48 protein-coding genes and 1 pseudogene are annotated in these 56,575 nt (G+C 72.7%); 24 read left to right on the forward strand and 25 right to left on the reverse strand.

Annotated features, from left to right (window positions below; genetic code table 11):
* Window positions 1-72: 72 nt before the first annotated feature.
* On the reverse strand, window positions 73-942 hold the full coding sequence (locus tag IF73_RS0123385; protein ID WP_031011287.1) for an endonuclease domain-containing protein: 870 nt from the start codon (window positions 940-942) through the stop codon (window positions 73-75).
* 155 nt (window positions 943-1,097) lie between these two features.
* Here IF73_RS0123385 and IF73_RS0123390 point away from each other — a divergent pair, with 155 nt between their 5' ends.
* Window positions 1,098-1,487, forward strand: a complete 390-nt coding sequence (locus IF73_RS0123390; protein WP_051717190.1) for a DUF7674 family protein — start codon at window positions 1,098-1,100, stop codon at window positions 1,485-1,487.
* A gap of 232 nt (window positions 1,488-1,719) precedes the next feature.
* Here the strand turns inward: IF73_RS0123390 and IF73_RS0123395 are convergent.
* Window positions 1,720-2,076, reverse strand: a pseudogene (locus IF73_RS0123395) (DUF192 domain-containing protein); the annotation flags it as partial.
* Between the two features lie 29 nt (window positions 2,077-2,105).
* Between IF73_RS0123395 and IF73_RS0123400 the strand changes: the two are divergent.
* Complete coding sequence (locus tag IF73_RS0123400) at window positions 2,106-2,843, forward strand: prepilin peptidase (RefSeq protein WP_031011290.1); 738 nt, start codon at window positions 2,106-2,108, stop codon at window positions 2,841-2,843.
* A 349-nt stretch (window positions 2,844-3,192) separates the two neighbouring features.
* Here IF73_RS0123400 and mgrA read toward each other — a convergent pair whose 3' ends face one another.
* Window positions 3,193-4,230 (reverse strand): L-glyceraldehyde 3-phosphate reductase, encoded by a 1,038-nt coding sequence (gene mgrA / locus IF73_RS0123405; RefSeq protein WP_031011291.1) that lies wholly within the window; start codon window positions 4,228-4,230, stop codon window positions 3,193-3,195.
* A 129-nt stretch (window positions 4,231-4,359) separates the two neighbouring features.
* Here mgrA and IF73_RS0123410 point away from each other — a divergent pair, with 129 nt between their 5' ends.
* From IF73_RS0123410 to IF73_RS0123430, 5 genes are all read left to right on the forward strand, one after another.
* Complete coding sequence (locus IF73_RS0123410) at window positions 4,360-5,121, forward strand: isoprenyl transferase (protein WP_031011292.1); 762 nt, start codon at window positions 4,360-4,362, stop codon at window positions 5,119-5,121.
* A gap of 307 nt (window positions 5,122-5,428) precedes the next feature.
* A complete protein-coding gene (locus tag IF73_RS0123415; RefSeq protein ID WP_031011293.1) occupies window positions 5,429-6,754 on the forward strand; it encodes a PhoH family protein in 1,326 nt (441 codons plus the stop codon).
* A gap of 389 nt (window positions 6,755-7,143) precedes the next feature.
* The gene (locus IF73_RS0123420) at window positions 7,144-7,866 is read left to right on the forward strand and encodes a transglycosylase SLT domain-containing protein (RefSeq protein ID WP_031011294.1); all 723 of its coding nucleotides are present in this window, start codon (window positions 7,144-7,146) and stop codon (window positions 7,864-7,866) included.
* Window positions 7,867-7,966: 100 nt separating this feature from the next.
* Entirely contained in the window at window positions 7,967-9,400 is a 1,434-nt protein-coding gene (locus IF73_RS0123425; protein ID WP_031011295.1) for an AI-2E family transporter, read from the forward strand.
* Window positions 9,397-10,074 (forward strand): hypothetical protein, encoded by a 678-nt coding sequence (locus IF73_RS0123430; RefSeq protein ID WP_031011296.1) that lies wholly within the window; start codon window positions 9,397-9,399, stop codon window positions 10,072-10,074. The genes IF73_RS0123425 and IF73_RS0123430 overlap by 4 nt, the downstream gene beginning before the upstream one ends.
* Before the next feature lie 67 nt (window positions 10,075-10,141).
* Here IF73_RS0123430 and IF73_RS0123435 read toward each other — a convergent pair whose 3' ends face one another.
* On the reverse strand, window positions 10,142-10,675 hold the full coding sequence (locus IF73_RS0123435) for an alkyl hydroperoxide reductase (protein WP_031011298.1): 534 nt from the start codon (window positions 10,673-10,675) through the stop codon (window positions 10,142-10,144).
* Window positions 10,676-10,677: 2 nt separating this feature from the next.
* The gene (locus IF73_RS0123440) at window positions 10,678-11,232 is read right to left on the reverse strand and encodes a peroxiredoxin (RefSeq protein WP_031011300.1); all 555 of its coding nucleotides are present in this window, start codon (window positions 11,230-11,232) and stop codon (window positions 10,678-10,680) included.
* Between the two features lie 133 nt (window positions 11,233-11,365).
* On the opposite strand from IF73_RS0123440, the gene IF73_RS0123445 reads away from it, so the two are divergent.
* Entirely contained in the window at window positions 11,366-12,340 is a 975-nt protein-coding gene (locus IF73_RS0123445; protein WP_051717191.1) for a LysR substrate-binding domain-containing protein, read from the forward strand.
* Window positions 12,341-12,417: 77 nt separating this feature from the next.
* Here IF73_RS0123445 and IF73_RS0123450 read toward each other — a convergent pair whose 3' ends face one another.
* From IF73_RS0123450 to IF73_RS0123460, 3 genes are read right to left on the reverse strand one after another with little or no spacing between them, the layout of a single operon-like run.
* Window positions 12,418-14,778: an FtsX-like permease family protein gene (locus IF73_RS0123450; protein ID WP_031011304.1), complete on the reverse strand. Its 2,361-nt coding sequence runs from the start codon at window positions 14,776-14,778 to the stop codon at window positions 12,418-12,420.
* Complete coding sequence (locus IF73_RS0123455; protein ID WP_031011306.1) at window positions 14,766-15,440, reverse strand: ABC transporter ATP-binding protein; 675 nt, start codon at window positions 15,438-15,440, stop codon at window positions 14,766-14,768. Before IF73_RS0123455 ends, IF73_RS0123450 begins: the two co-directional genes overlap by 13 nt.
* Window positions 15,437-15,961, reverse strand: coding sequence for a PadR family transcriptional regulator (locus IF73_RS0123460; protein ID WP_031011308.1), 525 nt, complete (start codon window positions 15,959-15,961; stop codon window positions 15,437-15,439). The genes IF73_RS0123455 and IF73_RS0123460 overlap by 4 nt, the downstream gene beginning before the upstream one ends.
* Before the next feature lie 274 nt (window positions 15,962-16,235).
* Between IF73_RS0123460 and IF73_RS0123465 the strand changes: the two genes are divergently transcribed.
* Window positions 16,236-18,503, forward strand: a complete 2,268-nt coding sequence (locus tag IF73_RS0123465; RefSeq protein ID WP_051717193.1) for a transglycosylase domain-containing protein — start codon at window positions 16,236-16,238, stop codon at window positions 18,501-18,503.
* A 76-nt stretch (window positions 18,504-18,579) separates the two neighbouring features.
* Here the strand turns inward: IF73_RS0123465 and IF73_RS0123470 are convergent, their stop codons facing one another.
* The 3 genes from IF73_RS0123470 to IF73_RS0123480 form a co-directional block, all read right to left on the reverse strand.
* The gene (locus IF73_RS0123470; RefSeq protein WP_031011314.1) at window positions 18,580-20,532 is read right to left on the reverse strand and encodes an ATP-binding SpoIIE family protein phosphatase; all 1,953 of its coding nucleotides are present in this window, start codon (window positions 20,530-20,532) and stop codon (window positions 18,580-18,582) included.
* A 309-nt stretch (window positions 20,533-20,841) separates the two neighbouring features.
* On the reverse strand, window positions 20,842-21,516 hold the full coding sequence (locus IF73_RS0123475) for a DUF402 domain-containing protein (RefSeq protein ID WP_031011316.1): 675 nt from the start codon (window positions 21,514-21,516) through the stop codon (window positions 20,842-20,844).
* Window positions 21,517-21,615: 99 nt separating this feature from the next.
* Window positions 21,616-23,028, reverse strand: coding sequence for a class II fumarate hydratase (locus IF73_RS0123480; protein ID WP_031011318.1), 1,413 nt, complete (start codon window positions 23,026-23,028; stop codon window positions 21,616-21,618).
* Window positions 23,029-23,132: 104 nt separating this feature from the next.
* Here IF73_RS0123480 and IF73_RS0123485 point away from each other — a divergent pair, with 104 nt between their 5' ends.
* The gene (locus IF73_RS0123485; RefSeq protein WP_031011320.1) at window positions 23,133-24,662 is read left to right on the forward strand and encodes a ricin-type beta-trefoil lectin domain protein; all 1,530 of its coding nucleotides are present in this window, start codon (window positions 23,133-23,135) and stop codon (window positions 24,660-24,662) included.
* A gap of 60 nt (window positions 24,663-24,722) precedes the next feature.
* Here IF73_RS0123485 and IF73_RS0123490 read toward each other — a convergent pair whose 3' ends face one another.
* On the reverse strand, window positions 24,723-25,331 hold the full coding sequence (locus IF73_RS0123490; protein WP_031011322.1) for a lipoprotein: 609 nt from the start codon (window positions 25,329-25,331) through the stop codon (window positions 24,723-24,725).
* 102 nt (window positions 25,332-25,433) lie between these two features.
* On the opposite strand from IF73_RS0123490, the gene IF73_RS0123495 reads away from it, so the two are divergent.
* Entirely contained in the window at window positions 25,434-25,934 is a 501-nt protein-coding gene (locus tag IF73_RS0123495; RefSeq protein WP_031011324.1) for a dirigent protein, read from the forward strand.
* Between the two features lie 5 nt (window positions 25,935-25,939).
* Here IF73_RS0123495 and IF73_RS0123500 read toward each other — a convergent pair whose 3' ends face one another.
* Window positions 25,940-26,566 carry an HAD family acid phosphatase gene (locus IF73_RS0123500; RefSeq protein ID WP_031011326.1) on the reverse strand — a complete coding sequence of 209 codons (627 nt, stop codon included), beginning with the start codon at window positions 26,564-26,566 and terminating at the stop codon, window positions 25,940-25,942.
* A gap of 166 nt (window positions 26,567-26,732) precedes the next feature.
* The gene (locus IF73_RS0123505) at window positions 26,733-28,406 is read right to left on the reverse strand and encodes a fumarate hydratase (protein ID WP_031011335.1); all 1,674 of its coding nucleotides are present in this window, start codon (window positions 28,404-28,406) and stop codon (window positions 26,733-26,735) included.
* A 253-nt stretch (window positions 28,407-28,659) separates the two neighbouring features.
* Between IF73_RS0123505 and IF73_RS0123510 the strand changes: the two genes are divergently transcribed.
* On the forward strand, window positions 28,660-29,448 hold the full coding sequence (locus IF73_RS0123510) for a DUF1707 and DUF2154 domain-containing protein (protein ID WP_037880205.1): 789 nt from the start codon (window positions 28,660-28,662) through the stop codon (window positions 29,446-29,448).
* A gap of 151 nt (window positions 29,449-29,599) precedes the next feature.
* Entirely contained in the window at window positions 29,600-29,971 is a 372-nt protein-coding gene (locus IF73_RS0123515; protein ID WP_031011340.1) for a WhiB family transcriptional regulator, read from the forward strand.
* 85 nt (window positions 29,972-30,056) lie between these two features.
* On the opposite strand, the gene glpX is transcribed toward IF73_RS0123515, so the two are convergent.
* Window positions 30,057-31,088: a class II fructose-bisphosphatase gene (gene glpX, locus IF73_RS0123520; RefSeq protein ID WP_031011342.1), complete on the reverse strand. Its 1,032-nt coding sequence runs from the start codon at window positions 31,086-31,088 to the stop codon at window positions 30,057-30,059.
* A gap of 127 nt (window positions 31,089-31,215) precedes the next feature.
* Between glpX and IF73_RS0123525 the strand changes: the two genes are divergently transcribed.
* Window positions 31,216-31,740 carry a DUF4245 domain-containing protein gene (locus IF73_RS0123525; RefSeq protein WP_031011344.1) on the forward strand — a complete coding sequence of 175 codons (525 nt, stop codon included), beginning with the start codon at window positions 31,216-31,218 and terminating at the stop codon, window positions 31,738-31,740.
* Window positions 31,741-31,806: 66 nt separating this feature from the next.
* Here IF73_RS0123525 and IF73_RS0123530 read toward each other — a convergent pair whose 3' ends face one another.
* The 4 genes from IF73_RS0123530 to IF73_RS0123545 all read right to left on the reverse strand — a co-directional run bounded on the left by IF73_RS0123530 (window position 31,807) and on the right by IF73_RS0123545 (window position 35,619).
* Window positions 31,807-32,397: a malonic semialdehyde reductase gene (locus tag IF73_RS0123530; RefSeq protein ID WP_031011346.1), complete on the reverse strand. Its 591-nt coding sequence runs from the start codon at window positions 32,395-32,397 to the stop codon at window positions 31,807-31,809.
* 162 nt (window positions 32,398-32,559) lie between these two features.
* A complete protein-coding gene (locus tag IF73_RS0123535; protein WP_031011348.1) occupies window positions 32,560-32,793 on the reverse strand; it encodes an exodeoxyribonuclease VII small subunit in 234 nt (77 codons plus the stop codon).
* 182 nt (window positions 32,794-32,975) lie between these two features.
* The gene (gene xseA, locus IF73_RS0123540) at window positions 32,976-34,181 is read right to left on the reverse strand and encodes an exodeoxyribonuclease VII large subunit (RefSeq protein WP_031011350.1); all 1,206 of its coding nucleotides are present in this window, start codon (window positions 34,179-34,181) and stop codon (window positions 32,976-32,978) included.
* Between the two features lie 67 nt (window positions 34,182-34,248).
* Entirely contained in the window at window positions 34,249-35,619 is a 1,371-nt protein-coding gene (locus IF73_RS0123545; protein ID WP_031011352.1) for an APC family permease, read from the reverse strand.
* Window positions 35,620-35,673: 54 nt separating this feature from the next.
* Here IF73_RS0123545 and IF73_RS0123550 point away from each other — a divergent pair, with 54 nt between their 5' ends.
* On the forward strand, window positions 35,674-36,675 hold the full coding sequence (locus tag IF73_RS0123550) for a 4-hydroxy-3-methylbut-2-enyl diphosphate reductase (protein ID WP_107049319.1): 1,002 nt from the start codon (window positions 35,674-35,676) through the stop codon (window positions 36,673-36,675).
* A 96-nt stretch (window positions 36,676-36,771) separates the two neighbouring features.
* Window positions 36,772-37,521, forward strand: coding sequence for a polyphosphate--glucose phosphotransferase (gene ppgK, locus IF73_RS0123555; RefSeq protein ID WP_031011356.1), 750 nt, complete (start codon window positions 36,772-36,774; stop codon window positions 37,519-37,521).
* A 12-nt stretch (window positions 37,522-37,533) separates the two neighbouring features.
* On the opposite strand, the gene IF73_RS0123560 is transcribed toward ppgK, so the two are convergent.
* Window positions 37,534-38,199: a DUF6542 domain-containing protein gene (locus IF73_RS0123560; RefSeq protein ID WP_420706579.1), complete on the reverse strand. Its 666-nt coding sequence runs from the start codon at window positions 38,197-38,199 to the stop codon at window positions 37,534-37,536.
* A gap of 180 nt (window positions 38,200-38,379) precedes the next feature.
* On the opposite strand from IF73_RS0123560, the gene ychF reads away from it, so the two are divergent.
* Window positions 38,380-39,468 (forward strand): redox-regulated ATPase YchF, encoded by a 1,089-nt coding sequence (gene ychF / locus IF73_RS0123565; protein ID WP_031011361.1) that lies wholly within the window; start codon window positions 38,380-38,382, stop codon window positions 39,466-39,468.
* An 83-nt stretch (window positions 39,469-39,551) separates the two neighbouring features.
* Here the strand turns inward: ychF and IF73_RS0123570 are convergent, their stop codons facing one another.
* Both IF73_RS0123570 and IF73_RS0123575 read right to left on the reverse strand, forming a co-directional pair.
* Window positions 39,552-39,815 (reverse strand): type II toxin-antitoxin system RelE family toxin, encoded by a 264-nt coding sequence (locus IF73_RS0123570; protein WP_031011364.1) that lies wholly within the window; start codon window positions 39,813-39,815, stop codon window positions 39,552-39,554.
* Window positions 39,808-40,077 carry a type II toxin-antitoxin system Phd/YefM family antitoxin gene (locus IF73_RS0123575; protein WP_030207779.1) on the reverse strand — a complete coding sequence of 90 codons (270 nt, stop codon included), beginning with the start codon at window positions 40,075-40,077 and terminating at the stop codon, window positions 39,808-39,810. The genes IF73_RS0123570 and IF73_RS0123575 overlap by 8 nt, the downstream gene beginning before the upstream one ends.
* Before the next feature lie 108 nt (window positions 40,078-40,185).
* Here IF73_RS0123575 and IF73_RS0123580 point away from each other — a divergent pair, with 108 nt between their 5' ends.
* Window positions 40,186-42,369: a DEAD/DEAH box helicase gene (locus tag IF73_RS0123580; RefSeq protein WP_037880215.1), complete on the forward strand. Its 2,184-nt coding sequence runs from the start codon at window positions 40,186-40,188 to the stop codon at window positions 42,367-42,369.
* A gap of 193 nt (window positions 42,370-42,562) precedes the next feature.
* Here IF73_RS0123580 and IF73_RS0123585 read toward each other — a convergent pair whose 3' ends face one another.
* Complete coding sequence (locus IF73_RS0123585; RefSeq protein ID WP_031011368.1) at window positions 42,563-43,612, reverse strand: hypothetical protein; 1,050 nt, start codon at window positions 43,610-43,612, stop codon at window positions 42,563-42,565.
* 319 nt (window positions 43,613-43,931) lie between these two features.
* On the opposite strand from IF73_RS0123585, the gene IF73_RS0123590 reads away from it, so the two are divergent.
* From IF73_RS0123590 to IF73_RS0123600, 3 genes are all read left to right on the forward strand, one after another.
* Window positions 43,932-46,592, forward strand: coding sequence for an AfsR/SARP family transcriptional regulator (locus IF73_RS0123590; protein WP_031011370.1), 2,661 nt, complete (start codon window positions 43,932-43,934; stop codon window positions 46,590-46,592).
* A 99-nt stretch (window positions 46,593-46,691) separates the two neighbouring features.
* Window positions 46,692-47,450, forward strand: a complete 759-nt coding sequence (locus tag IF73_RS0123595) for a DUF4232 domain-containing protein (protein ID WP_031011371.1) — start codon at window positions 46,692-46,694, stop codon at window positions 47,448-47,450.
* 388 nt (window positions 47,451-47,838) lie between these two features.
* Window positions 47,839-49,413, forward strand: a complete 1,575-nt coding sequence (locus IF73_RS0123600; protein WP_031011372.1) for a S8 family peptidase — start codon at window positions 47,839-47,841, stop codon at window positions 49,411-49,413.
* 60 nt (window positions 49,414-49,473) lie between these two features.
* On the opposite strand, the gene IF73_RS0123605 is transcribed toward IF73_RS0123600, so the two are convergent.
* The gene (locus tag IF73_RS0123605) at window positions 49,474-50,778 is read right to left on the reverse strand and encodes a serpin family protein (protein ID WP_078868207.1); all 1,305 of its coding nucleotides are present in this window, start codon (window positions 50,776-50,778) and stop codon (window positions 49,474-49,476) included.
* A 79-nt stretch (window positions 50,779-50,857) separates the two neighbouring features.
* Here IF73_RS0123605 and IF73_RS37975 point away from each other — a divergent pair, with 79 nt between their 5' ends.
* Window positions 50,858-52,054, forward strand: coding sequence for a DUF4190 domain-containing protein (locus IF73_RS37975; protein ID WP_158822116.1), 1,197 nt, complete (start codon window positions 50,858-50,860; stop codon window positions 52,052-52,054).
* Between the two features lie 216 nt (window positions 52,055-52,270).
* Here IF73_RS37975 and IF73_RS0123615 read toward each other — a convergent pair whose 3' ends face one another.
* A complete protein-coding gene (locus IF73_RS0123615; RefSeq protein WP_031011376.1) occupies window positions 52,271-53,614 on the reverse strand; it encodes a glycoside hydrolase family 18 protein in 1,344 nt (447 codons plus the stop codon).
* 195 nt (window positions 53,615-53,809) lie between these two features.
* On the opposite strand from IF73_RS0123615, the gene IF73_RS0123620 reads away from it, so the two are divergent.
* Both IF73_RS0123620 and IF73_RS0123625 read left to right on the forward strand, forming a co-directional pair.
* Window positions 53,810-54,562, forward strand: coding sequence for a GntR family transcriptional regulator (locus IF73_RS0123620; protein ID WP_031011378.1), 753 nt, complete (start codon window positions 53,810-53,812; stop codon window positions 54,560-54,562).
* A 150-nt stretch (window positions 54,563-54,712) separates the two neighbouring features.
* The gene (locus IF73_RS0123625; protein WP_234338324.1) at window positions 54,713-56,503 is read left to right on the forward strand and encodes a purine-cytosine permease family protein; all 1,791 of its coding nucleotides are present in this window, start codon (window positions 54,713-54,715) and stop codon (window positions 56,501-56,503) included.
* Window positions 56,504-56,575: the final 72 nt, after the last annotated feature.

Below are 56,575 nucleotides of genomic sequence, written 5' to 3' on the forward strand. Positions count from 1 at the left end.
GCGCCGCCCGAACCCGCCCGCCGCAACCGCCCCCCGCGCCGCCTCCCGCCCCCGCCCCGCCCCGCCCCGCGCTCAGCGTGCGAGCTCCGCCAGTGCCGCGCGGATGTCGGCGGTCATCCGGTCGGGGTGTGCGAAGACCTCGCGGGCGGTGAAGCGGAGGACCCGGCGGATCTCGGGGCAGGACTGGAGCGCGTTGAAGCGGGCGATGTCACGCTCGTGGGCGCGCCGGGTGCCGTGGTACGCGAAGCCCTCGACCTCCACGGCGAGTCCGGCGTCCCGGAAGAGGAAGTCCGGGTGGAGCGGGCGGCCCGCGGGCGTCCGCAGCGACGGCTGGCACTCGGGGTGGAGGGACGCGTCGGCCATCCTCAGCCGGGCCACCGTCTCCGCGGGCGATCCCGCCGCCGGGTTCGTCAGCGCGAGCCAGGCGCGGGCGCGCGGCGCCCCCGGGCGGCGGACGGACAGCTGGGCGGCCAGCTCCTCGTACCGGACCAGCGGCCCTCTCCGTACGCCCTCCACCATCCGCGCGGAGAGCGCCGAGTCCGCCGCCACCACGGCCTCCTCCCTGCTCGCGGACGCCCGTATCAGGTCCGCGACCGTCCGCGCGGCCGTCGTGACGCGCAGGCCCCGGCGCAGGCAGACGTCCTCCGGCGGCAGCGAGGCCCGCGAACCGGGCGGGACCGGCACCCCCGCCAGAAGCTCGATCCGGTGCAGCCGGGCCGCTGTGCCGTACCGGCAGACCCGCCGCGGGCCCAGCAGTTGGAGCGCGGTCTCCCGGACCCGCCAGTCCGTCTCCTTGCCCGGCGCCGCCCACGCTCCCCGGCAGATCCGCTGCCAGCCGTCCCGCCGCAGGCGCGCTGCGAGCCGGCCCGGCGGCCAGCCCGCCGCGAGGGCCCGGACGGTGAGGAGCACCCCGCCCCGGGCGAGGATCGACAACTCGTACATACGCCCAACGATCCACGGATGTACGACACTTCGCACCCCCTGTGGAAAACCCGGCGAAAGTTGTCCCCAGGAAACCGTAAAAGTGTCGGGACAGGGTTCCGGGGGAGGAGCATTCTGGACGGAAACACCACAACGCCACCGGGGCAGGGCCGCCGATGCAGCAGCACACCAGACCTCAGACCGACGCTCCTCCGACGACCGGCGAGCAGCTCGTCCACGACCTGCTCGCCCACGTCCCGGCGTTCCGGGCCGCGTACGAGAGCCATGTCTTCCGGCAGGGCGGGGTCCTGCCGCACGTCTTCTTCTGGGACGTCGTCCAGGGCACCGTCCGCTCCTTCCTGGCGGAGGAGCCGGAGCCGGACTGGCGCCGCACCCTCGACTTCCTGGAGGAGCAGATCCGGCGCGGCGACACCGCCGTCGACGAGGTGATCGTGACCTCCTTCCTCGGCGACCTCCCGTCCCCCCACGAACCGGGCCACGCCATCGTCGGCCAGCTCGGCCCGATCATGACCGCCCGCTTCGGCCGCATGAGGCCCCAGGGCTGACCAGCGCTTCTCTCGGGCGTTCTTCCCGCTGCTTCCGGTCCTGGAGCAGGGACGCCGTGCTCGCCCTGGCCTCCGCCGGCTACGGGGCCTGCTCGCTGCTGGGCTCCGGGCCGCCCCGACCGGGTGTCGGGCCACCCTGACCGGGCTCCGGGCCGCCCTGACCTGGAGTCGGGCCGCCCTGACCGGGTGTCGGGCCGCCCTGACCGGGTGTCGGGCCGCCCTGACCGGGTGTCGGGCCGGTCGTCACCGTCACCCGGACGCCCGCCCGCAGCCCCCAGCCCGCCATCGCGCCCGCCTCCGCCTCCAGCACGTGCCGGGCGCGGAGCCGGAGCGCCCCGAGCCGGCCCGGGCGCATGGTGACCACGGCGAGCACCCGCAGCTCCCGGTCCAGGTGGGCGACGTCGATCGGGAAGCCCATGCCGAAGGTGTGCACGCTGCTCGCGGGGGTCAGGAGCATCGCCCCGGCGATCCCGTCCCGGCCCAGCAGCCCCCGCCGCCGCGCCCGGTACGAGGCCGCGATCTCCAGCGGCACCGCCGCGCCCCCCGGCACCGCCAGCGTCCCCGTCCCGTCCTGCCAACTCCGCCCCATGCGCCCGACCTTAGACCTAGGGTCGGGCCGTGTACCCGTCGCTGATCGTTCTCGCCGCCCTGTGGGGCGCCGCCGTCGGGCTGCTCGTGCCGCGGGCCGCGTACCGGCTCTCCGTGGAGCCCGAGGAGCCGTGGCGGGAGCTGTGCCCCGCGGGGCACCGGCTCGCCGGTCCGGCCCGTGGCTGGCTGGGCGGGCCCGGGCGGGCCGGGTGCGCGACGACGCCCGCGCCGCTCGCGGTGCCGCTGCTGACCGCGCTGGTCTGCGCGCTGCTCGCCGCCGCCACCGGCGGGCCCCGGCCGGAGCTCGCCGTCTGGCTGCTCGCCGCGCCCTTCGGCGTCCTGCTGGGCTGTGTCGACGTCCGGGTGCAGCGGCTGCCGGACGGCCTGACCCTGCCGCTCGCGGTCGCCGTGCCGCTGCTGCTCGGGGCCGCCGAACTCCTCCCGTACGACGCCGGGTCCTGGACCCACACCCTGCTCGGCGCGGCCGCGCTCGGCGGCGGCTATCTCGCGCTGCACCTCATCAACCCGCAGGGCCTCGGCTTCGGCGACGTGAAGCTCGCCCTGCCGCTCGGCGCCGCCCTCGGCTGGTACGGCTGGGGCGTGCTCTTCACCGGCGCCTTCCTCGGCTTCCTGCTGGGCGCGGGATACGGCTTCGGGCGCGTCCTCCTCGGCCGCGCGGGCCGCTCCTCCGCGATCCCCTTCGGCCCCTTCATGCTCTCCGGCGCTCTCCTCGGGCTCGCCCTCGGCGCCTTCACGGCACTGCCCTGACCCCTGCGGAGGGCGTGGCTCCGCAGCGCCACCGGGTCGTCGCGGAGCGCCACGCCACCCGCGTCCACCAGGCCGGTCGTCAATGCCGGGTGTTCCCCCGTCGGAGGGACGGAACTCCGCCGCCACGCCGGGGCGCAAACCCGCCACAGGGGCCCGGAGCCCTTGGGGCGCTTGGGATCCGGGGAAATCCGGCCGCTTCGTTCGGCGCACGTGGCGCGCGACCCGACTTACGAAGGGTTATGGTGGAACCCCCCCCTCGGGCCGGTCCGTATCCCCCCCACGGACCGGCCCGTTTTTCTTTCCCCCCGTCGTCCCGGGCCCGGGACGACGGAGGGAGATCGAGGGAGCGTCAGCCCCGGCCGGCCCAGATGTTGGTGCCCTCGGTGTCGACGGCGAAGGAGTCGATCTCCTTCAGCTCCGCGTCCGTGAGCGGCGCGGAGGCCAGCGCCGCCACGTTCTCCTCCAGCTGCGCGACGCTCGACGCGCCGATCAGGGCCGAGGTCATCCGCGGGTCGCGCAGCACCCACTTCAGCGCCAGCTGGGCCAGCGACTGCCCGCGCCGCTCGGCGATGTCCGCGAGGCCGCGCAGCCGGCGCAGCACCTCGTCGGAGAGCAGGTTCGGGTCGAGGGACTTGCCCTGGGTGGCGCGGGAGCCCTCCGGGATGCCCTTCAGGTACTTGCCGGTGAGCAGCCCCTGGGCCAGCGGCACGAAGGAGATGCAGCCCATGCCGGCCGTCTCCAGGGTGTCGAGCAGGCGGTCGTCCTCGATCCAGCGGTTGATCATCGAGTACGAGGGCTGGTGGATCAGGGCCGGGACACCCATCTCCCTCAGGAGCCGCGCGGCCTCGGCGGTCTGCTCCGCGTTGTACGAGGAGACGCCGACGTACAGCGCCTTGCCCTGCCGGACCGCGGAGGCGAGCGCCCCCATGGTCTCCTCCAGCGGGGTCTCCGGGTCGAAGCGGTGCGAGTAGAAGATGTCGACGTAGTCGAGGCCCATCCGGTCCAGGGAGGCGTCGAGCGACGACAGCAGGTACTTGCGGGAGCCCCACTCGCCGTACGGGCCGGGGTGCATCTCGTACCCCGCCTTGGTCGAGACGATCAGCTCGTCCCGGTAGGGCGCGAAGTCCTGGGCGAAGATCTTGCCGAAGTTCAGCTCGGCCGAGCCGGGCGGCGGCCCGTAGTTGTTCGCCAGGTCGAAGTGGGTGACGCCGAGGTCGAAGGCGCGGCGCAGGATCGCCCGCTGCGAGTCGAGCGTGCGGTCGTCGCCGAAGTTGTGCCAGAGGCCGAGGGAGACGGCGGGGAGCTTGAGCCCGCTGCGGCCCGAGCGGCGGTACTCCATGGAGTCGTAGCGCTCCGCGGCGGCGCGGTAGAGGGGGGATTCAGTCACATATCTCTGCTTATCACGGACCTGTGACAGAGCCGTACGGAGTTGTGACGCTCCCGGACTGGGACCCTTCATCCGGCCGCAGTAGGGTGGCGGCTTGCGAACCGCCCGCCCATGGAGGGGTAAAGAACAGTGAACCTGCGCGACCTGGTGTACGGGCTCTACGCACGCCGGGTGGAAGGCCGTCTCGACCACGACCAGGTGCCCAAGCACATCGGCGTCATCCTCGACGGCAACCGGCGCTGGGCCAAGGCGTCCGGCGGGACGCCCGAGCAGGGACACAAGGCCGGCGCGGACAAGATCCAGGAGCTCCTCGGCTGGTGCGCCGAGACGGACGTCGAGGTCGTCACGCTCTGGATGCTCTCCACGGACAACCTGAACCGCCCCGAAGAGCAGCTCGTCCCGCTGCTCGGCATCATCGAGAACGCCGTGCGCGCGCTGGCCGCCGACGGCCGCTGGCGGGTGCACCACGTCGGCACCATGGACCTGCTGCCCGCCAGGACCCAGACGGTCCTCAAGGAGGCCCAGGAGGCCACCCGGACCAACACCGGGATACTGGTCAACGTCGCCGTCGGCTACGGCGGCCGGCAGGAGATCGCGGACGCGGTCCGCTCGCTCCTCCTCGACCACGCCGAGCGCGGCACCAGCTTCGAGGAGCTGGCCGAGACCGTCTCCATCGACCTCATCTCGGAGCACCTGTACACGCGCGGGCAGCCCGACCCGGACCTGGTGATCCGCACCAGCGGCGAGCAGCGCCTGTCCGGCTTCATGCTGTGGCAGAGCGCGCACTCCGAGTACTACTTCTGCGAGGTCCACTGGCCGGCCTTCCGCAAGGTCGACTTCCTGCGGGCGCTGCGCGACTACGCCGCCCGGCACCGGCGCTACGGCACCTGAGCCCCGCCCCCCTCCGCGCGGAACGGGGTCCCGGGGGAGTCACCGGACGTTCACGAACGCGCCGTCATATGCCGTGGCATGGTGAGGAGCGTTCGAGGGCATAAGCCTGGTGAAGTGAGCGGCACGGAGACCGCCACCCGGGAGGCCCCTTGCACCAGGACGACCGTGCGGGACACGCACGGGAGAAGCGGAGGGCCGGTGTTCGGCCCGCGCACGGCGGTCCGATCCCGGTCCCATTCCGCCGCGACAACGGTGATTCCGTCGCACCCCGGCCTTTTTCGGGTCTTCAGAGGGGGTCTGTCCTTCCGTGGTGACCAGCACGAAGCGCCGTCTTTCCGACCGGCGCACCTATGTTCTCGACACCAGCGTCCTGCTCGCCGACCCCAAGGCGATGTCCCGCTTCGAGGAGCACGAGGTCGTGCTCCCCATCGTGGTGGTGACCGAGCTGGAGGCGAAGAGGCACCACCCCGAGCTCGGCTACTTCGCCCGTCAGGCGCTGCGCCTGCTGGACGACTTCCGGGTCCGGTACGGCCGCCTGGACGCCCCCCTGCCGATCGGGGACCTCGGCGGCACGCTGCGGGTCGAGCTCAACCACTCCGACCCCGGTGTCCTGCCGGCCGGTTACCGGCTCGGCGACAACGATTCCCGGATCCTCGCCGTCGCGCGGAACCTCCAGGCGGAGGGGTACGACGTCACCGTCGTCTCCAAGGACCTGCCGCTGCGCATCAAGGCGTCCTCGGTGGGCCTGCTCGCCGAGGAGTACCGCGCCGAACTCGCCATCACGGACGCCAACGGGTGGACCGGGATGTCCGAGCTGAGCCTCTCCGCCGAGCAGATCGACCTCCTCTACGACCAGGAGCGGCTGTACGTGCCGGAGGCGTCCGAGCTGCCCGTGCACACCGGCCTGGTGCTCCAGTCGGAGCGCGGCAAGGCGCTCGGCCGGGTCGGCGCCGACGGGAACGTGCGGCTCGTCCGCGGTGACCGGGAGGCGTTCGGGATCCGGGGCCGCAGCGCCGAGCAGCGGATCGCGCTCGACCTGCTCCTCGACCCGGAGGTCGGGATCATCTCGATGGGCGGCCGGGCCGGCACCGGAAAGTCGGCGCTGGCGCTCTGCGCGGGCCTGGAGGCGGTCCTGGAGCGCCGTCAGCACCAGAAGGTGATGGTCTTCCGTCCGCTGTACGCGGTCGGCGGCCAGGACCTCGGCTATCTGCCGGGCAGCGAGTCGGAGAAGATGAGCCCCTGGGCGCAGGCGGTCTTCGACACGCTGTCGTCGGTCGCCGGGCGCGAGGTGATCGAGGAGGTGCTGTCCCGGGGGATGCTGGAGGTCCTTCCGCTCACCCACATCCGGGGCCGCTCGCTCCACGACGCCTTCGTCATCGTCGACGAGGCCCAGTCCCTGGAGCGGAACGTGCTGTTGACCGTTCTGTCCCGTATCGGGGCGAATTCGCGGGTGGTCCTCACCCATGACGTGGCCCAGCGGGACAACCTGCGGGTGGGCCGGTACGACGGAGTCGTCGCCGTGGTCGAGAAGCTGAAGGGGCATCCGCTCTTCGCGCACGTCACGCTGACCCGCTCGGAGCGGTCCCAGATCGCGGCCCTGGTCACCGAGATGCTGGAGGACGGTCACCTGTAAGCCCGATTCGTACCCTTTCGCTCCCGTACGGGAGTTGGCGCCGCCCGGCGAAGCGCAGGAGCTTAGCCGGGCGGCGCCCCCGTGTCCGCAACATCCGTCAAAACACCTGCGCCCAACGAGGTGTGAGCTTTCACACGCAACACGGAATTGCCTTGCGGCGTCCGCGTCCGGCAGAGTCTTGCTTCCGTCAGGCCCCGCATACGGCACCCGTGCACCTTCGACCGTTCGAAGAGGCACACGAAGCACCGCACAACTCCACAATCGCCGCCGTATGCCGCCCACAGCACCACGGGCCCGTGTCTTCTGTGACCCGGTACGACGAAGACCAGCGCCAGGGGCACGATTTCGCCCGCGTGGTCACCGTGCGGGCGATGCTGGAAGGAAACCGTGTGAGCCGGATCTCGGTCCGGGGATTCGCGGTGGCGTCTGCCACTGCGGTCACCACCGTCGGCGCCGTCGTCGGAGTTGCCACGGGCAACGCCGCCCAGGCCACCTCGGACGACAACTTCGAGGCCACCGCGGCCGACACCACGCTGCTCGCGGACATCCCCGCGGGAACGCAGGCGCAGGTGCAGGTCGCCTCCCTCGCGGAGCAGGCCGACGTCCAGGCCGCCGCCGCGGACGCCACCGCGCGCAAGAGCGCCGAGGAGGCCGCCCGCCTCAAGGCCGCGGAGGACGCGGAGGCGAAGAAGAAGGCCGCCGACGAGAAGGCCGAGCAGGAGAAGAAGGAGCGCGAGGAGCGGGAGGCCCGCGAGGAGGCCGAGCGCGCCAGCCGCGAGGCCGTCCGCGACGCGTCGAGCTTCTCCGCCCAGGGCTCGTACTCCATCTCCGAGGTCAAGGCGATCGCCCGCCAGATGATCCCGGAATCCCAGTTCCAGTGCTTCAGCAACATCGTGGACCACGAGTCCGGCTGGAACTACCGGGCGACCAACCCGTCCTCCGGTGCCTACGGTCTCGTCCAGGCGCTGCCGGGCAGCAAGATGTCCTCGGCCGGCGCCGACTGGCAGACCAACCCCGCCACCCAGATCAAGTGGGGCCTCAGCTACATGAACGGCCGGTACGGCAGCCCCTGCGGCGCCTGGTCGTTCTGGCAGGCCAACCGCTGGTACTAGACCGGCGAGCGCTCAACCCCGGGAAGCCCCGCACCGTCCTACGGTGCGGGGCTTCCTGCGTGTAGGTTGCCAGGGACCGAACGGGGGGAAGAGGGACCAGATGTCGAGACTGCCAGGCTGGCTGAACCGACTGGGCGAGGGCATCAGCCGGATCGGAAGCGAACTGCACGCCCGGCGCGCCGAGGCCGAGCGGGCCGAGCCGGCCGGACCGCCGTACGAGCGACCGCCGGTGACGCCCGCTCCGGAGACCGCGCCACCGTCCGGGCGACCGGCCGCCGCGCCGTCCGAGGGCCGCGCCGCCGCGACCGCCGCCGGTTCGGCCGCCGTCGCCGAGGGGCGTACCGTCCCCGCCCCGCCGGCCTACGCGCCCGCCGTCCCCGCCCGGCCCGACCCGGTCTCCGCCATCCCGTGGGGGCTGCGGGTCGCCGGCGAGGCCGGCTGGCGGCTGCTCGTCCTCGCGGGGACCGTCTGGGTGCTGATGCGGGTCATCAGCTCCGTCCAGCTGGTCGTCCTCGCCTTCGTCGCCGCCCTCCTGGTGACCGCGCTGCTCCAGCCGACCGTCGCCCGGCTGCGGAGCATGGGCGTGCCGCGCGGGCTCGCCACCGCCATCACCGCCATCTCCGGCTTCGTCGTGATGGCCCTGGTCGGCTGGTTCGTGGTGTGGCAGGTGATGGACAACATCGACAACCTCACCGACCGGGTCAGGGACGGCATCGAGGAGCTCAAGCGCTGGCTCCTCGACAGCCCCTTCCACGTGACCGAGCGCCAGATCAACGACATCGCCAAGAACCTGAGCGACACCATCGGCGCCAACGCCGAGGAGATCACCTCCGCCGGACTCCAGGGCGTGACCGTGATCGTCGAGACCATGACCGGCATCCTGCTCGCCATGTTCTGCACCCTCTTCCTGCTCTACGACGGGAAGAAGGTCTGGGAGTGGACGCTCAAGCTCGTCCCCGCGCAGGCCAGGCCCGGCGTCGCCGGCGCCGGGCCGCGCGCCTGGCGCACCCTCACCGCCTATGTGCGCGGCACCGTCCTGGTCGCCCTCATCGACGCCGTCTTCATCGGCCTCGGGCTCTACTTCCTCGACGTGCCGATGGCGGTCCCGCTCGCCGTCTTCATCTTCCTCTTCGCCTTCATCCCGCTCGTCGGCGCGGTCATCTCCGGCGCCCTCGCGGTGCTGGTCGCCCTCGTCACCAACGGCGTGTTCACCGCGCTGATGGTGCTCGTGGTCGTGCTCGCCGTGCAGCAGATCGAGGGCCACGTCCTCCAGCCGTTCATCCTCGGCCGGGCCGTCCGCGTCCACCCGCTGGCCGTCGTCCTCGCGGTCGCCGCCGGCGGACTGACCGCCGGCATCGGCGGCGCCGTCGTCGCCGTCCCGCTGGTCGCGGTCGCCAACACCGTCGTCGGCTACCTGAAGGCGTGGAGCCACGAACCGGCGCTGCTCACCGCGGCCGAGCCGCGCGGCGCGACCGCCTTCGAGGTGGCGCCGACCCCGGCACCCGGCTCGCGCGACCGGAAGGGCCAGGCGTGATATCCGAACCCGAGCTGGAGGGCGGCGCCCCCTACGCGACCGTCGAGGTGCTGACCGAGGAGCGGGAGCGGACGCCCCGCCCGCCGCGGGGCCGCCGGCCCTGGCTGTGGGCGCTCGGCGGCGCGCTGGTCGCCTCGGCGGTGTGGGGCGCCGGACTGTACGCGTACTCCGGGCGGACGGAGCCCGGCGTGGACCTGGGCGGGTACAAGACGGTCGACGACCTGTGCGCGCTGGCCGAGCTGAAGGGCATGGCCGCCGTCCTGGGCGAGCGCGGCGGCGACGGCACCGGTCCCGACCTGGACGATCCGGCGCTGGAGCGGCGGTCCTGCACGGCCAGCTTCGGCGCGGGCGACCGCGAGCAGAACGTCAACATCACCTACACCCTGCACAAGCGGACCGACCCGGGGCCCGAGTTCGCGGCGCTGGCCAAGGGGTTCGACCTGATGGAGCCGATCGGCGGCGTCGGCGAGCAGGCGTTCTTCGGCGACGCGGGCGAGGACGGCGGGGCGCTGCGGGTGCTCGACGGGCAGGCCGTCCTGGAGTTCGACGTGTACCGGACCCACTACGAGACCGAGGAGGGCGAGGTCGTCCAGCGCGGCGCGCCCGATCTGTCCGGGGTCGACGTGCCGCTCACCCAGGACGCCCTGGCGCTGATGGCGGCGCTCAAGAAGTAGCCGCGGGCACGGGGAAGGGCCCCGGAGCGAGTGCTCCGGGGCCCTTGCCTCGTACAGCCGCCGACGACTACTCGGCGAGGACGGCCTCCGCGTCCAGGGTGACGGCGACCGCCTGGATCACCGCGGCGATCTTGAACGCCTCCTGGATCGTCTCGCGGTCGACACCGGCCTTGCGCAGGACCTGCTCGTGCGAGTCCAGGCACTGGCCGCAGCCGTTGATCGCGGAGACGGCGAGCGACCAGAGCTCGAAGTCGACCTTCTCGACGCCCGGGTTGCCGATGACGTTCATCCGCAGACCGGCCCGCATCGTCCCGTACTCGGGGTCCGACAGCAGGTGCCGGGTCCGGTAGAAGACGTTGTTCATCGCCATGATGGCGGCGGCGGACTTGGCGGCCTGGTACGCCTCGGGCTTCAGGTTCGCCTGGGCCTCGGGCTCCAGCTCCTTCAGCACCTTCGGCGAGCGCGAGGCGATCGCGCAGGCCAGCACCGTGCCCCACAGCTGCTGCTGCGGGAGGTCGCTGTTGCCGATGACCGAGCCGAGGTTCAGCTTCAGGTCCTTGGCGAAGTCCGGTATGGCGGCCTTCAGCTCATCGAGCGCCATGGTCACTCACCGGCCAGGAGCTTGCCGGCGTCGAGGGTGTCCTCGCCCTTGTTCCAGTTGCAGGGGCAGAGCTCGTCGGTCTGCAGGGCGTCGAGGACCCGCAGGACCTCCTTGGGGTTACGGCCCACGGAACCGGCGGTCACCATGGTGAACTGGATCTCGTTGTTCGGGTCCACGATGAAGACGGCGCGCTGGGCGAAGCCGTCCTCGCCCTCGACGCCGCAGTCGCGCATGAGCTCGTGCTTCGAGTCGGCGAGCATCGGGAAGGGCAGGTCACGCAGGTCGGCGTGGTCCTTGCGCCACGCGTGGTGGACGAACTCGGAGTCGCCGGAGACACCGAGGATCTGGGCGTCACGGTCGGCGAACTCGTCGTTCAGCTTGCCGAACGCGGCGATCTCGGTCGGGCAGACGAAGGTGAAGTCCTTCGGCCAGAAGAACACCACGCGCCACTTGCCCTCGTAGGACTTGTGGTCGATCTGCGCGAACTCCTTGCCGCTCTCCAGCGACACGCAGGCGGTCAGGTCGTAGGTGGGGAACTGGTCACCGACAGTGAGCACACGCTCTCCTTGCGAGACGGAAGGGTCCCTTTTGGGGGCTTCCATGAGGGGTTGGACGGCTCACAGCATGGCACGCAGTGCATTGATCAGGGAAATAGCTAGAGTGGGTCGTGTTGATCGAAGGTGGTTATCAGTGGCATCCCCGTACACCCCCCAGCACGGCCCCCCGCGTGCCAAGCAGCCCAGCCTCTCCCAGCTCAGGGCCTTCGCGGCGGTCGCCGAGCATCTGCACTTCAGGGACGCGGCCGCCGCCATCGGCATGAGCCAGCCCGCACTCTCGGGCGCGGTTTCGGCACTCGAAGAGGCACTCGGTGTCCAGCTCCTGGAGCGGACCACCCGCAAGGTGCTGCTCTCGCCCGCCGGTGAACGGCTCGCCGTCCGCGCCCGGGCCGTCCTCGACGCCGTCGCCGAGCTGATGGAGGAGGCCGAGGGCGCCCGCGCCCCCTTCACCGGGGTGCTCCGCCTCGGCGTCATCCCGACCGTCGCCCCCTATCTGCTGCCGGCCGTGCTGCGGCTGACCCACCGCCGCTACCCCGAGCTCGACCTCCAGGTCCACGAGGAGCAGACCTCCTCGCTCCTGGACGGCCTCGCCGCCGGCCGTCTCGACCTGCTGCTCCTCGCCGTGCCGCTCGGCGTCCCCGGTGTCACCGAACTCCCCCTCTTCGACGAGGACTTCGTGCTCGTCACCGCGGAGGGGCACCCGCTGGCGGGACGGGACGACATCCCCCGGGAGGCGCTGCGGGAGCTGCGGCTGCTGCTGCTCGACGAGGGGCACTGCCTGCGCGACCAGGCCCTCGACGTGTGCCGCGAGGCCGGGCGCGAGGACGGCGCCGAGGTCACCACCACCGCCGCCGGCCTGTCGACCCTGGTCCAGCTGGTCGCCGGCGGGCTCGGCGTGACCCTGCTGCCGCGCACCGCCGTCACCGTCGAGACCGCCCGCGACCCCGCCCTGCGCACCGGCTCCTTCACCGCCCCGGCCCCCACCCGCCGGGTCGCCCTCGCGATGCGGTCCGGCGCGGCCCGCCAGTCCGAGTTCGAGGAGCTGGCCGAGGCGCTGCGCGAGGAGCTGGCGGCGCTTCCCGTACGGGTGCTCGGCGCCGGCGCCTGAACCGCGCGTGCGCGGGCTCCCGGCACCCCCCGATGCCGGGAACCCGCGCCCCGTCCCCCGTACATCCGCCCGACGGGTTACTCCGTGCGCAGCCCGTCCGCGCGCGTCAGCCGCCACAGCAGCGGCAGGCTCAGCAGCGTCACCGCCGCGATGAGTCCGGCGCCGACGCCGACGACCGGCAGGAAGACCGACCAGTCGTGGACCCGCTGCTCCGTCATCGCGAGCAGCACCGAGCCGAGGCCCAGACCGCCGGCCACCGCGAGGGCCAGGCCGACGGCGATCGGCACCGCCGTCTGCCACAGCACCGACCAGCACAGGGTGGTGCGGCGGGTGCCGAAGGCGACCAGCGAGGAGAGCAGCCGCCTGCGGTCCCGCAGCTGCTCCAGGGTGGTGACCAGCAGGGAGGCCGCCACCAGCAGCATCGTCAGGGTCGAGCCGACCAGGATGCCGGTACGGACGCTGAGGAAGCGGGCGCTCTGCTCGGTGTCGCTCAGCCCGCGGACGCCGGCGGTCGGGTCGATCGCCAGGGACGCGTTCCGCACCAGCTCCGGGGCGTCCGGGCGGGCCGGGTCGAGCCGGACCATCACCTCGGCCCGCGGGTACTCCAGGCGGGCCGCGTCGATCGCCTTCGGGGTGGCGAGCAGCCCGTAGTGGTTCAGGCCGGCCGGGTCGGGGCGTGCCGTCACGGTCCGGGTGTCGGCCGGGACCCGCCACAGCGGCATGGTGCCCTGGTGCTCCCCGGGGTCGCGGAGCGCGACCTCCGCCCCGGCGCGGGCCGTCTTCCCCAGCCACTCCGCGTCGGGGGCGTCGGTGGCGCCCGGCCTGGGCTTCACCACGAAGACGTCCCCGTCCGCGCAGGACGGCAGCACGGCGAACTCGCGGAGCGAGGCGCAGTCGCCGACGGCGATCGGGGTGAGCGGCGCGAAGTCCTCGCCGGGCTTCCGCGGGCCGGGCCGGAAGACGTGCGAGTCGATCGTGCCGATCGCGGCGGTGACGCCGTCGACGGCCGTCAGCCGGTCGATCGCCCGGCGGGCCTCGCCGCCGTCCCGGACGTCCAGGCTCGCCTGGAGGTGGGCCCTGGTGGTGTCGTGTCCGGTGGACGAGGTGAGGTCCCGCTCCATCGCCTGGAAGAGCATCTGGAGCGCGATCGCCCCGGCCGCCGCGACCACGATCCCGCTGACCGCGCGGGCGGCGGTGCCGCTGGACAGCTGGAGCCGGCGCACGGCGAGCTGCCAGGAGACCGGGCCGCCGCGCAGCCGCTGCACCGACGACTCGACCAGCCACGGCAGCAGGCCGGTCAGGCCGATCAGCACGAGGATCGTGCCGCCGCCGATGGTGACGGTGTCGATGCCGGTGTCCTGGATCCGGATCCCGCCGATCGTCGGGGCGAGCAGCGCGGCCCCGGCGGCGAGGATCAGCAGCCGCCACCACAGCCGGCGGCGGCGCGGCGTGGAGGTCCGCACCACGCCCAGCGGTTCGATCGCCACCCCGCGCAGGGCGAGGAGGGTCACCACGACGGAGGCGACCGGCACCACGGCCGGCACGAGGAGCGCCAGCACGGTGTGCGGGACGACGTCCGCCGGGAAGGCGTTGACGTCCCAGATCTCGACGGCCCCGGCGAACTGCCGGGCGACCAGGAAGAGTCCGGCGCCGAAGGCCAGGCCGAGCAGCGCGCCGGCCAGCGACTCGCCGGCCGCGACCCGCCGGGTGGTGGCGTTGTCCGCGCCGACGAGCCGGAGCGCGGCGAGCCGGCGGTCGCGCTGCTCGCCGCCGAAGCGGGCGGCGGTCGCGATGAAGACCAGGACGGGCAGCAGCAGCACCACGTACGCGATGACGACGAGGAGGAGCAGGAAGGCGTTCATCGGCTCCTCGGGCACCGACCAGCCGTAGCGCTCGGCGCGCCCGTCGTGGTTGTCGGTGGTGAGGAAGCCGGCGTGGGCCACGTACCGGAGTTCGTTCGGGCCGATCAGCCCGGCCTGTCCGATCGTGCCGACGGCCTTGTAGGGGAGCCGGTCCCGGAGCAGGGCGCCGCCGGGGGAGGCGAGGAGTTCGGCGAGGGCGGGGGAGACCAGCATCTCGCCCTCGGCGGGCACCCCCGTCGTGCCGGGCGGCGCGGGGGCCTTCGGGCCCTCGGGCCTGAGCAGCAGGCCGGTGAGCGCCTCACCCCGGAAGGAGGTGTGCTGCGTGTAGTGGAGGAAGGTGTCGGGGCGCGGGGCGGTGACCTCGTGCGAGGCGTCGGCGGCGCGGGCCGCCTCCCGGACCTCGCGCTGGAAGAGCATGTTCGGCAGCGAGGAGGCGAGCAGCAGCAGGGCCACCCCGAAGCCGACGCCGGCGGCGGTGAGCAGCGTGCGGAGCAGTCCGGAGCGGCCGCCGGTGACCGCGAAGCGGGCGCCGAGGGTCAGGTCGCGGCCCCAGCCGCCCGGGCTCACGCGGCCCACTCGGTGTCGCGGACGGAGCCGTCGCGGACCACGACCTCGCGGTCGGACCAGGCCGCGACGCGGGCCTCGTGGGTGACGAGGACGACGGCGGCGCCGGTGTCCCGGGAGGCGTCGGTGAGCAGCCGCATCACCCGCTCGCCGTTGAGGGAGTCGAGGGCGCCGGTCGGTTCGTCGGCGAAGATCACCCGCGGGGAGGTGACGAGGGCGCGGGCCACGGCGACCCGCTGGCCCTGGCCGCCGGATATCTCGCCGGGGCGCTTGCCCGCGGTGTCGTCGACCTCCAGCCGGGCGAGCCATTCGACGGCCCGGGCCTCGGCCGCCTTCCGCTTCTCCCCGTTCAGCCGGAGCGGCAGGGCCACGTTCTCCGCGCAGGTCAGCTCGGGGACGAGCTGGCCGAACTGGAAGACGAAGCCGAAGTCGGTACGGCGCAGGGCGCTGCGGGCGGTGTCGGAGAGGGCGGTGAGGTCGCGTCCGTCGTAGGTGAGGGTGCCGGCGTCGGGCCGGACGATGCCGGCGAGGCAGTGCAGCAGGGTGGACTTGCCGGAGCCGGAGGGGCCCATGACGGCGACGACCTCGCCGGCGCGCAGGGCGAAGTCGGCGCCGGACAGCGCCGCGGTGGGGCCGTACGCCTTGGTGAGGCCCTCGGCACGGAGGAGGGTCATCGGCGTACCTCCTCGGCGAGCCGGTCCAGGCGGGCGGCGGTCAGTTCCAGCCAGCGCAGGTCGGCCTCCAGATGGAAGAGGGCGTGGTCGCAGATGAGCTGGTCGGCGAGGTCGCCGTCCTTCTTGCGGCGGGTGAGCTCGCGCATCAGGCGCAGGTGCTCGGCGCGCTGGGTGTCGAGGAGTTCGGCGGCCCCGCGGCCGGTCATCAGGGCGAGGGCGACCTTGGTGTAGAGCGTGGACTGGAGGTACGGCTCCGGCTTCTCGGGGGTCGCGAGCCACCGGGCGACGTCGGTGACGCCGGCGTCGGTGATCGCGTACCGCTTGCGCTCGGGGCCGCCGCCGGGCTCGACGCCCTCGACGACGACGAGGCCGTTCTTCAGGAGGCGGGACATCGTCGAGTAGACCTGGCCGTAGTGGAGCGGCCGGTCGTGGCCGAACCGCTCGTCGAAGGCGCGCTTGAGGTCGTAGCCGTGGCGCGGGCCCGTTTCGAGGAGTCCGAGAAGGGTGTGACCGATGGACATGGCGGTCACTGTACACGGGGTGTATACGCGGGGTGTATAGCCAGGTGGAGGGGGCCGCGAGGGAGGGCGCACGAAAACGGAACCGGTCCTTCACGCAACCATCACGTCCGCCCGGACGTCGGTTCCCCTGGGGGTGGGTGCTGATTCTCACGTCCTGAAAAGGCGTGATCGGTTGCCCTATGTCCGCACTGTCGGTGTTAGCTTGCTGAGCTGATCCGGCGGGTTCGCCGGGCCAGGGGCGGCGGGACACACGACGAGCGGAGCGACACGACACATGGGCCGACCGGACAAGAAGGCGAAGAAACGGGGCATACGCCGCCTCTTCACCTGGAAGAAGGTCCTGGGCACCTTCCTCCTGCTCGGCCTGATCGGTGTCGGCGGCCTCTACACCGTCTACCTGCTGGTCCCCGTGCCCACGGCCAACGCCGAGGCGACCATGCAGAGCAACATCTACAAGTACGCCGACGGCACGATCCTCGCCCGCACCGGCGAGATCAACCGCGAGATCGTCGGCCTGGACAAGATCCCGCTCCCCGTCCAGCACGCCTTCGTCGCCGCCGAGAACAAGACCTTCTACAAGGACAACGGCGTCGACATCAAGGGCACCACCCGCGCCGCCTGGAACACCCTCACCGGCAAGGGCAAGCAGGGCGGCTCGACGATCACCCAGCAGTACGTCAAGAACTTCTACCTGAGCCAGGACCAGACGGCGACCCGCAAGCTCAAGGAGATGGTCATCGCCGTCAAGGTCGACGAGGAGATGACCAAGAACGAGATCCTCGCCGGCTACATCAACACCAGCTACTACGGCCGCTCCGCCTACGGCATCCAGGCCGCCGCCCGCTCGTACTACGGCACCGACGCGGCCAGGCTCACCACCGCCCAGGGCGCCTACCTCGCCTCGCTGCTCCAGGCCCCCAACCAGTACGACTGGACCTCCGCCAGCGCCACCGGCCGCAAGCTCGTCGAGGACCGCTGGAACTACGTCCTCGACAACATGGTCGAGATGGGCTGGCTGCCCGCCGCCGAGCGCGCCGGCCTGAAGTTCCCCGTCCCGCGCGAGCCCAGGCCGCTCCCCGGCATGGAGGGCCAGACCGGCTACATCGTCGAGGCCGCCAACCAGGAGCTGATGCGCCAGGGCGTCAGCGAGGAGGACATCAAGGCCGGCGGCTGGACCATCACGCTCAACATCGACCGGCAGAAGCAGAAGGACCTCGTCGCCGCCGTCGACAAGCAGCTCGAGGACAAGATCGACCGCAAGGGCGACAAGAAGGCCGCCACCGTGCAGGCCGGCGCCACCTCCGTCGACCCGAAGACCGGCGCGGTCGTCGCGATGTACGGCGGCGTCGGCGCCACCGAGCACTGGATGTCCAACGCCACCCGGCGCGACTACCAGCCCGCCTCCACCTTCAAGCCGATCGTCCTCGCCTCCGCCATCGACAACGGGGCCGAGACCCAGGACGGGCGCGAGATAGGGCTGCACACCGTCTACGACGGCACCAGCAAGCGCCCGGTCGTCGGCAGCGAGATCCCCTTCGCCCCGGAGAACGAGGACGACCGCTCGTACGGCCCCGTCACCGTCCAGAAGGCCACCAACAGCTCGATCAACTCGGTCTACGCCCAGATGATCGTCGACGTCGGCCCGGAGAAGACCAAGAAGACCGCCCTCGCCCTCGGCATGAAGGACGGCCAGGACTTCGGCGCCACCCCCGCCATGTCGCTCGGCACCATGGGCGCCTCCACCCTCGACATGGCCGGCGCCTACGCGACCCTCGACAACCACGGCAAGAAGGTCAACCCCGCGCTCGTGAAGAGCGCCCAGCACAGCGACCGCAAGGTCGACGTGGTCAAGCAGACCGGCGAGCAGGTCATCAGCCGCCGGGCCGCCGACACCGTCACCCAGGCCATGACCGGCGTCGTCACCAACGGCTCCGGCTTCCGCGCCGCCGGCGACTACCAGGCCGCCGGCAAGACCGGCACCTCCGAGAACAACCGCTCCGCCTGGTTCGTCGGCTACACCCCCGAACTGGTCACCGCCGTCGCCCTGTTCGGCGAGGACACCTCCGGCAAGATCGCCGAGCAGGTCACCCTCACCGACGCCATCAACCCGGGCCGCGCCAACGGCGGCCGCACCCCCGCCCTGATCTGGGGCGAGTACACCGAGCGCGCCCTCGACGGGGGCTCCGACGCGCGGTTCGAGCTGGAGACCGAGGAGAACACCGGCGGCTACGGCGAGCCGAGCTGGACGACCGGGCCGGTCGAGACCGAGGAGCCCACCGAGGAGCCGACGGAGGAGCCGACGACCGCGCCGGCCACCACCGCCACCACGCCGCCGGCCCCGACCACCACGACGGCCACGCCCCCGCCCACGCCCACCGGGAATCCCACCACCACCCCGCCGCCGACCCGGGAACCCACGCGGGAACCCACGAACACGGCGACGGTCCAGCCGCCCGACACCGGACTCACCGGCGGTGGCGGCGGAGGCGGCGACGACGAGGGCGGCAGCACGCCCGGCCTCTCCACCCAGCAGCCCCGCTGACCCTCCCGCCGTACGTGACGAAGGCCGGCCCCCTCACCAGGGGCCGGCCTTCGTCACGTACGGGAGCGGCGGGGAATCAGACGCGGGTCGCCAGCTCGAACCAGACGACCTTGCCGCCGGACAGCCGGGTCGCCCCCCACCGCCGCGCCAGCCGGTTCACGAGGAACAGACCGCGTCCGCCCTCGTCCGTCTCGCGCGCCCGCCGCTGCCGGGGCAGCTGCGGGGAGTCGTCGCCGACCTCGCAGCGCAGCACGTCCGTCTTGAGCAGCCGCAGGGTCACCGGCCGTTCCGCGTACCGCACCGCGTTGGTCACCACCTCGCTGATCAGCAGCTCGACGGAGTCCGTCAGCTCCTCCAGGTCCCAGCGGGCCAGCGCCCGGCGGGCCAGCCGGCGGGCCCGGCCCGGGGCCGCGTCCTCCGGCTCCAGGAACCAGTACGCCACGTCGCTCGGCGCGATCCCGTCGAACCGGGCCGCGAGCAGCGCGATGTCGTCGTCCCGGTCGCCCGGGCCCAGCATGTCGAGGACGTCGTCGCAGAGCGCCTCCAGCGGCGGCGCGTGGTCCCGCCCGGTCAGCTGGGCCGCCGCCGCGAGCCGCTCCCGCAGCTGCTCGATCCCGGTCCACACGTCCCGCAGCCGGGACTCCACCAGACCGTCCGTGTACAGCAGCAGCGTCGCGCCCGCCGGGGCGTCCAGCTCGACCGACTCGAAGTCCACGCCGCCGACCCCGATCGGGGCGCCCGCGGGCACCCGCAGCACCTCGGCGCGGCCGTCCAGGTGGAGCAGTATCGGCGGCGGATGCCCGGCGTTGGCGACCGTGATCCGGTGCGAGACCGGGTCGTAGACCGCGTACATGCAGGTCGCCATCCGGTTCTCGCCGAGCCGCTGGGCCTGCTCGTCGAGGTGGTGCAGCACCTCCTGCGGCGGCAGGTCGAGCCCGGCCAGGGTCTGCGCGGTGGTGCGCAGCTGGCCCATGATCGCGGCCGAGGTCATCGAGTGGCCCATCACGTCGCCGACGACCAGCGCGACCCGGCTGCCGGGCAGCGGGATCGCGTCGTACCAGTCGCCGCCGACCCGGGCGGTCTCGGCCGCCGGGAGGTAGCGGGAGGCGAGCTTGACGCCGGTCGGCTGGGGCAGCGAGTCCGGCAGCATCGTGCGCTGGAGCTCGTCCGCGATGTACGCCTCGCGGCCGTACAGCACCGCCTTGTCGATGCCGAGCGCGGTGTGGGTGGCCAGCTGGGCGCCGACGAGCAGGTCGTCCGGCTCGAAGGCCGGCTGCTCGGGGCGGCGCAGCAGCACGGCGGCGCCGATCACCCGCCGGCGGCCGCGCAGCGGCGCCAGTATCGCCCGCAGACCGCGGGGGAGCGGATGGTCCGGGCCGAGGAGCTCGCCGAGGGCTGCCCGGGCGGCGGCGGAGTCGCCGAAGACCGGCCGGACCCCGCGGAGCACCTCGGAGAGGGCGCTGCCGGAGCGCACCTCGCACAGTTCGGCGGCCGGGGTCGGGTCGGGATCGGGTACGAGGACGAGCTCGTCGCCCTCCAGGTCGGGTGTTAACCGCAGCCGGTCGGTGCGGCGCAGCCGCAGCACGAAGGGTGCCACGGGCCGCTCGTCGCCCACCGGCAGCGGGTCGCGGAGGTAGACCAGGATCTCGTCGGAGAAGGCCGGCACGGTCGCGCGGCACAGTCCGAGGACGATCTCGTCCAGGTCGAGGCCGCGGGCGATCCGCCGGGTCGCGGCGCCGACGAAGCGCAGCCGGTCGCCCTCGCGCCGGCCGGCCGGGGCCGCGCCGGGGGAGACGGCGACGGCGACCGCGGGCGCGGCGGGGCCGGGCGGCTGGCTCGGCTGGGCCGGGGGCGCCGGCTGTCCCGGGGTCTCGGGGACCTGCGGGGTCTGCGGGACCTGCGCCGAGGGCTGTGCGGGGATGTCGGAGGGCAGGCCGGCGGGCGCGGCCTCCTGGCGGGGCCGCGCCTGTTCCTGCGGCCGGTCGGCCAGGGGCTGCCGGCCTTCGTGGGAGGTGGGATGCTCCGTCACGCGTGGGATTCCGTCCGTCCGGGCCGGTGGTGCGATGCACTCGCTCTTCTCGCCGATGCCGCGGGTTCGCCGGGGATAAACCCCCCGGAGGCGGTGTTCGCGGTGGACGCGGACGATCCGCGGACGACGGCAGGGGCGGGGGGCGCGCCACCCGGGCACAGCTCCGGCACTGCTCTCCCCCTCATCGATGACGTGCGGTGACGTGTGGTCAGTTGCTGTGCTGCGTTCGGTCGGTGACGTCGTGTTCGCCCGGTGTCGGCCGTGCGGAGGACGATCCTACGTTTGAACCCCGGGGGCGCATCAAGGGTCTCATGGCGCCGTGTGCGCCGGAGTGCGATCCCAGTCCACCGGCAGGGCCGGAACGGTCCAGGCGGGATCGGGCCGCCACTCCTCCCAGCCGTCCCGGAAGGGGGCGCCCCAGCTCTCGACGAGCGCCACGGCGGCCGCCCCCGCGGCCCGTACCCGCGCGGCCCGGTCCGGGCTCATCAGCCCGGCCCGCTGGGCCTCGTCGAACTCGTCCTCGTCCCGCCAGAGCCAGCTGCGGTCGGGGTAGACGGAGATGTCGAGGAAGTGGTCCTCGGAGTCGACGCCGCCGGCCCAGCGGCGGCGCGGCTCCTCCAGGTTCACGTACCAGCTGCGGAAGCGCCAGCCGCGCTCCCAGAACAGCCAGACCGACCACGGGTCGCCGGGGCGGGCGAGCTTGAGCACGCCGCTGCCGGCCCAGCGGGCGCGCTCGGTGGTGCGGGGCGCGGTGTAGCGGGTGGCGAGCGGCTCGTCGTGCACGGAGGTGCCGTCGGCGAGCACCGGCCGGACGCACTCGGTGCCGGGCGCCATCCACACGGCGAGCAGGTCGGGGGTGTCGCGGACGACGGTCACCGGCCGGCAGATGTGCACCTCGTCGGTGCCGATGCCGCGGTAGCGCCAGAGGATGTGCTCCCCCGGCGCCCAGTGCTGGATGTCGCCCGATCCGTCCGCTCCTGTCATGCGCAGATCTTAGGGGCGCGCTCCCACCCGCGCTGCGGTACGCGTCACGCTTGAGTCACGTGGGGGACGGCCGGGCTTCACACCGGGGTCGCCCCGCCGTCACGGCCGGGTCATGCGCAGCACGTCGAGGGCCTCGTCGAGCTGTTCGAGCGTGAGGTCGCCGCGCTCGACGTAGCCGGACTCCAGGACGACCTCGCGGATGGTCTTCCGCTCGGCGAGGGAGCGCTTGGCGACCTTGGCGGCCTCCTCGTAGCCGATGTACTTGTTCAGCGGGGTGACGACGGAAGGGGAGGACTCGGCGTACTCGCGGGCGCGCTCCGCGTTGGCGGTGATCCCGTCGACCGTGCGGTCGGCGAGGAGCCGGGAGGCGTTGGCCAGGAGTCGTACGGACTCCAGCAGGTTCTTGGCCATCACCGGGAGCATCACGTTGAGCTCGAAGTTCCCGGCCGCGCCGGCCACCGCGACGGTGGTGTCGTTGCCGGTGACCTGGGCGGCGACCATGAGGACCGCCTCGGGGATCACCGGGTTGACCTTGCCGGGCATGATCGAGGAGCCGGGCTGGAGGTCGGGGAGGTTGATCTCGGCCAGTCCGGTGCGCGGTCCGCTGGCCATCCAGCGCAGATCGTTGGCGATCTTGGTGAGGGAGACGGCGACGGTCCTGAGCTGGCCGGAGGTCTCCACCAGCCCGTCCCGGGCGCCCTGGGCCTCGAAGTGGTCGCGGGCCTCGGTGAAGGGCAGCCCGGTGGCGCGGGCGAGCTCGGCGATGACGGCGGCCGAGAAGCCGGGCGGCGTGTTGATGCCGGTGCCCACCGCGGTGCCGCCGAGGGGGAGTTCGGCGAGCCGGGGAAGGGAGGCCCGGAGCCGTTCGATCCCGTACCTGACCTGGGCCGCGTAGCCGCCGAACTCCTGGCCCAGGGTGACCGGGGTGGCGTCCATCAGATGCGTACGGCCGGACTTCACGACCGTCGCGAATTCGGCCGATTTTCGCTCCAGGGCGGTGGCCAGGTGGTCGAGGGCCGGGATCAGGTCGCGGGTGACGGCGGCGGTGGCGGCGATGTGGATGGAGGACGGGAAGACGTCGTTGGACGACTGCGAGGCGTTGACGTGGTCGTTGGGGTGGACGGCCCGGTCGGCCGGGAGCCGCTCGCCGGCCAGGGTGGCCAGCACCTCGTTGGTGTTCATGTTCGAGGAGGTGCCGGAGCCGGTCTGGAAGACGTCGACCGGGAAGTGGTCGTCCCAGCGGCCCTCCGCGACCTCCTCCGCGGCGGCGGCGATCGCCTCCGCCCTGTCCCGGTCGATCACGCCGAGCTCGGCGTTCACGGTGGCGGCGGCGGCCTTGATCCGGGCCAGCGCCTCGATGTGGGCGCGCTCCAGGCGCTGCCCGGAGACGGGGAAGTTCTCCACGGCCCGCTGGGTCTGGGCCCGCCACTTGGCGTGGGCGGGGACCCGCACCTCGCCCATCGAGTCGTGCTCGACGCGGTAGCCCTCGTCGTTCCTCATGTCCTCGGTCATCACTCAACCTCCATAAAAAGATGAGCACTTGTCTTGTTCGATGTATTCCCAAGGCGTGTACCGGCCAGTAAAAACCGTGGGTAACCCCACTTCCAGGAGGCGCAATGACGCGCACCAGGTACAGACTCCGGTGGCCCATCGCCGCCGTCGCCGCGGCGGCCGCCGCACTCGGCTCCCTGACCGCCGCCGCCCCCGCCGGAGCGGCCGACACCGGTACGAGGGCCGCCGTCGCCTCCGTACCCCTGCCGCCCGAACTGGAGGCGATCCGGGCCGCCGAGGCCACGAAGATCTACGGCAGCCCCGAGGAACGCCCCCTCGACCAGCGCAAGACCGGTCTGATCTCGCTCGGCGACAGCGAGATCTCCGGCGAGGGCGTCGGCAGCTACGAGCCTCCCACCAACGGTCCCACCAACTGGTGCCACCGCTCGCCCGACGCCGCCATCCACCGCACCGGGATCGCCGCCGACCTCACCTTCAACGTCTCCTGCTCCGGCGCCTACACCGGCAACATCCGGATCGGCGGCAGCAAGCAGTACGCGGACGAGCTGGTCCAGAGCGACAACCTCGCCGTCAAGGCCCGCAACACCCGCATCAAGATGGTGCTGCTCGTCGCCGGCGCCAACGACGACCTCCAGTTCGGCCCCGTCATGACCGACTGCGTCACCCGGTACGTGCTCAGCCAGGGCACCTGCGAGCCCAAGTACGCCCCCGGCTGGCAGGCCCGCGTCGACGCCCTCGTCCCCAAGGTCGAGCAGACCGTGCGCGACCTGAGGACCGTCATGCGGGACGCCGGGTACGCCGACGGCGACTACAAGCTCGTCGTCATGGGCTACCCCAGCCCCATCGGCCCCGACTTCTACGACAACCCGAACTTCCCGGGCAAGCTGAGCTGCGGCGGCATGGGCTACGACTCCGACACCAAGTGGGGCCGGAACGTCGCCGTCCCGGCCTTCGAACGCGGCATGCGCAAGGTCGCCGCCTCCACCGGCGCCGTCTACCTCGACAACTCGCGCCTCTTCCACGGCCACGAGGTCTGCATGGAGGACACCTGGGCCCGGGGCCTGTACATCGACCTCTCCAAGCCCGGCGGCATCGACGAGAACTCCACCCGCCAGTCCTTCCACCCCAACAAGAGCGGCCACGCCGCCTTCGCCTCCTGCCTGACCCAGCTCTACGGCTCGGGCCTGCGCGAGGCGAGCTGCGCCGACGTGAACTCCTCCGGCACCCCGACCCTCTTCCCGCTCGCCTGGGACGACGTCTACAAGCCGCTGCGGAACGAGGCGACCGGCAACTGCCTCGACGTGAACGCCTCCGAGTCCGCCAACGGCACCGCCGTCCTCGGCTGGGACTGCCACGGCGGCCGCAACCAGGGCTGGTGGTACGACTCCGCCCGCCGGACCGTCCACACCGAACTCACCCAGGACCGCTGCCTGGACGTGCCCGGCGCCGCCTACCAGGCCGGCAAGGCGCTCATCGTCTGGAACTGCTCCGGCGCCGCCAACCAGAAGTTCGTCCGCGACGGGGCCACCATCCGGCCCGCCGCCGCGACCGGCCTCTGCCTGACGCAGGGGGCGGCGAAGGAGCCGGTCCGGCTCCAGACCTGCAACGGCTCCGCGAACCAGAAGTTCGCCTAGCCCGCGGGCGGCAGGACGCCGTGGCCCCCCGTCCGGTGCGGACGGGGGGCCACGGCCCCGTCACGAGAGCCTGAGGCTCGACTTCGCCAGCTCGTACGCCGGGAGCATCGCGCGGTGCTCCTCCGTGTCCAGACCGCCGAGGTGGAGGATGACCGCGCCCTGCGGGGTGGCGACCGCGAAGGCCCGCTCCTCCTTGCTCTCGCCCAGCACCTCGTTGTGGAAGGTGTACGTGACCTCCACCGCCGGCAGTCCGCCGGCCCGGGTGTCCCGGTAGACCACGTCCGAGGTCTTCTTCGCGGCCCGCACGAAGCCTTCGAGGGCCGGACGGGCCGGACCCTTCGCGGTCCAGACCCGGATGAAGCCGATGTTCCCGGCGCGCTTGGCGTCGACCTCGCAGCGCACGATCGCCGGGCCCTGGCGGGTGAGCGCGGCGAACTCCGGGTCCTCGGGGTCGTCGATCGCGTCCGGCCGCCAGTCCTCCGCGAGCGAGAAGGAGACGGGCAGGACGCAGGCGGTGCCCGGGCCCCCGAGGGTCTTCGGGGCCTTCGGGGCCGGTGACGCCGCCGTGGGCGCGGCGGCCGGCGCCGCCGGCTCCGGGGTCGTACCGCAGGCGGTCAGCAGGGCGGCCGCGAGCAGGGCGGTACGGAGAAGGGGGGCTCTGGCTGGCATGGCCCCATCATCCCCGACGGCGTGCGTCACCCGGACGGCGGCAGCACAATGTGAGGACGGCCCGCAGGGGGGAGGTTCCCCACCCCGCCAGGGAGGCAGCCCATGACCGGAAGCTTCAGGAGGATCGGCGCCCTCGGCGCCGCGACCGTGGCAGCCGTCGCCTTCGCGTCCGCCGCACCGGTGGCCGCCGCACCCGCGGTGGACGGGTTCGAGTTCACCCTGTACGCGAAAGAGGTCCCGACCGACGAGAGCGGCGAGGACACCGGCCGGGCGCCCGAGCCCGGCGACTCCTTCGCCTTCGCCGACGACCTCTCCCGCACCAAGGGCGGCGAGTCGGTCGGCCGGGATGGCGTCACGTGCACCGTGGTGCGCGCCGGAAGCCCGGCCGACCTGCTCTGCGTCGGCACCTTCGTCCTGAACGGCGGCCCGGGCGGCCAGCTCACCGGGCAGAACCTGATCTCCTTCGACCCCTCGAACGAGGCCCCGGCCGCGTTCGACATCGCGGTCACCGGCGGCACCGGCGACTTCCGGGACGCCCGTGGCTACATCCGCTCCACCCCCGACGGGGACTACGCGAGGCTGGAGTTCCACATCACCCGGTAGCTCCGCTACGAGAGCTTGCCGTAGTCCGGCAGCTTGAAGGCGCGCTCGGCGTGACCGCCGACGATGTCGGTCGTGTTGTTCCCGATGTTCGCGATGATCGTGTAGCCCTTGGCCTCGATCTCGGCGCGCTTCTCCGTCTTGTACGCGCTGACCTCGGCGAACAGGTCGGGCAGCGAGCGCACGTACAGCCCGTCCACCGGGTAGCCGACCTGCTTCAGGTTCCACTCGGTGAGGGAGTGGATGATCCCGGGGCGGGCCGTCACGAAGAAGATCTTCACCCCGCGCGCGTGCGCGTCCCGGACCAGCGAACGGATCTCCGGGATGGCCGGCGTCGGCAGCTCCCAGAACGGGTGGAAGTCCGTCTCCAGGGAGCTGTTGTCGATGTCGAGGACGATCGCCTGCCGCTCGGTGCCGGCGTTCCCGGAGCGCGCCTCGATGTAGGGCCGCGCCTCGGCGACGACGGCGGCGACGTCCCGGCGCCAGGTCGTGTAGTCCACCCCCTCGATCGCCGCGGCGGAGGTGTGGTGGCTGTCCGGATCCGCCGCGGAGGCGGCGGGCGCGGGCCCGACGACGAGGAGGGACGTCAGGCCGAGGAGGCCGGTGGTGATGGCCGCGGACTTGGCAGAGGGCATGGGGGGCTCCCGAGTGGTCGACCGTCTCAGTGGTTGACATGCTCGCGCCCCATACTGACCAGTAAGTGTCCAGCTGGCTACCGGTCGGTAGCGACTTTTCGTAGCGGAGACGACACCGCCCCCCGGTCCACGGGGGACCGGAGGGCGGACGACGTGCTACCGGAGGTTACGAGAGCTGGGAGCCCTGGCGCACCGGAATGTGGGTGAACGTCGGCTCGGGCGCCGGGTTCTGGAAGAAGTCGTTGCCCTTGTCGTCGACGACGACGAAGGCGGGGAAGTCCTCGACCTCGATCTTCCAGACGGCCTCCATGCCGTCCTCCTCGTTGTCCAGGACCTCGATCTTCTTGATGCAGTCCTGGGCGAGGCGGGCGGCGGGGCCGCCGATGGAGCCGAGGTAGAAACCGCCGTGCGTGCCGCACGCGTCGGTGACCTGCTGCGAGCGGTTGCCCTTGGCGAGCATCACCATCGAGCCGCCGGCCGCCTGGAACTGCTCCACGTAGCTGTCCATCCGGCCCGCCGTGGTCGGGCCGAAGGAGCCGGAGGCGTACCCCTCGGGGGTCTTCGCCGGGCCCGCGTAGTAGACCGGGTGGTCCTTCATGTACTGCGGCATCTCCTCGCCGGCGTCGAGCCGCGCCTTGATCTTGGCGTGCGCGATGTCGCGCGCCACGACCAGCGGGCCGGTGAGGGAGAGGCGGGTCTTGACCGGGTACTTGGTCAGCTCGGCCAGGACCTGCTCCATCGGCTGGTTCAGGTCGATCTTCACCACGTCGCCGTCGGCGTCGAGGTGCTCGTCCGTGGTCTCCGGCAGGAAGCGCGCCGGGTCGGTCTCCAGCTGCTCCAGGAAGACGCCCTCGGCGGTGATCTTCGCGACGGCCTGGCGGTCGGCCGAGCAGGAGACGGCGATCGCGACGGGCAGCGAGGCGCCGTGGCGGGGGAGGCGGACCACGCGCACGTCGTGGCAGAAGTACTTGCCGCCGAACTGCGCGCCGATGCCGATCTTCTGCGTCAGCTCGAAGACCTTCTCCTCCAGCTCCTTGTCCCGGAAGCCGTGGCCGGTGGCGGCGTCGCCCTGGGTGGGCAGCTCGTCCAGGTAGTGCGCGGAGGCGTACTTCGCGGTCTTCAGCGCGAACTCGGCCGAGGTGCCGCCGACCACGATCGCCAGGTGGTACGGCGGGCAGGCCGCCGTGCCGAGCGAACGGATCTTCTCCTCCAGGAACTTCATCATGGACGCCTCGTTGAGGACGGCCTTCGTCTCCTGGTAGAGGAAGGACTTGTTGGCCGAGCCGCCGCCCTTGGCCATGAAGAGGAACTTGTACGCGCCGCCGTCGGTCGCGTACAGCTCGATCTGCGCGGGCAGGTTCGAGCCGGTGTTCTTCTCCTCCCACATGGTCACCGGGGCCATCTGCGAGTAGCGCAGGTTCAGCTTGGTGTACGCGTCGTAGACGCCCTTCGACAGGGCCTCCTCGTCGCGGCCGGAGGTCAGCACGTTCTGGCCGCGCTTGCCCATCACGATCGCGGTGCCGGTGTCCTGGCACATGGGGAGCACGCCGGCGGCGGCGATGTTCGCGTTCTTGAGCAGGTCGAGCGCGACGAACTTGTCGTTGCCCGACGCCTCCGGGTCGTCGATGATCTTCCGCAGCTGGGCCAGGTGGGCCGGGCGCAGGTAGTGCTGGATGTCGTGGATCGCCTCGGCGGCCAGCTTGCGCAGCGCCTCCGGCTCGACCTTGAGGAACGTACGGCCGTCGGCCTCGAAGGTGGAGACGCCCTCGGCGGTCACCAGGCGGTAGGGCGTGGTGTCCTCTCCCAGGGGGAGCAGATCGGAGTACGCAAACTCTGGCATGACGGCAGCCATTCCTCACTCGGCAGACAGCAGCGCGCCGCCTCCGTTGGCGGGCGCGCCCTCCAGCGTAGAACGCGGGCGCGGGGCCGATCCTGTGAGGTAAGGCTCACCGGGGGCTCGGACCGCGCCGATGTGGAGTGTTCCGTCGCGGGCGGCCGGGTCCCGTCGACTCGCCGCGGGGGCCCTTCCCCTAGGGGAGAGATGGGGGTTCGGGGCTCTGGTCGCGATCTATCGCGTGTGCCAGGCTGGACGGGTGGACCTCGAAAAGCAGCCCGACCCCGCGCAGCGGCCCGCCGCCACCCCGCCCGAGGCACCGGCGGCGCCGGTCCCGCCCGCAGCTCCCGCGCCCCCGGCCGCGGCCGTGCCCCCGGCCGCTCCCGCCGCGCCCGCGTCTCCCGCCTACGCGGATCCTCAGGGCGCGCTCCGGGCCTCGGACGCCGACCGGGACCGGATCGCGGACATCCTCGCCGAGGCGCTGGCGCAGGGGCGGCTGGACGCGGAGGAGCACGCGGAGCGGGTCGAGGCGGTCTACCGGGCGAAGACCGTGGGCGAGCTGGAGCCGATCGTGCGGGACCTGCCGGCCGCGGACCGGGGACCGTCCGCCGCGCGGCCGGAGCCGGCCCCGGCGGCGTACGGTCCGGAGGACGCGGAGGGGAACGCGGACCAGCTCCTCGCGGTCTTCTCCAGCACCACCCGCAAGGGCCGCTGGCGGGTCGCCCGCCGCACCAACGCCTTCGCGATCTTCGGGAACATCGAGATCGACCTGACCGAGGCGATCTTCGCCCAGCCGCTCACCACGATCAACGCCACCTCGATCTTCGGGAACGTGGAGATCCGCGTCCCGGAGAACATCAGCCTGCGCGGCTCGGGCACCGGCATCCTCGGGAACTTCGAGGTCACGACCCTGGAGGGGGTGGACCCGCAGGCGCCGCTGGTGGTGGTCAACGGCTACACGGTGTGCGGGAACGTGGAGGCGAGACCGAAGCGCGGCAAGTGGGTCGTCGACCTCCAGAGCAAGATCCGCAAGCACCTGGGGCACTGAGTCGCGTCGGGTTCCGGCCAGGAGTTGACCGGAATCCGTCACCGGCGGTCCGGACTCCGGATGGGAGCCGCACGCAGTGCATAGGCGCGCGCACAGCGGGTAGGGCTCGTTCATCGCTGCTCGCTCGCGAAGCCGTCGTCAGGAGTAGACCGTGCTGCAACTGCCGCATCAGCCCCTCCAGGTAGCCGCCGTGCCGCCCCAGCGCGCCCCCGCGCGGGAGGACGAGGAGGGTCCCTGGCACGCGGAGGCGGTGTGCCGCCGGGACGAGGCCGGCCTGTTCTTCGCCCCCTCCAAGGAGCCGACCGCCGCGCGGCTCGCCCGGGAGGAGGCGGCCAAGCGCGTCTGCGCCCGCTGCCCCGTGATGGTCGACTGCCGGGAGCACGCGCTGCTCCAGCCGGAGCCGTACGGCGTGTGGGGCGGGCTCACCGCCGCCGAGCGCCGGGTGGTGCTGGCCCGCCGCCGGCGTCGCGAGGTGGAGCTCCGCAAGGCGGCCGCGGCGGACCGGATCGCCCAGGCCGGCTGACGGGCCGCGGCGACGCACTCGTACGGGAAGGGGCGCCCCCACCGCACAGGGGGCGCCCCTCTTCGCTGCCGTCGTCGGGCCGGGGTCAGTTCGCCCGGTCGAAGTCGATCTTGCTGTAGGCGCGCAGCTTGGCGAGCCGGTGCGTGGAGTCGATCTGGCGGATCGTGCCGGACTTCGAGCGCATGACCAGCGACTGGGTGGTCGCGGTCTCGGAGCGGTAGCGGACCCCGCGCAGCAGCTCGCCGTCGGTGATGCCGGTGGCGACGAAGAAGACGTTGTCGCCGGCGACCAGGTCGGTCGTGGTGAGGACCCGGTCCAGGTCGTGGCCGGCGTCGAGGGCCTTCTGGCGCTCGGCGTCGTCCTTCGGCCACAGCTTGCCCTGGATGACACCGCCCAGGCACTTGATGGCGCAGGCCGAGATGATGCCCTCGGGGGTGCCGCCGATGCCCATGAGCAGGTCGACGCCGGTGCCCTCGCGGGCCGCCATGATCGAGCCGGCCACGTCGCCGTCGGAGATGAACTTGATCCGGGCGCCGGTCTCGCGGATCTCCTTGACGATGCCCTCGTGGCGGGGGCGGTCGAGGATGACCACGGTGACGTCCTCGGCGTTCATCTGCTTCGCCTTGGCGACCCGGCGGATGTTGACCGAGACGGGTGCGTTGATGTCGACGAAGTCGGCGGCCTCGGGGCCGGTGACGAGCTTGTCCATGTAGAAGACCGCGGACGGGTCGAACATGGAGCCGCGGTCGGCGGCGGCGAGCACGGCGATGGCGTTGGGCATGCCCTTGGCGTTCAGGGTGGTGCCGTCGATCGGGTCCACGGCGATGTCGACCTCGGCGCCGGTGCCGTCGCCGACCCGCTCGCCGTTGAAGAGCATCGGCGCCTCGTCCTTCTCGCCCTCGCCGATGACGACGACGCCGTTCATCGAGACGGTCGAGATGAGGGTCCGCATGGCGTTGACCGCGGCGCCGTCCGCGCCGATCTTGTCGCCGCGGCCGACCCAGCGGCCGGCGGCCATGGCGGCGGCCTCGGTCACCCGGACCAGTTCGAGGGCGAGGTTGCGGTCGGGGGCCTCGGGAGAGACCTCAAGCTCGGGGGGCAGGTGGTGCTCGGTCATCGGAGCGCACCTTTCTGTACGACGACGGCCGGAAAAAAGGAGGGTGCTGCGACTCTATCGCCAGGTCGACAAATTGAGCAGAGGGGCCCACGTATGAGCGCCGGACCGTGATGCGACCATATGGGACGTGGCAGCTAAGCGAGGCAGGCAGACGGTACGCGGGATGTTCCAGTCCCTCGGGGTGATCATGGTCGCCGCGGGGGTCATGTATCTCTTCATCCCGCACGACGAGGACGCGGCACCGGTGAAGGCCAAGGACTACCGGGTCGAGCTGGTCACGGCGCAGCGGGCGGCGCCCTACCCGGTGCTGGCCCCCCAGGGCCTCGGCGAGGGGTGGAAGGCGACGGTCGTCTCGTACAAGCGCGAGCAGGGCGACACCTGGCAGCTCGGCTTCCTGTCGCCGGACACCCAGTACGTCTCGGTGAACCAGTCGACGACGGAGCCGAAGAAGTTCGTCCCGAAGGTCACGCACCAGGCGAAGAACACCGGGAAGACGCAGACGGTGGCCGGCCAGGTGTGGCAGCGCTGGGAGGGCCCCAAGTACGACGCGCTGGTGCGGACCGACGGCGGGGCGACCACGGTCGTGGCCGGTACGGCGTCCTTCGACACCCTCGCGGAGATGGCGGGCGCGCTCCGCTCCCAGAAGGTCTGACGCGCGCGGACGAGAGAGCCCCCCGGTGCCGGGCACCGGGGGGCTCTCTCGTGTGTGGGGTGGGGCTCAGACGGTCGTGATGACGTCGTCGTAGGCCAGGCGCGGGGAGCGCGGGAACCAGGCGTCCTCGCCCGGCTTGCCGATGTTGATCACCATCAGCGGGGTGTGGTCGTCGTCCAGGAACTCCTTCTGGACGCCGGCGAAGTCCAGGCCGGTCATCGGGCCGGCGGCCAGGCCGGCGGCGCGGACGCCCACGATGAAGTACGCGGCCTGGAGGGCGGCGTTCAGCAGCGCGGAGCCCTCGCGGACCGGGCGCTCCGCGAAGAACATGTCCTTGGCCTGCGGGAAGTGCGGGAGCAGGGCCGGGAGCTCCTCGTGGAACTCGTTGTCGGCGGAGAGGATCGCGACCAGCGGGGCGGAGGCGGTCTTGGCCTGGTTGCCCTCGGCCATGTGCTTGACCAGGCGCTCGCGGGCCTCGGGGGAGCGGACCAGCGTGATGCGCAGCGGGGTCTGGTTGAAGGCGGTGGGGCCGTACTTCACCAGGTCGTAGATCGCCTGGACCTGCTCGTCGGTCACCGGCTCGTCGGTGAAGGTGTTGGCGGTGCGGGCCTCGCGGAAGAGGAGGTCCTGGGCGGCGGGGTCGAGAACGAGGGACATGCTGCGTACCTTCCGGACTGCAAGGGGACCGCCCGGCGGGGAATCCCGGGCGACGTCTCGACAGTACGCCCAGGATTGGTGAAAATTCAACTATCCGATCCGGATAGTGATCCGCTTCACTCGCGCCAGTTTAAGCGCACGTGACCGCCCCTCCCGGGCGGCTCACTCCCCGGACTCCTCCTCCGCGCGCTCCGCCGCCAGCGAGGCGTCGAGGCGGGCGCGGGCGCCCTCCAGCCAGTGCCGGCACACCTTCGCCAGCTCCTCGCCGCGCTCCCAGAGCGCCAGCGACTCCTCCAGCGTCGTGCCGCCCGCCTCCAGCCGCCGGACGACCTCGATCAGCTCGTCCCGGGCCTCCTCGTAACCGAGCCCCGCCGCCGTCTCCGTACCGCTCGCCATCTCTTCTCCGTCTCCGTGTCTCTCGTCGACCCTCGTCGACCCTCGTCGACCCTCGTCGACCCTCGTCGACCCTCGTCGACCCTCGTCGACCCTCGTCGACCCTCGTCGACCTTCGTCGACCCTCGTCGACACTCGTGGTCCCGCACCCGCCCGTACAGCCGCCGGGGGCGGTCGCCGGCCGGCTAGACGCGCCGCACCGTGAACTCGCCGTCCGCCACCCGGGCCCGCAGCTCCTCGCCCTCCGCGACCTCCTCCGCCGCCCGGACCACCGCCCCGTCCGCCCGCTGGAGCACCGCGTAGCCGCGCTCCAGCGTCGCCGCCGGGGAGAGCGCCCGGACGCGCGCGCGGGTGTGCGCCAGCTCCGAGTCCGCCCGGTCCAGCAGATGCCCGAGGACCCGCCGGCTGCGCGCCAGCAGGGCGTCCAGCTCGTCCTCCCGGACCTCCACCATCCGCTGCGGATGCTCCATCACCGGCCGGGCCAGCGCGTGCGCGAGCCCCCGCTCCTCGCGCTCCAGCAGCCCCCGGACCGTCCGCAGCGCCCGGTCGCGCAGACCGCGCACCCGCTCCAGCTCCTCGCCCACGTCCGGGACGACCTTCTTGGCCGCGTCGGTCGGCGTGGAGGCCCGCAGGTCCGCCACCAGGTCGAGCAGCGGCGAGTCCGGCTCGTGCCCGATCGCGGACACCACCGGCGTCCGGCACGCGGCCACCGCGCGGATCAGCTGCTCGTCCGAGAAGGGCAGCAGGTCCTCGACGCTGCCGCCGCCCCGGGCGACCACGATCACGTCCACGTCCTCGTGCGCGTCCAGCTCCCGGACCGCCGCGATCACCTGCGGCACCGCCTTCACGCCCTGCACCGGCACGTTCCGCACCTCGAAGCGGACCGCGGGCCATCTGCGCCGCGCGTTCTCCAGCACGTCCCGCTCGGCCGCCGACGCCCGGCCGCACACCAGGCCGATCAGCCCGGGCAGGAACGGCAGCGGCTTCTTCCGGTCCAGCGCGAACAGCCCCTCGGCCGCCAGCCCGCGCTTCAGCTGTTCGAGCCGCGCCAGCAGCTCGCCGATCCCCACCGGCCTTATCTCCACCGCCCGCAGCGACAGCTGCCCGCGCGGCGCGTACCACTCCGGCTTGGCGTGCACGACGACCCGGGCGCCCTCCGAGACGACGTCGGCCACCGCGTCGAAGACCTGCCGGTAGCAGGTCACCCCGATGGAGATGTCGTGCGAGGGATCCCGCAGCGTCAGGAAGACCACCCCGGCACCGGGGCGGCGCGAGAGCTGCGTGATCTGCCCCTCGACCCAGATCGCCCCCAGCCGGTCGATCCATCCCCCGATCATCCGGGAGACCTCACCCACGGGCAGCGGCGCTTCGGCGGACGTAGTCAGACCCATGCACCGAGCGTAACCGCGCCCTCCGACAACGTCATCGGCGCGCCCCGCCCCGATCCTCCCGGACGGCTCAGCCCCCGGCCGGCCGCCGCCCCGCCCCCTGCATCGCCAGCACCACCAGCCCCACGCCCAGCCAGATCACGCCCACCAGCTGCGCCGCCGCCGACGCCTCCACGATCACCGCGACCAGGATCGCCGCGCCGACCACCGGCAGGACGACGTGCTTCAGCCAGTGCGGCTCCCCCTCCGCCCGCCGGACCGCGAACCAGCCCACCACGCTCGCGTGCAGCAGCACGAAGGCCGTCAGCGCGCCCACGTCCACCACCGACACCAGGTGGTCCAGGCCGTCGTCGCGCCGGGCCGCCCACACCGCCGCGACCATCGTCACCGCCGCCGACACCAGCAGCGCCACCCGCGGCACGCCCGAGTCGGTCCGGGCCAGCGCGTGCGGCAGCCGCCCCTCCCGGCCCATCGCGAAGAGCAGCCGCCCGCCCGCCGCCTGCCCGGCCAGCGCCGCGAAGGCCGCGCCGATCGCCTTCGACACCGCGACCAGATCGTGCAGCCACCCGCCGACCGAGGCGTCCACCGCGTCGTAGAAGGCCGAGCCCTGCTTCGCCGGGTCGGCCGCCAGCTCCGCCGAGGAGACCGGTTCGAGCAGCGCCACCAGCCACGTCTGCGCGACGAAGAGCGCACCCGCCAGGAGCAGGCAGAAGAGCAGCGCCCGCGCCACCTTCGCCGACCCCCCGGTCACCTCCTCCGCGAAGGCCGCGATCGCGTCGAAGCCCAGGTACGACAGGACCGCCACCGACACCGCGCCGATCACCGCCGCGAGCGAGAAGGTCCCGTCGCCGGCGAGCGGCGACCACCAGTCGCGCTGCGCCCCGTCCCGCGCCAGCACCACCACCGCCGACACCACGAAGACCAGCAGCACCACGATCTCCATCGCGAGCACCGCGAAGCCGACCCGGGCCGCCGCCCGCACCCCCCACAGGTTGAGCAGGGTGGTCACCACCACCGCGATCCCCGTCCACACCCACCGGTGCACCTCCGGCACCAGCGCCTCCATCGCGATCCCCGCGAAGAGGTAGGCGACCGCCGGGATCAGCAGGTAGTCGAGCATCGCCATCCAGCCGGCGACGAAGCCGAACCCCTCGCCCAGCCCCTTGCGCGCGTACGCGAAGACCGAGCCGGCCTGCGGGGCGACCCGGACCATCTGCGCGTAGCTGAAGGCCGTGAACGCCATGGCCACCGTCGCCACGACGTACACCAGTGCGACCGCGCCGTGCGACTTGGCGTCCAGCGTGCCGAAGACGCCGACCGGCGCCATCGGGGCGATGAACAGCAGCCCGTACACGACCAGGTCGCGGAAACCGAGCGTCCGGCGGAGCCCCGTGTGGTCCGGCCCCGCCGTCGCCCCGTCCACCTGCGCGTTCTCAGCCATGGCGTCAGTTTCGGACACGGCCGCGCTCCAAGCCGTCACCGACGCGGCCTTACGATGGGACGCATGACTGCAACGCCCGCGACCAACCGCCCGAAGCGTGTCCTGCTCGCCGCTCCCCGCGGCTACTGCGCGGGCGTGGACCGTGCCGTGATCGCCGTGGAGAAGGCCCTGGAGCAGTACGGGGCCCCCGTCTACGTGCGCCACGAGATCGTCCACAACAAGTACGTCGTCCAGACCCTGGAGCGGAAGGGCGCGATCTTCGTCGACCAGGCCACCGAGGTCCCGCCGGGCAACATCGTGATGTTCTCCGCGCACGGCGTCGCCCCGACCGTCCACGAGGAGGCCCGCCAGGGCCGGCTCGCGACGATCGACGCGACCTGCCCGCTGGTCACCAAGGTCCACAAGGAGGCCATCCGCTACGCCAAGGAGGACTTCGACATCCTCCTCATCGGCCACGAGGGCCACGAGGAGGTCATCGGCACCTCCGGCGAGGCCCCCGACCACATCCAGCTCGTCGACGGCCCCGAGGACGTCGCCAAGGTCGAGGTCCGCGACCCCTCCCGGGTCGTCTGGCTCTCCCAGACCACCCTCTCGGTCGACGAGACCATGGAGACGGTCGACGCCCTCAAGGACAAGTTCCCGCAGCTGATCTCCCCGCCGTCGGACGACATCTGCTACGCCACGCAGAACCGCCAGACCGCGATCAAGGAGCTGGCCGGCCAGGCCGAGCTCGTCATCGTCGTCGGCTCCAAGAACTCCTCGAACTCGATCCGCATGGTCGAGGTCGCCAAGCAGGCCGGCGTCCCCGCCGCGTACCTGGTGGACTTCGCCAGCGAGATCGACGAGGCGTGGCTGGAGGGCGTGACCTCGGTCGGCCTCTCCTCCGGCGCCTCCGTCCCCGACGTGCTGGTCCAGGAGGTCCTGGAGTGGCTGGCGCAGCGCGGCTACGCCGACGTGGAGATCGTCAAGACCGCCGACGAGCACCTCACCTTCTCGCTCCCGAAGGAGCTCCGCCGCGACCTGCGCGCCGAGGCCGCCGAGCTCGTCAAGGAGTAGCCGCCGAGCTCGCAGGGAGTCGCCGTCGGGCTCGCAAGGAGTCGCCGTCGGGCTCGTCAGGGAGTAGCCGTCGGCGGATGCCCGTAAGTTGAGTCCATGAACGTCTTCGGAGTGGACATCGGCGGCTCGGGCATCAAGGGCGCCCCCGTGGACCTGGGGCGCGGCGCCCTCGCCGTCGAGCGGCACAAGGTCCTCACCCCGCAGCCCGCGACGCCCCAGGACGTCGCGGGCCGCGTCGCGGAGGTCGTGGCGCACTTCGGCTGGGACGGCCCGGTCGGTGTCACCTTCCCGGGCGTCGTCACCGGCAGCACGGTCCGTACCGCCGCCAACGTCGACGCGTCCTGGATCGGCACCGACGCCGGCGCCCTGATCGGCGAGGCCGTCGGCGGGCTCCCGGTCACCGTCCTCAACGACGCCGACGCGGCCGGCGTCGCCGAGATGACCTTCGGCGCCGGGCGCGGCCGCACCGGCACGGTCATCCTGCTGACCCTCGGCACCGGCATCGGCTCCGCCGTCTTCACCGACGGCCGGCTCGTCCCCAACACGGAGCTCGGCCACCTGGAGCTCAAGGGGTACGACGCCGAGAAGCGCGCCTCCTCGAAGGCGCGCGAGGACGAGGAGCTCAGCTGGGAGCACTGGGCCACCAAACGGCTCCGCAAGTACCTGGCCCACGTCGAGATGCTCTTCTCCCCGGAGCTGTTCATCCTCGGCGGGGGAGTCAGCCGCAAGGCGGACAAGTTCCTGCCGTACCTGGACGGCATCCGCGCCGAGATCGTCCCCGCGGAGCTGCGCAACGACGCGGGCATCGTCGGCGCGGCGATGGCCGCCTCCCGCCACGAAGGCTAGGAAGGGCTACGGCTACGGGGCCGGCCGCCGGCCGCGCGCGGGAGCCTGGTCGCGGCGGGCGGCGGGCCCGCCGCCCGTCCGGCCCCGGGGAGCCCCGGACGGCGGCCGGGACGGGGTCCCCGCCGGCCGGCGCCGCCGCCGGCCCATGTCCCGCGCCTTCCGCACGCTCGCGATGACGCCGGCGATCAGCGTGCCCCCGTACAGCCATCCGGCGTGCACGGCGAGCGCGGTGACCACGGCCATCGCCTGGCCGCCGAAGCCGCCGGTGCCGCCCGCGATCGGCACGACGCCGACGGCGAAGGCGATCGGCACCGCGATCGGCGCGGTGACCAGGTCGGCGGTCCGCACCCAGAGCGCGGTCAGCGCGCTGACCGGCAGGAACAGCAGCCCGAACGCCAGCGGCGCCCCGTCCAGGACCAGCCAGTCCAGGAAGCCGACCACCAGCATCGCGGCCGAGGCGAAGAGCCCCGCGCCGAGCCCGGTGAGCCGCGGCGCGGGCAGCCGCCGCAGCGCCTGCACGACCGGCGCCGGCACCCGCGCGGCGGCCGGGCCGCCGACCCGGTAGACGGTGGCCGCGCCGGCCGTGCCCCCCTCCACCTCCACCAGTGCGCCGGGCGGCGTGAGAGGGGTCTGGGGCCGTCGGCGGCCTTGCGGCTGACTTGTCCTGTGCTGCTCCACCTCACCAACGTAGGTCGACCCGGCGGCCGGACGGGCCCGGGACACGCCCTTCGGGTGACCTCGGGCCGCAGTTCGGCCGAAGTCGGCCGGAGTCCGTCGCCGGCGGCCGGTGAGGGCCGGGCCGGACCCCCCGTAAACTGGGGGATCGACCCATCATCCGTATCTAGGGAAGTCGCCACCGTGTCGCTCACGATCGGAATCGTCGGCCTGCCGAATGTCGGCAAGTCGACCCTGTTCAACGCCCTGACCAAGAACGACGTGCTGGCGGCCAACTACCCGTTCGCCACGATCGAGCCGAACGTCGGCGTCGTCGGCGTCCCCGACGCCCGCCTGCAGAAGCTCGCCGAGATCTTCGGCTCGCAGCGCGTGCTCCCGGCCACGGTCGACTTCGTCGACATCGCCGGCATCGTGCGCGGCGCGAGCGAGGGTGAGGGCCTGGGCAACAAGTTCCTGGCGAACATCCGCGAGTCCGACGCGATCTGCCAGGTCATCCGTGCCTTCAAGGACGAGAACGTCGTGCACGTCGACGGCAAGGTCTCGCCGAAGGACGACATCGAGACGATCAACACCGAGCTGATCCTCGCCGACCTCCAGACCATCGAGAAGGTCCTCCCGCGCCTGGCGAAGGAGGCCCGCATCAAGAAGGACGTGGCCCCCAAGGTCGCGGCCGTCGAGGCGGCGAAGGAGATCCTGGAGCGCGGCGACACCCTCTTCTCGCAGGGCATCGTCCAGGGCTCGGAGAAGGCGGAGCTCCTCCACGACCTCCACCTCCTCACCACCAAGCCCTTCCTCTACGTCTTCAACGTCGACGAGGACGAGCTCACCGACGACGCCTTCAAGGACGAGCAGCGCGCCCTCGTCGCCCCGGCCGAGGCGATCTTCCTCAACGCCAAGCTGGAGGCGGACCTCGCCGAGCTCGACGAGGCGGACGCCATGGAGCTCCTGGAGTCCGTCGGCGCCGAGGAGCCCGGCCTGGCCATCCTCGCCCGCGTCGGCTTCGACACCCTCGGCCTCCAGACCTACCTCACGGCAGGCCCGAAGGAGTCCCGCGCCTGGACGATCAAGAAGGGCGCCACGGCCCCCGAGGCGGCCGGTGTCATCCACACCGACTTCCAGAAGGGCTTCATCAAGGCCGAGGTCATCTCCTTCGCCGACCTGGTCGAGACCGGCTCCGTAGCCGAGGCCCGCGCCGCCGGCAAGGCCCGCATGGAGGGCAAGGAGTACGTCATGCAGGACGGCGACGTGGTGGAGTTCCGCTTCAACGTCTGATTGGACGTGGGCAAACGGCCTGACCTGCGGGAAAGCAGGTCAGGCCGTTGTGCTGTCCGCAGCAGTCCGCAGAACTGGAGCGGCTACGTGTCGTAGACCGTGGAACGGTGTCCGGCGTGTACGACCCACACCACCAGCTCCCCGTTGTCGATCGTGTAGACGACACGGTAGTCGCCGACCCGTAGGCGGCGACGCTCGGGCTGGGATACGAGTGCGGTGGTGTTGAAGCCGAAGGGGTCGCTCTCCAGCTCTGTCAGTTTGGCCAGGATGCGAAGCGCCATGTCACGCGGGATCTTGCGCAGCTCCGCCTGGGCCTCGGGCCGGAACACCGTGCGGTAGTCACTCACTGCGTGCCAGCGTCTCCCTCATCACGTCCTCGATCGGGACGCCGGCGGCCGGGTTTGCCATGCGCTCGTCGATGATGCGGTTGATCTCGCGCTCTTCCCACTCCTGGTACTTGCGCAGCACCTCGATCGAGACCACGGCGGCTACCTGCTTGCCGCGGCGGGTGATGACAGTGGGTACGTCGTCGCGGTCGGCCCGTTCGACGACTTCGGCCAGGTGAGCGCGTACGTCGCGGATGGACTCTATGGGTAGCGGCTGCGTCATGAGCTCAATGGTACCGAGTGTGCCATGTGTACACAACGTTGGTGCCGCCCGGCACCCGGGGGCAGCGGTGGCAGTATGCGGGGACACAGCGAGAGGGGCCGGGGCGGGATGGGGCGCAGTGAGCGGGAGGCGGTCGCCACCGGAGCGCGGCTGTACGAGGCGGCGCAGGCGGTGGTCGGTGACCACGAACGGGCAGTCGAGGCAGTTCGGGCGGCGCTGAAACCGATCTGCGATGCGGCGGCGGAACAGGCGCTCGATGCCATCCCAGTGGCCCGGCTGAAGGAGATCACCGAGGGTCGGCTGAGGCTCGGGGAGGTCGAGAGGAGCGGGCTGCGGTCGGTCCGGCAGGTTCTTGACGCCGGGTCCTACCGTTTGCGGCAGATTCCCGGCGTGGGGCAGCGGACCGCTGATCAGGCGGTCGCGGCGGCACGCCAGATAGCCGACGCCGTTCGGGAGACCATCACCGTCCACATCGACGTGGATCGGCCGGAGCCGCGAACCACCGCTCTCATCGTGGCCCTGCATGTGCTGGTGGAAGCGGGCCCCGATGCGCGGCGAGCTGTCGACACGGCTGTGGCTCTCTCGGAGCGGCTCGGTCCGCTGCTGGCCGAGGCCAGGCCGGCCGCCGGGCGGCTGCGGATGCTGCTGGTGGGGCAGGCAAAACGGAGTCGGGTGCTGGAGGCCGTTGCAGAGGTCCGGAGGCTGACCGAGGGAGCAACGCAGGGCGGTGTGGCGGAGCTGCTGGCACAGGCGTCGGTCGATCTGCTGCGCGGCACCCCGAACGAGGTCGCGGCCTGGGTCGACTTCGAGCTGCGCTCCGCCGAGTACTACAGCCTGCTCGCGGAGATCTCCAGGCGCAGGCCCGATACTGCCGCTGCCGAGGGGTTCCTGCCCGACGAAGTCGCCGAGCGGGTCCGCGACCAGATGCTCGATGACACTCACAGGCGGGTGTCGCTGCGCGGCTATCAAGCCTTTGGGGCTCGCTTCGCCCTGGCGCAACGCAAGGTGATTCTCGGCGACGAGATGGGGCTCGGTAAGACCATCCAGGCCATCGCCGCTCTGGCTCATCTCGCAGCCGAAGGGAAGAGCCATTTCATGGTTGTCTGCCCGGCCAGCGTCCTGATCAACTGGGCACGGGAGGTCGAGGCCCGCAGCAGGCTGCGCGTGATGCCTCTTCACGGCCCCGACAGGCAGGAAGCGTTCGCCGACTGGAAGGGGCGGGGCGGCGTAGGGGTGACTACCTTCGACGCCTTGCGTGGCTTCCCGGCCCCCGAAGGTGGCGAGGTGGGAATGCTGATCGTGGACGAGGCGCACTACGTGAAGAATCCGAAGACGCGTCGCTCCCAGGCCGTGACCGAGTGGTCCGGGCACTGTGAACGCGTTCTCTTCATGACCGGCACGCCCATGGAGAACCGGGTCGCCGAGTTTCGCAGTCTTGTGCAGATTCTCCAGCCGCACCTTGCGGAGGGTGTCGGTGACCGAGACGGTGTGGCCGGTTCCAAGGCATTCCGGAAAGCCGTCGCCCCGGTCTATCTGCGTCGAAACCAGCAGGACGTTCTGACCGAACTGCCCGCGCTCCAGCACACGGACGAATGGGAGGAGCTGAGCGCGTCGGACGAAGACGCCTACCGCGAGGCCGTGCGCGCCGGCAACTTCATGGCAATGCGTAGAGCGGCGTATGCGCGCCCCGAGAAGTCGGCCAAGCTGAACCGGCTGCGCGAGATCGTCGAGGACGCCGCCGAGAACGGGTTGAAGGTGGTGGTGTTCTCCAACTTCAGGGACGTCCTTGGAACGGTGAAGGACACACTGGACGGCGCGCGGAGCAACGGCGGCGGTCAGGTGTTCGGTCCGATCTCGGGAAGCGTGCCGCCCGCGCGCCGCCAGCAGCTGGTGGACGAGTTCGCCGCCGTCCCGGGTCACGCGGTGCTCGTGGCGCAGATCCAGGCGGCGGGAGTGGGGCTCAACATGCAGGCCGCGTCCGTCGTGATCATCTGTGAGCCTCAGATCAAACCGACCATCGAGCACCAGGCCGTGGCGCGGGCCCACCGCATGGGGCAGGTGCGCTCGGTACGGGTGCACCGGCTGCTCGCCACCCGCGGGGTGGACGAGCGGATGGTGGAGATGCTGAAGAACAAGACCCGCCTGTTCGACGCATACGCACGTCGCAGCGCGGTCGCCGAGTCGACGCCGGACGCGGTCGACGTTTCGGACACGGAGATGGCCCGCCAGATCGTCGAGGAGGAGCAGGCGCGGCTGGGAGCGGTCCGCGAAGAGTCCGCAGGACACCCGTAAGCGACCGTCGGGACCCAACGCATGTCAACAGGGAAATGCCTGGTCAGGGCGCTGCGTGCGGCTCCGTCGCAGGTCAGAGCCAAGGCTCGGACATTCCGCTTCAACGTCTGACACGTCTGGCGGAAGGCCGTCCGACCCCGCTGTCGAGCGGGGCGGACGGCCTTTGCCCTGTGCGCCCGGGTTTCGGTGGCGGTCAGAACTGGACGAAGCCGTAGAGGGCCTTGTGGTTGGACTTCGTTCCGTCGACCGTGTGGCCGATCGGGGAGGGCTGGACGGTGCCCTGGAGGAAGAGGTAGTCGATCTTGCGGGTGCCGCTGGTCGGCTTCGTGCCGTAGCCGGTCATGCCGTAGCCGCTCAGGGTGTCGGCCGGTATGGCGGTGCGGTTGGCGTCGATGCCGACGGCGCGGATGGAGGTGCCGGCCATCAGGTTGGCGGCGTCGGTGCCGATGCGGATGCCGGTGTCGCCGATGCCCTTGATCCCGTCGCCGGCGCAGGGGAAGTCCTTGTTCTGCTCCGGGAGGTGCATGGTGGCGGCGAACACGTCCGTCGACGTGTTCTTGATGGTGAACCGGGCGGCGATGGCGCTCGTGCGCCGCCACTTGTACGTGTAGGCGGCGCCGTCGTCGGCGTTCGGCGGCTTGTAGAGGGTGCAGCCGGCGCCGTTGTCGTAGAGGGTGGCGGGGTCCACGCCGGGGACGGGCTTGAGCCAGCCGGCGCTCCAGTACAGCGACGTGTCGGTGAGGGTGAGCCGCTGGGTGTTGTAGATGATGCCGTTGGTCTGCTTCTTCTTCAGGTCGCCCAGCGACTGGTCGCTGCAGCCGTGGCTGAGACCCCACTCCTCCGGGTCCTCGGCGGCGAGCACCACCTTGTAGGTCCCCGCGGGCAGCCCGAACTTGGCCGACAGCTGGTCGGCGTACGCGTCGGCCTGGCCGCGGCCGCGGACCTGCTGGATGATCAGCAGGTCGGGCGCCTTGACGCCGGCGGTGCCCGTCTGGCCGTTGTCGTCGACGAGTTCGGACGTCAGGTGGTCCGGGCCGGAGATGCGGGTGCACGTACCGTCGGCGTTGTTCCGCACCAGGTTCTCGATGTTGTTGTTGTAGATCCGCAGGACCCGGTCCTCGGCGACCGCGGACGTCCCCTCGGCGGCGGCGCCGGGCGCCGTCGTGGCGATCAGCGACGTACTGAGGGCGGTGGTGAGCGCCAGGGCGCCCACCAGGTAAGAGGGCTTGCGCCAAAGGGACATGAGGAGCTCCTTCGTCGGCTGTCAAAGGTCGCACCGTATCCCAGCGGCCGCCGTCGGAACCGGTCGGGAGAAGCGGGGTCCGCCCAGGTCGGGGAGGGGGACCGAGGGCCGGCGCTTCCTGAGCGACCACCTCGCCCACGAGGCGGCCCGGGCCCGGCGCCGGCACCTGCGCGGCGCCCGTTCCGCCTGCCGCGCCGTGCGGTGCCCCACCGGTTTCGGCCCGATTCCGGGCGCCGGGCGGGATCGATGCAGGTCGGGGCGGGCCCGACGCGTATTCTCTGGGCCGGGGTTGCGGGGGACAGGGAACGCGGAGGTACGGGTGGAGTTCCGGCTGCTCGGGTCCGTCGCGGTCGTCACGGAGGGCGGCGACGTCGCCCCGGGACCGGCGAAGCGCACCAGTCTGCTGGCCGCGCTGCTGCTGCGCCCCAACACGGCCGTGCACGTGACGGCGCTGATGGACGCGCTGTGGGAGGACGAGCCTCCGACGCACGCCAAGACGGTGCTCCAGGGGCACGTCTCGCGGCTGCGGGCGCTGCTCGCCGCGCACGGTGCCGAGGCGTACGGGGTCGAGCTCACCACGCAGGGCTCCGCGTATCTGCTGCGGATGCCAGAATCGCTGGTCGACGCCCACCGCTTCGAGGAGCTGGTGGGGCTCGCGGGCGCGCAGCGGCATGCCGCCGACAGCGTGCGGATGCTGCGCGAGGCGCTGTCGTACTGGCAGGGGCCCGCGCTCACCGGCACCGTGCCGAGCGGCCCGCTGGAGGCCGCCGCCACCGCCCTGGAGGAGCTGCGGCTCTCCTCGGTGGAGGCGCTGGCGCAGGCGTACGGGAAGCTGGGCGAGCACGGCCGGGCCGCCGCCGTGCTGCGGACCGAGGCGGTCGCGCACCCGCTGCGCGAGTCGCTGGCCGCCGCGCTCATGACGGCGCTGGCCCGGGCCGGACGCCGCTCGGACGCGCTCGACTGGTACCACCGCACCCGCCGGCTGCTCGCCGAGGAGCTGGGCGTCGACCCGGGCCGGGCGCTGAGCGAGACGTACGCCGGGCTGCTGCGCGACCAGGGGGCGGTCCTCGCCCCGGTGCCCGACGCCCCCGAGCCGCCGGCGCCGGAGCCGTCCGTCGTCCCCGAGCTGCTGCCCCGGGCGCCGCGCGGCTTCACCGGGCGGGAGGCCGAGACCGGGCTGCTCGACCGGGCGGCCGGCGGCGGCGAGGGGCCGGTCTGCCTGGTCACCGGGCCCGCCGGGGTCGGCAAGACCGCCTTCGCGCTGCACTGGGCGCACCGGCGGCGGGCCGCCTTCCCCGACGGGCGGCTCTTCGCCGACCTGCGCGGCTTCAGCGACACCCCGGCGCCCGAGACCGGCGTCGTGCTGCGGGAGTTCCTGCTCGCCCTCGGCGTGCCGCAGCAGCGGGTGCCGGAGACCGCGGTGGGCCGCGGGGCGCTCTTCCGCACCCTGACCGCCGGCCGCCGGATGCTCGTCGTCCTCGACAACGCCCGCTCCTCGGAGCAGGTCAGGCCGCTGCTGCCGGGCGGCGACGACTGTGTGACCGTGGTGACCAGCCGGGACCGGCTCGGCGGGCTGATCGCCTCCGACGCGGCCCGCCCGGTGCCGCTCGGCCAGCTGCCGCCGGACGCCGCCACCGCGCTCCTCGCGACGGTGCTCGGCGAGGCGCGGGTCTCCGCGGAGCCGGACGCGGCGGCCCGGCTCGCGGGGCTCTGCGACGGGCTGCCGCTGGCGCTGCGGGTGACGGCCGCCCGGCTCGCCGAGCGGCCGGGCCGCCTCCTCGGCGCCATGGTCGGCGAACTCGCCGACGAGCAGGGCAGGCTGGCCCTCCTCGACGTCGAGGACGTCGGCGTCTCCGCCGCCCTCCGCCTCACCGTGCAGCAGCTGCCCGACTCCGCCGCCCGCGCCTTCCGCGCCCTCGGCCTGCACACCGGCTCGGACCTGGACCACTTCGCCGCCGCCGCGCTCACCGGCACCACCCCGGCGCGGGCCACGGCCGACCTGGAACGGCTCGCCGCCGCGCACCTGCTGACCGAGGCGGTGCCCGGCCGCTGGACCCCGCACGACCTCGTACGCCTCTACGCCCGCGACCTCGCCGCGCAGGCCGACCCGGAGGGGCTGCGCCGGCTGCTCGACCACTACCTGTACACCGGGCTCGCCGCCGACGCCGCCGCCGAACCCGGCTCGCAGCCCTGCTACGCCCTGCCCGCCGACGTCCGCAGGCCCGCCGCCGTCCCGGAGTTCGAGGGGCGGACGGCCGCGCTCGACTGGTACGCGGCCGAACGCCCCGCCCTGGAGGGCGCCGTGGCCGCCTCCGCCGCCCTCGGGCTGCACGACCGGGCCTGGCGGCTGGCCCTGGTGGCCTGGCCGCTGATGCTGATGCGGCTCCAGGACGGCTGGACCCCGCTCCTGGAGGCGGGGCTCGCCTCCGCCGAGGCGGTCGGCGACCCCGACGCCCAGTCCAGGACCCGGGCGCTGCTCGGCTGGATCCTGCACCAGGAGGGGCGGAACGAGGAGGCGCTCGTCCACCTGGAGCAGGCGCCGGGGCTCGCCGCGGAGGCCGGGGACCCGATCAGCGAGGCCATCGCGGTGGTCAACCACGCGGCCGTCCTCGACGCCACCGGGGAGTGTGCCCGGGCGCGCGTGCTGATGCGGGAGGCGGTCGCGCTCGCCGACCGGATCGGGCACCCGTCCACGCAGGTGCTGACCCTCCAGCACCTGGCCGGGCACTGTCTGGGGGCGGGGGAGTACGAGGAGGCGCTGGCGCACGTCCTTCGCGCCGGGGAACTCGTCGCCCCCGACGCCGTCGTCGTCCAGGCCCAGCTGCGGATCGTGCGGGGCGAGGCGCTGGCCGGCATCGGACGCCTGGAGGAGGCCGCCCACCAGCTGGAACGGGCCGCCGCCGACTCCGAGGCGGCGGGTTTCCCGGAGGGTACGGCGCGGGCGGCGGAGCGGCTGGCGCGGCTCGCGGCGGGGCGTTAGCGATACGCAAGCGGGACGGCAGTGCGGTGCCGGAGGCTGTACTCGGCAACAACCGACCGCACCACCACGCGCTCCACGCTTCACGGGGGAACCACCGACATGCGTACGTCACACCGCACCATCAGGACCGCCCTTCTCGTCGCCGCCGTCGCCGCGGCCTCGCTCTCGCTGACCGCCTGCGGGGGAGACGACGCGGGCGCGAAGGACGCCGGCAGCGCGCGGAGCTCGCAGTCCGCCGCCGCCCCGGAGACCACGGCCGCCGCCCCGGCCGCCTCGGCCTCGGCCTCGGCCACGGCGGCCGGCCAGGACGGCGCCTCCGCCGCCCCGGCCGCCGCGAAGACCACGACCGGCTCGGGCGGCACCTCGGGCGGCACCTCGGGCGGCGACGGCTCGGAGACGACGAAGGGCGCCGGCTCCGGCGCCGAGGCACCCGCCTGCGCCCACGGCGACGTGAAGATCACCGCGGCGAAGGCCGACGAGGTGCCCACCGAGCACATCGTCCTGACCGCGACCAACACCTCCGGCCGCGCCTGCACCCTCCTCGGCCACCCGCTCATCGCCTTCGGCGACATCCAGACGGCGAAGGACGTGCCGCCGGTCGCCAAGAGCCGGCCGGCCGCCCCGGTGGTCCTCGACCCGGGCGCGCCCGCGTACGCCAACGTGCGGATCTCGCTCGGCGGTGTCCACGAGGACAACAAGGTGGTGAAGGAGTTCAACGTGAACCTCTTCGCGGCCGACGGTCCGGCCGAGGGCAGCGTCGTGGTGACCGCCCCGGCGGGCGGCGTCGCCGTCGACGAGGCCGTCGCCAAGACGGGGTACTGGACGCCCGAACTCCGCAACGGCGCCGACGACTTCTGAGTCGTCCCGGTACGCCTCCCGCGCCGCGGGCCCGTCTCCAGGGGGATCGGAGACGGGCCCTTCCGCGCGTGACGGCGGTGTGAATTCCCGTACGCCTGGCGGGAGTCGGGGGCGGACCGGCCGGTGCGGAACCCCGCAGGTGAGCGGGGTCGCGCGGCCCGCACGAAGCTACTCGTGGGTCATGTCCGGCCCGTGGCACAGGAATTGCGGCCCTGCTGGTGCCCTTGTGGGATTCCTATGGATCGGTCAATCTTTCGGTCGACGGCAGGGCGGCCGGAAGGCGCGGGCCCCGCGGGACCCTCATGTGTTCTTGTCATGTCCCTGTCGTGAGTGAAGGTCACTCGGCTCCCTCCCCACGGGAGCACCCCCCACGAGGAGGACACCTCACATGGCAGTGCTGCGCGCATCGCGTCGCCGTATCTCCACCGCCGCGGCCATAGCCGTCACGGCGCTCGCCCTCGGCACGCTCTCCGCCCTCCCCGCCACGGCCGCCCCCACGGCCGCGGAGGGCGTCATCGAGAACGCCGGCGCCGAAGGCACCATCCCCGGCAGCTACATCGTCACCCTCGACGAGTCCGCCCAGGCCGAGACCGCCAAGGGCCGTGCCATCCCCGGCAAGTTCGGCGCCACGATCAAGCGCACGTACACCTCGGCGGTGAACGGCTACGCGATCGAGGTCTCCGAGGCGCAGGCGAAGAAGCTCGCCGCCGACCCCGCCGTGAAGTCCGTGGTCCAGAACCGCGTCTTCACCGTCGACGCCACCCAGCCCTCCCCGCCGTCCTGGGGCCTGGACCGGATCGACCAGAAGGCGCTGCCGCTGAACCAGAGCTACACGTACCCGGACACCGCCGGCCAGGGCGTGACCGCGTACATCATCGACACCGGCGTCCGCATCAGCCACAGCGACTTCGGCGGCCGGGCCGCCAACGGCTACGACGCCATCGACAACGACAACACCGCCCAGGACGGGCACGGCCACGGCACCCACGTCGCCGGTACGGTCGCGGGCTCCTCCTACGGCGTCGCCAAGAAGGCGAAGATCGTCGGCGTCCGCGTCCTCGACAACAACGGCTCCGGCACCACCGACCAGGTCGTCGCCGGCATCGACTGGGTGACCCGGAACGCGGTCAAGCCGGCCGTCGCCAACATGAGCCTCGGCGGCGGCGTCGACACCGTCCTCGACCAGGCCGTCCGCAACTCCATCGCGGCCGGCATCACCTACGCGGTCGCGGCCGGCAACGACAGCTCCAACGCCTCCAACTACTCGCCGGCGCGGGTCACCGAGGCCATCACGGTCGGCTCCACGACCAGCAGCGACGCCCGCTCCAGCTTCTCCAACTACGGCAGCGTCCTGGACATCTTCGCCCCGGGCTCCTCCATCAAGTCGTCCTGGAACACCAGCGACACCGCCACCAACACCATCTCCGGCACCTCGATGGCCACCCCGCACGTGGCCGGCGCCGCCGCCGTCTACCTCGCCGACAACCCGACGGCCACGCCGGCGCAGGTCTCCACGGCCCTCACCACCGCCGCCACGCCGAACGTGGTCACCAGCCCCGGCACCGGCTCCCCGAACAAGCTCCTCTTCGTCGGCGGGGGCGGCACCACCCCGCCGCCCGGCCCGAAGTTCGAGAACACCGCCGACCACGCCATCGCCGACAACGCGACCGTCGAGTCCCCGGTCACCGTCAGCGGCGTCGCCGGCAACGCCCCCTCGGCCCTCCAGGTCCCGGTGAACATCGTCCACACCTACATCGGCGACCTCCAGGTCCAGCTGATCGCCCCCGACGGCACCGCCTACACCCTGAAGGCGTTCGGCACCGGCGGCAGCGCGGACAACATCAACACCACGTACACGGTGAACGCCTCCGCCGAGGTCGCCAACGGCACCTGGAAGCTCCGGGTGACGGACAACGCGAACTACGACACCGGGAAGATCGACTCCTGGGCGCTCCAGTTCTGACCCGCTCCGACCCGAGTGACACGGGGGCGGCCACCACCGGTGGCCGCCCCTTCCGCGTCCTCAGCTCCAGTCGTCCTCGTCCTCGTCCTCGTCCTCGTCGTAGGCGTACGGGGCTTCGGTGTACCCCACCGGGTCGGTGACCCAGCCCGCCGACAGCACCAGCCGCGAGGTGCGGTGCACGGCGAGGAAGCCGAAGGGCCGGTCCACGTCCAGCCGCACCCGGCGGACCCGGTACCGCAGGCGCGGCTCGACCCCGGCGCCGGCGGCGGCGCCGATCACGGTCACCGCCGCCGCCTCGAAGCCGTCACGCGTGAAGCGGGCCATGCCCGCCTGCTTCGCCTGGGCGATCGCCAGGGGGCTGTCGCTGACGCCGGGGAAGTGGCCGTGGTCGCGGTCGGTCGCCGCGCCCAGCCCGAACACGGCCGCCGACGCCAGCAGGTCGTGCTCGGCGGTGAGGTCGAACGCCGGTATCCCGAGGCCCAGTTCGTGCTCGCGCGTGCTGCTGCGTACGTGCTCCACCCGGAGCCCCGGCCCCGGTTCGCCGAGCGGCAGCACATCGCCGGTCACGACGGGGTGTGCCCCGCCGACCACCCCGACCCCCGCGGCGAGCACCGCGCCGGGCGCGGCCCCCTCCGCGCCGAGCAGGAGGTGGACGTCGACCCCGGTGTCGCCCAGCACCCTGAGGACCGTCAGCGGACCGGCGGGGGTCTCCGCGACGCCGACCCGGTCCAGCAGGCTGGTCCAGCGGCGCAGCCCCACCAGACTCCGGCCCGCCCAGGGGCCGCTCTCCGGCGTCCACTCGAAGTCCCAGAAGGGCTGCAACCACCGGGTCCGCAGCGTCTGGGCCGCCGCGAGCACCAGCAGGACGTCCGCGTCGACCTCCACCGGCATCCTCGGGATCAGCCCGCCGGTCCGCTCCGCCGCCCAGGCGTCCAGCGCCGCCCTGTCCGCCGTGTCGTCGCCGCTGAACCGGCCGAACGAGGCGGCCGGCAGTCCGGCCACCCACCGCTCGCGCAGCGGCAGGCCCGGCCGCGCCCACAGGCCGATCGCGGCCGCCGAGCCGCGGATCCGGTCCAGTGCCGTCACCAGCCCGCGCGCCGCCTCCGCGGCCCGGTCCGCGGGCATCCCCACCGCGTCCTCCAGCTCGGCCCGCGCCGGGCCCGCCGCGCCCTCCGCGAGGAGGCCCAGCAGGGGCCAGACGGCGGCGGCGGAGAGGACGGTGCCGCGTGCCCCGGCGGGGAGCGCGGCGGCCCAGCGGGCGGTGAGCCGGTTCACCGCCCGGACGGTCCCGCCGGGGACCGACGGCGTCCAGCCCGTCGCCTTCGCGGCGGTCGCCGCGTCGCCGGTCCGCTCCGTGCCCCGCATGGCCGCCCCCGCCCCCGGACCGCGTACGATGCGCGCCCGATCGTCTGTTCGTCCCCGCCCCTACAGGAGCACCGTACCCGTGGAGCCGACCCAGCCGCCCCAGCCGCCCGAGCCGGGGACGTCCGCCGCGCCGGGCGCGTACCCGACGCCCGGCCCGCACGCGGCACCCGGTGCGTACGCGGCGCCGGGCCCGTACACCTCGCCCGGCATGCCCTACGCGGGCGTGCCGGGGCCCTACGGGCCGTACGTGCCGCCGCCGCCGGCCATCACCACCAACGGTCTCGCCATCGGCTCGCTCGTCAGCGGCATCGTCTGCTGCCTGCCGCCGCTCGGCCTCGTCCTCGGGATCTTCTCGCTCCGGCAGATCAAGAAGCGCGGACAGGGCGGCAAGGGGCTCGCGATCGCCGGCACCGTGCTCTCCTCGATCAGCACCCTGCTCGTCCTCGTCGGTCTGATCAGCGGTCAGCTCCAGGTCGCCGTCCGGGAGTTCGGCGAGGGCATGCGGGAGGCCGCCTCCGCCAGGTCGCCCGTCGAGCTGCGCACCGGCGAGTGCTTCGTCGACGACTCCTCGGGCGACCGGTACACCCGCGGCGTGCGGGTCGTCGACTGCGCCGCGTCCCACGACGGCGAGATCACCGGCCGGTTCGAGGTGACGGCCTTCGACCGCTGGCCCGGCGAGAAGGAGCTGGAGCGGATCGGCGAGGAGCGGTGCGACGCCATGGCCGCCGCGTACGCCATGGACACCTGGTCGCTGGACGCCGACGTCATGAGCCTCTACTACTTCCCGGACCGCGCGTCCTGGCGCGGGGGCGAGCGCCGGATCGCCTGCGGCCTCGGCGGGGAGCGGCGCACGAAGGGCTCGCTGCGCTCCGACCGCACCACGCTCACGCCCGACCAGCTCGCCTTCCTCACCCAGGTGAACCCCGTCGAGGACGCCGTCTACCAGGAGCCGGAGGACGACCCGGAGGACGACCTGGAGGCCAACCGCGCCTGGGCCGCCGACGTGCGCGCGGCCGTCGACTCGGCCCGCTCCGGCCTGAAGGACCGGGTGTGGGAGAAGGAGGCCCGGGCCCCGATGGGCGCCTACCTCGCGACCCTGGACGCGGCCTCGAAGCAGTGGGCGAAGCTGGCGGAGGCGAAGAACGCGGGCACGTTCTGGAAGGAGTACGACCGCGCCTGGGAGCTGCTGCCGGAGGGCGGCAGCGCCGGCGTGCGCAAGGCCCTGGACCTGACGGACACGCCCCCGGCGGTCCCGGGCGAGCACGGCTCCGCCTGAGCCGTTCCGGGCGTTACGTGAACGGGGCCGGGTCTCGCGCGAGAGACCCGGCCCCGTCGTGTGCGGACCGGCGCCGGGGCCGGGAGGCGGCGCCGGGGCGGGGACGGCGGCCCGTGACCAGCCGCCGTCCCGTGCCCCGGTCGCGCCGTCGCCGGCGGTCCGGTCCGCGGCCCCGCGGGAGCCGCCGGCGGGCGGTCCCGGGGGAGCGGGGGTGGTTCAGCGGCGGGTGAGGCCGCGGTCGATGGCGCGCATCAGCTCGCCGTCGGCGGTGTCGCCGTCCAGCGACCAGACCATCGCGCCGGCGAGCCCGTGGACGCGGACCCAGTTCGCCTTGGTGCGCAGCACGGCGGGGTCGTCGTAGGTCCACAGGGTGGTGCCGTCGAAGAGCCAGGCGTGGCCGCCGCGGTGGCCGCGGTGGAGCGTGTACGTCCCGGACTCCGCGAGCTTCTTGAGGTTCTTGTAGTCCTCGGAGCCGGGTGCCCAGGTCGCCGGGGCGGGTCCCGTGGCCGGCCGGCCGAGGCCGTCGCCGCCGCCGGTCACGCCGGTCCAGCCCTGGCCGTAGAACGGCATGCCGACCACCAGCTTGTGGGCCGGGGCGCCGCGCCGCAGCCAGGACTTCACGGTCCCTTCGACGCTCCAGTCGTTCCTGGCGAAGAGCGCGGACTGCTGGGCGGTGGTCTTCTCGCCGGAGACGTGGAAGTCGTAGCCCTGGAGGTTCACGAAGTCGAAGTCCCGCATGATCTTCGCGACCTCGAAGCCCGCGTCGATCTTGGCGGGGGCGGTGGGCACGTACGCGCTGAGCTCGTAGTGCCTCCGCTGCGGCAGCGAACGCCCGTAGGCGTCCAGCTGGGTGCGGAACTCCCGGACCAGCGCGGTGAAGTTGACCTTGTCCTCGGGGCGGATCACGTTGCCCGGGTTGCCCTCGGAGCCGGGCCACTCCCAGTCGAGGTCGATGCCGTCGAAGAGGCCGGCGGCGGCTCCGGCGCCGCCGCGGGCGCCGTCCCGGGGGAGGTCGCCCTTGATGTACAGGTCGATGCAGGAGGAGACCAGGGCCTTGCGGGACGCGGGGGTGCGCACGGCGTCGGAGAAGTACGCCGATCCGCTCCAACCGCCCAGCGAGATCATGACCTTGAGGTTCGGGTGCTTCGCCTTCAGCTCGCGCAGCTGGTTGAAGTTGCCGGCCAGCGGCTGCTCGGCGGTGTCGGCCGTGCCGTCCACCGAGGTGGCCGCGTCGACCGGGCGGACGTAGTCGGCCCAGGGGTCGGAGCCGGGGACGGGGCCGATGACGCACTTGCCGGCCTTGTCGACGATGCCGAAGGCGTAGTTGATGTGGCTCAGCCTGGCCGCGGAGCCGCTCGTGTCCAGGTCCTTGACCTGGAAGTTCCGCCCGTAGATGCCCCATTGGGTGAAGTAGCCGACCCGCTTGAGGGCGGGGGCGGCGGGCGGCCGGGGGCCGGGGTCCGGGTGGGCGCCGGCGGCGGGTGCCAGGCCGGCGAGGAGGCCGAGGGCGGCGGCCGCGGCCGTGCCGAGGGTGAGCTTGGTCAGGACTCTGGGACGCATGGGCTCGTTCCTGTGCGAGGCGGGATGGAGCGTGGACGCGCAGCAGGAAGTTATTGGTCCAGACCAATAGGGGTCAAGGGGTCGGGAGGGGGTGGTTCATCTTCATCACTTCGGGTGAAACTCTGGCCCATGCTTGCGGACCGCGACAGTCGGTTGTCAGGCTGTAGCTGTCTGTCAACCTGAGGGGAGTGTCCAGTGACGTTCGGTGAGCAGCCCGCCTATTTGCGCGTGGCGAGCGATCTGCGGGAGAAGATCGCGAACGGCTCGCTCCCGCCGCATACCCGCCTTCCCTCGCAGGCGCGCATCCGCGAGGAGTACGGGGTGTCGGACACCGTCGCGCTGGAGGCCCGCAAGGTGCTCATGGCCGAGGGACTCGTCGAGGGCCGCTCCGGCTCGGGGACGTACGTGCGGGAGCGGCCGGTGCCCCGCCGGGTCGCCCGCTCCGGCTACCGCCCCGCCTCCGGCGCCACGCCCTTCCGGCAGGAGCAGGCCGCCGAGGGCGCGCGCGGCACCTGGGACGCGCACAGCGAGCAGGAGGCCGCGGGCCGGGAGACCGCCGCCCGGCTGGGCATCGAGCCGGGGGACCGCGTGATGCGCACGCGGTACGTCTACCGGGACGGCGGCGAGGCCATGATGGTCGCCACCTCCTGGGAGCCGCTCGCCGTCACCGGCCGCACCCCCGTCATGCTCCCCGAGGAGGGGCCGCTCGGCGGCTGCGGCGTGGTCGAGCGGATGGCGGCGATCGACGTCGTCGTGGACAACGTGGTGGAGGAGGTCGGCGCCCGCCCCGGCCTCGCCGAGGAGCTGCTCGTCCTCGGCGGCGTGCCCGGCCATGTGGTGATGGTCGTCGAGCGCACCTTCTACGCCTCCGGCCTCGCCGTGGAGACCGCCGACATCGTCGTCCCCGCCGACCGCTACCGCCTCTCGTACCACCTTCCGGTCCGCTGACCGGAGCGGCGTGTCCGGCCCCGTGACCGGGAGTTAACGGCACGTCAGGCTGCTTTACCGCCCGGCAACGCCGGGCGGTGAGGGCCCGTCACAACCGGCTCCTAGTTTCCTGCCCCGTACCCGCGACCCGGTCGGACGACAGGAGCCCCCATGGCGGAGACCGTCACCACGCCCACCTCGGAACCGGAGCCGCCCGCCGCCGCGGCGCCGGGACCGACCGCCCCGGAGCGCGAACCCGCCGCCCCGGGGGCGGGCGCGCCGCCCGCGCACTCCGCGCCCCGGCGCAGTTACGCGAAGCTCGCCGCCGACGAGAGCCGCGAGGACTACTCGCTCCGCTTCGCCCCGCACTCGTTCCGGCGCTGGTCGCCCGGCACCGTGGCCGGCACCGCGCTCGGAGGCATCGCCTACCTCGCCGACTTCGCCATCGGCGCCTCGATCGTCTTCGCCTACGGCTTCACCAGCGGCCTCGCCTCGATCCTCACCGCCGCCGTGATCATCTTCCTCACCGGCATCCCCATCGCCCGGGCCTGCGCGACCTACGGCCTCGACATGGACCTCATCACCCGGGGCGCCGGCTTCGGCTACTTCGGCTCCACCCTCACCTCGCTCATCTACGCCTCCTTCACCTTCATCTTCTTCGCGCTCGAAGGCTCGATCATGGCCCAGGCCATGCACCAGGCCGTGGGACTGCCGCTGGAGATCGGCTACCTCGTCACCACGCTGATCGTCATCCCGATCGTCTTCCGCGGGATGGGCGCGCTCGCCAAGGTGCAGGCGTGGACGCAGCCCGTCTGGCTCGTCGGCCTGGTCCTGCCCTTCGTCGTCCTCGCCTTCGAGGCCCCGGACGCCTGGGGCGCCTTCGCCTCCTTCGGCGGCACCGAGGGCGCCGGCTCCGGCTTCTCCTGGATCGGCTTCGGCCTCGGCACCGGCGTGGCCCTGTCGCTCATCGCCCAGATCGGCGAACAGGCCGACTACCTGCGCTTCATGCCGGTGAAGACCGAGGCGAACCGGCGCCGCTGGAACCTCGCCGTGCTCGCCGCGGGCCCCGGCTGGGTCGTCATCGGCGCCGCCAAGCAGCTCGGCGGCGCCTTCCTCGCCTTCGTCGCCCTGGAGGCGGTCGGCAAGACCCACGCCCTGGAGCCGATCGCGCCGCAGATCGAGGCGCTGAAGCCCTGGCTCGGCGGCCTCGCGCTGCCCGCCGCCGCGCTCTTCGTGATCGTCTCCCAGATCAAGATCAACGTCACCAACGCCTACAGCGGCTCGCTGTCCTGGTCGAACTTCTTCTCCCGGACGACCCACCGGCACCCCGGCCGGGTCTGGTACATCTTCCTCAACCTCGCCATCGCGCTGACGCTGATGGAGATGGACATGTTCGCCGCCCTCGGCAAGCTGCTCGGCTTCTACTCCAACGTCGGCATCGCCTGGATCGCAGCCGTCGCCGCCGACCTCGTCATCAACAAGCGGGCCGGCTGGAGCCCGCCGTACATCGAGTTCAAGCGGGCCTATCTGTACGCGGTGAACCCGGCCGGCTTCGGCGCCATGGCCGTGGCCTCCGTCGTCTCGATCCTCGCCTTCTTCGGCCTCTTCGGCCGCTACGCCGAGGCGTTCTCCACCTTCATCGCCGCCGGCCTCGCCCTCGTCCTCTGCCCGCTGATCGCCTGGGCGACGAAGGGGCGCTACTACCTGGCGCGCCCGAACCCGGTGAACGGTCCCGGGGCCGACGTCGCCGACGAGCGGGCCACCCACACCTGCGCCGAGTGCGAGACCGCGTACGAGCTGCCCGACATCGCCGACTGCCCGGTCCGTTCCGGCCCGGTCTGCTCCCTCTGCTGCTCCCTCGACGCCGACTGCGGCGACGCCTGCCGCAAGGGCCCCGCCCGCGCCGCCGGACCCGTGTTCATGCCGGTGCCCACCCTCCCCGGGGCGGCGCCCGGCATGTGACCTTCGGCCTCCTTCCGTCGGTTCCCGGCCGATCCGTATCTCTTGGTGAAAACCCGTATCCGCTGTGTGAAG

Source organism: Streptomyces sp. NRRL F-5727 (assembly GCF_000719555.1).
In the GTDB taxonomy this organism is placed as follows: Bacteria; Actinomycetota; Actinomycetes; order Streptomycetales; family Streptomycetaceae; genus Streptomyces.

Coding starts and splice junctions, on each gene's coding strand:
- IF73_RS0123385 (WP_031011287.1), bottom strand. CDS start 942: ATGTACGAGTTGTCGATCCTCGCCCGGGGCGGGGTGCTCCTCACCGTC.
- IF73_RS0123390 (WP_051717190.1), top strand. CDS start 1,098: ATGCAGCAGCACACCAGACCTCAGACCGACGCTCCTCCGACGACCGGC.
- IF73_RS0123425 (WP_031011295.1), top strand. CDS start 7,967: ATGTCGAGACTGCCAGGCTGGCTGAACCGACTGGGCGAGGGCATCAGC.
- IF73_RS0123435 (WP_031011298.1), bottom strand. CDS start 10,675: ATGGCGCTCGATGAGCTGAAGGCCGCCATACCGGACTTCGCCAAGGAC.
- IF73_RS0123455 (WP_031011306.1), bottom strand. CDS start 15,440: ATGACCCTCCTCCGTGCCGAGGGCCTCACCAAGGCGTACGGCCCCACC.
- IF73_RS0123460 (WP_031011308.1), bottom strand. CDS start 15,961: ATGTCCATCGGTCACACCCTTCTCGGACTCCTCGAAACGGGCCCGCGC.
- IF73_RS0123465 (WP_051717193.1), top strand. CDS start 16,236: ATGGGCCGACCGGACAAGAAGGCGAAGAAACGGGGCATACGCCGCCTC.
- IF73_RS0123475 (WP_031011316.1), bottom strand. CDS start 21,516: ATGACAGGAGCGGACGGATCGGGCGACATCCAGCACTGGGCGCCGGGG.
- IF73_RS0123480 (WP_031011318.1), bottom strand. CDS start 23,028: ATGACCGAGGACATGAGGAACGACGAGGGCTACCGCGTCGAGCACGAC.
- IF73_RS0123485 (WP_031011320.1), top strand. CDS start 23,133: ATGACGCGCACCAGGTACAGACTCCGGTGGCCCATCGCCGCCGTCGCC.
- IF73_RS0123490 (WP_031011322.1), bottom strand. CDS start 25,331: ATGCCAGCCAGAGCCCCCCTTCTCCGTACCGCCCTGCTCGCGGCCGCC.
- IF73_RS0123495 (WP_031011324.1), top strand. CDS start 25,434: ATGACCGGAAGCTTCAGGAGGATCGGCGCCCTCGGCGCCGCGACCGTG.
- IF73_RS0123500 (WP_031011326.1), bottom strand. CDS start 26,566: ATGCCCTCTGCCAAGTCCGCGGCCATCACCACCGGCCTCCTCGGCCTG.
- IF73_RS0123505 (WP_031011335.1), bottom strand. CDS start 28,406: ATGCCAGAGTTTGCGTACTCCGATCTGCTCCCCCTGGGAGAGGACACC.
- glpX (WP_031011342.1), bottom strand. CDS start 31,088: ATGACCGAGCACCACCTGCCCCCCGAGCTTGAGGTCTCTCCCGAGGCC.
- IF73_RS0123530 (WP_031011346.1), bottom strand. CDS start 32,397: ATGTCCCTCGTTCTCGACCCCGCCGCCCAGGACCTCCTCTTCCGCGAG.
- IF73_RS0123535 (WP_031011348.1), bottom strand. CDS start 32,793: ATGGCGAGCGGTACGGAGACGGCGGCGGGGCTCGGTTACGAGGAGGCC.
- xseA (WP_031011350.1), bottom strand. CDS start 34,181: ATGGGTCTGACTACGTCCGCCGAAGCGCCGCTGCCCGTGGGTGAGGTC.
- IF73_RS0123545 (WP_031011352.1), bottom strand. CDS start 35,619: ATGGCTGAGAACGCGCAGGTGGACGGGGCGACGGCGGGGCCGGACCAC.
- IF73_RS0123550 (WP_107049319.1), top strand. CDS start 35,674: ATGGGACGCATGACTGCAACGCCCGCGACCAACCGCCCGAAGCGTGTC.
- ppgK (WP_031011356.1), top strand. CDS start 36,772: ATGAACGTCTTCGGAGTGGACATCGGCGGCTCGGGCATCAAGGGCGCC.
- IF73_RS0123575 (WP_030207779.1), bottom strand. CDS start 40,077: ATGACGCAGCCGCTACCCATAGAGTCCATCCGCGACGTACGCGCTCAC.
- IF73_RS0123580 (WP_037880215.1), top strand. CDS start 40,186: ATGGGGCGCAGTGAGCGGGAGGCGGTCGCCACCGGAGCGCGGCTGTAC.
- IF73_RS0123585 (WP_031011368.1), bottom strand. CDS start 43,612: ATGTCCCTTTGGCGCAAGCCCTCTTACCTGGTGGGCGCCCTGGCGCTC.
- IF73_RS0123595 (WP_031011371.1), top strand. CDS start 46,692: ATGCGTACGTCACACCGCACCATCAGGACCGCCCTTCTCGTCGCCGCC.
- IF73_RS0123600 (WP_031011372.1), top strand. CDS start 47,839: ATGGCAGTGCTGCGCGCATCGCGTCGCCGTATCTCCACCGCCGCGGCC.
- IF73_RS0123605 (WP_078868207.1), bottom strand. CDS start 50,778: ATGCGGGGCACGGAGCGGACCGGCGACGCGGCGACCGCCGCGAAGGCG.
- IF73_RS0123615 (WP_031011376.1), bottom strand. CDS start 53,614: ATGCGTCCCAGAGTCCTGACCAAGCTCACCCTCGGCACGGCCGCGGCC.
- IF73_RS0123625 (WP_234338324.1), top strand. CDS start 54,713: ATGGCGGAGACCGTCACCACGCCCACCTCGGAACCGGAGCCGCCCGCC.